The sequence below is a fragment of the Acetobacteraceae bacterium genome (assembly GCA_004843345.1).
Lineage (GTDB): Bacteria > Pseudomonadota > Alphaproteobacteria > Acetobacterales > Acetobacteraceae.
In genome coordinates, this window is sequence record CP039460.1 from 2,054,042 (window position 1) to 2,107,276 (window position 53,235).

General features: G+C 39.9%; 63 protein-coding genes and 3 tRNA genes (1 of these 66 running past the window's edge). 29 read left to right on the plus strand and 37 right to left on the minus strand.

What is annotated here, in order from left to right; genetic code table 11:
- The 5 genes in view from FAI40_10020 to FAI40_10040 are tightly spaced (at most 44 nt apart) and all read right to left on the minus strand, a layout consistent with a single transcriptional unit that may run on beyond the window.
- Positions 1-186: the start of a hypothetical protein gene (locus FAI40_10020; GenBank protein QCE35633.1), read on the minus strand. 792 nt of this gene lie to the left of the window's left edge; 186 of the gene's 978 nt are visible here — the first part of the coding sequence; it begins with the start codon at positions 184-186; the stop codon falls past the left edge of the window.
- Positions 183-485: a hypothetical protein gene (locus FAI40_10025; GenBank protein ID QCE35634.1), complete on the minus strand. Its 303-nt coding sequence runs from the start codon at positions 483-485 to the stop codon at positions 183-185. The genes FAI40_10020 and FAI40_10025 overlap by 4 nt, the downstream gene beginning before the upstream one ends.
- The gene (locus FAI40_10030; protein QCE35635.1) at positions 482-1,195 is read right to left on the minus strand and encodes a hypothetical protein; all 714 of its coding nucleotides are present in this window, start codon (positions 1,193-1,195) and stop codon (positions 482-484) included. The genes FAI40_10025 and FAI40_10030 overlap by 4 nt, the downstream gene beginning before the upstream one ends.
- The gene (locus FAI40_10035; GenBank protein QCE35636.1) at positions 1,195-2,442 is read right to left on the minus strand and encodes a hypothetical protein; all 1,248 of its coding nucleotides are present in this window, start codon (positions 2,440-2,442) and stop codon (positions 1,195-1,197) included. The genes FAI40_10030 and FAI40_10035 overlap by 1 nt, the downstream gene beginning before the upstream one ends.
- 44 nt (positions 2,443-2,486) lie before the next feature.
- Positions 2,487-2,774, minus strand: a complete 288-nt coding sequence (locus tag FAI40_10040) for a hypothetical protein (protein QCE35637.1) — start codon at positions 2,772-2,774, stop codon at positions 2,487-2,489.
- Positions 2,775-2,856: 82 nt separating this feature from the next.
- On the opposite strand from FAI40_10040, the gene FAI40_10045 reads away from it, so the two are divergent.
- Positions 2,857-3,429: a hypothetical protein gene (locus FAI40_10045; protein ID QCE35638.1), complete on the plus strand. Its 573-nt coding sequence runs from the start codon at positions 2,857-2,859 to the stop codon at positions 3,427-3,429.
- 137 nt (positions 3,430-3,566) lie between these two features.
- Here the strand turns inward: FAI40_10045 and FAI40_10050 are convergent, their stop codons facing one another.
- The 23 genes from FAI40_10050 to FAI40_10160 all read right to left on the minus strand — a co-directional run bounded on the left by FAI40_10050 (position 3,567) and on the right by FAI40_10160 (position 20,697).
- On the minus strand, positions 3,567-4,028 hold the full coding sequence (locus tag FAI40_10050) for a hypothetical protein (protein ID QCE35639.1): 462 nt from the start codon (positions 4,026-4,028) through the stop codon (positions 3,567-3,569).
- An 11-nt stretch (positions 4,029-4,039) separates the two neighbouring features.
- Complete coding sequence (locus FAI40_10055) at positions 4,040-4,477, minus strand: hypothetical protein (protein QCE35640.1); 438 nt, start codon at positions 4,475-4,477, stop codon at positions 4,040-4,042.
- Positions 4,478-4,479: 2 nt separating this feature from the next.
- Positions 4,480-5,616 (minus strand): DUF3383 domain-containing protein, encoded by a 1,137-nt coding sequence (locus FAI40_10060; protein ID QCE35641.1) that lies wholly within the window; start codon positions 5,614-5,616, stop codon positions 4,480-4,482.
- Positions 5,613-6,227 carry a hypothetical protein gene (locus FAI40_10065; GenBank protein QCE35642.1) on the minus strand — a complete coding sequence of 205 codons (615 nt, stop codon included), beginning with the start codon at positions 6,225-6,227 and terminating at the stop codon, positions 5,613-5,615. Before FAI40_10065 ends, FAI40_10060 begins: the two co-directional genes overlap by 4 nt.
- Positions 6,176-6,568 (minus strand): hypothetical protein, encoded by a 393-nt coding sequence (locus FAI40_10070; GenBank protein ID QCE35643.1) that lies wholly within the window; start codon positions 6,566-6,568, stop codon positions 6,176-6,178. Before FAI40_10070 ends, FAI40_10065 begins: the two co-directional genes overlap by 52 nt.
- Positions 6,561-7,121 (minus strand): hypothetical protein, encoded by a 561-nt coding sequence (locus tag FAI40_10075; protein QCE35644.1) that lies wholly within the window; start codon positions 7,119-7,121, stop codon positions 6,561-6,563. Before FAI40_10075 ends, FAI40_10070 begins: the two co-directional genes overlap by 8 nt.
- The gene (locus tag FAI40_10080) at positions 7,121-7,576 is read right to left on the minus strand and encodes a DUF4054 domain-containing protein (protein ID QCE35645.1); all 456 of its coding nucleotides are present in this window, start codon (positions 7,574-7,576) and stop codon (positions 7,121-7,123) included. Before FAI40_10080 ends, FAI40_10075 begins: the two co-directional genes overlap by 1 nt.
- Complete coding sequence (locus tag FAI40_10085) at positions 7,566-7,979, minus strand: hypothetical protein (GenBank protein ID QCE35646.1); 414 nt, start codon at positions 7,977-7,979, stop codon at positions 7,566-7,568. Before FAI40_10085 ends, FAI40_10080 begins: the two co-directional genes overlap by 11 nt.
- A gap of 1 nt (position 7,980) precedes the next feature.
- On the minus strand, positions 7,981-9,024 hold the full coding sequence (locus FAI40_10090; protein ID QCE35647.1) for a DUF2184 domain-containing protein: 1,044 nt from the start codon (positions 9,022-9,024) through the stop codon (positions 7,981-7,983).
- Positions 9,025-9,036: 12 nt separating this feature from the next.
- The gene (locus FAI40_10095; GenBank protein ID QCE35648.1) at positions 9,037-9,585 is read right to left on the minus strand and encodes a hypothetical protein; all 549 of its coding nucleotides are present in this window, start codon (positions 9,583-9,585) and stop codon (positions 9,037-9,039) included.
- 11 nt (positions 9,586-9,596) lie between these two features.
- Complete coding sequence (locus tag FAI40_10100) at positions 9,597-10,844, minus strand: DUF2213 domain-containing protein (GenBank protein QCE35649.1); 1,248 nt, start codon at positions 10,842-10,844, stop codon at positions 9,597-9,599.
- A gap of 20 nt (positions 10,845-10,864) precedes the next feature.
- Positions 10,865-12,373, minus strand: coding sequence for a hypothetical protein (locus tag FAI40_10105; protein ID QCE35650.1), 1,509 nt, complete (start codon positions 12,371-12,373; stop codon positions 10,865-10,867).
- Positions 12,366-13,949, minus strand: a complete 1,584-nt coding sequence (locus tag FAI40_10110; protein ID QCE35651.1) for a DUF1073 domain-containing protein — start codon at positions 13,947-13,949, stop codon at positions 12,366-12,368. The genes FAI40_10105 and FAI40_10110 overlap by 8 nt, the downstream gene beginning before the upstream one ends.
- The gene (locus tag FAI40_10115) at positions 13,949-15,175 is read right to left on the minus strand and encodes a PBSX family phage terminase large subunit (GenBank protein ID QCE35652.1); all 1,227 of its coding nucleotides are present in this window, start codon (positions 15,173-15,175) and stop codon (positions 13,949-13,951) included. Before FAI40_10115 ends, FAI40_10110 begins: the two co-directional genes overlap by 1 nt.
- The gene (locus tag FAI40_10120) at positions 15,126-15,569 is read right to left on the minus strand and encodes a hypothetical protein (GenBank protein QCE35653.1); all 444 of its coding nucleotides are present in this window, start codon (positions 15,567-15,569) and stop codon (positions 15,126-15,128) included. The genes FAI40_10115 and FAI40_10120 overlap by 50 nt, the downstream gene beginning before the upstream one ends.
- A 370-nt stretch (positions 15,570-15,939) precedes the next feature.
- A complete protein-coding gene (locus FAI40_10125) occupies positions 15,940-16,917 on the minus strand; it encodes a hypothetical protein (protein QCE35654.1) in 978 nt (325 codons plus the stop codon).
- Between the two features lie 234 nt (positions 16,918-17,151).
- Entirely contained in the window at positions 17,152-17,727 is a 576-nt protein-coding gene (locus FAI40_10130) for a hypothetical protein (protein ID QCE35655.1), read from the minus strand.
- Complete coding sequence (locus FAI40_10135; protein QCE35656.1) at positions 17,724-18,107, minus strand: hypothetical protein; 384 nt, start codon at positions 18,105-18,107, stop codon at positions 17,724-17,726. Before FAI40_10135 ends, FAI40_10130 begins: the two co-directional genes overlap by 4 nt.
- Positions 18,108-18,109: 2 nt before the next feature.
- Positions 18,110-18,364, minus strand: a complete 255-nt coding sequence (locus FAI40_10140) for a DUF2312 domain-containing protein (protein ID QCE35657.1) — start codon at positions 18,362-18,364, stop codon at positions 18,110-18,112.
- The gene (locus tag FAI40_10145; GenBank protein QCE35658.1) at positions 18,361-19,140 is read right to left on the minus strand and encodes a helix-turn-helix domain-containing protein; all 780 of its coding nucleotides are present in this window, start codon (positions 19,138-19,140) and stop codon (positions 18,361-18,363) included. The genes FAI40_10140 and FAI40_10145 overlap by 4 nt, the downstream gene beginning before the upstream one ends.
- On the minus strand, positions 19,137-19,673 hold the full coding sequence (locus FAI40_10150; protein ID QCE35659.1) for a hypothetical protein: 537 nt from the start codon (positions 19,671-19,673) through the stop codon (positions 19,137-19,139). Before FAI40_10150 ends, FAI40_10145 begins: the two co-directional genes overlap by 4 nt.
- Positions 19,670-20,479 carry a DNA adenine methylase gene (locus FAI40_10155; GenBank protein QCE35660.1) on the minus strand — a complete coding sequence of 270 codons (810 nt, stop codon included), beginning with the start codon at positions 20,477-20,479 and terminating at the stop codon, positions 19,670-19,672. The genes FAI40_10150 and FAI40_10155 overlap by 4 nt, the downstream gene beginning before the upstream one ends.
- Positions 20,476-20,697 (minus strand): helix-turn-helix domain-containing protein, encoded by a 222-nt coding sequence (locus FAI40_10160; GenBank protein ID QCE35661.1) that lies wholly within the window; start codon positions 20,695-20,697, stop codon positions 20,476-20,478. Before FAI40_10160 ends, FAI40_10155 begins: the two co-directional genes overlap by 4 nt.
- Positions 20,698-20,752: 55 nt before the next feature.
- Between FAI40_10160 and FAI40_10165 the strand changes: the two genes are divergently transcribed.
- The 11 genes from FAI40_10165 to FAI40_10215 all read left to right on the plus strand — a co-directional run bounded on the left by FAI40_10165 (position 20,753) and on the right by FAI40_10215 (position 29,469).
- Positions 20,753-21,508, plus strand: coding sequence for a transcriptional regulator (locus tag FAI40_10165; GenBank protein ID QCE35662.1), 756 nt, complete (start codon positions 20,753-20,755; stop codon positions 21,506-21,508).
- 63 nt (positions 21,509-21,571) lie between these two features.
- Entirely contained in the window at positions 21,572-21,859 is a 288-nt protein-coding gene (locus FAI40_10170; protein ID QCE35663.1) for a hypothetical protein, read from the plus strand.
- Positions 21,852-22,340, plus strand: coding sequence for a hypothetical protein (locus FAI40_10175; GenBank protein QCE35664.1), 489 nt, complete (start codon positions 21,852-21,854; stop codon positions 22,338-22,340). The genes FAI40_10170 and FAI40_10175 overlap by 8 nt, the downstream gene beginning before the upstream one ends.
- A gap of 380 nt (positions 22,341-22,720) precedes the next feature.
- Positions 22,721-22,933: a hypothetical protein gene (locus tag FAI40_10180; GenBank protein ID QCE35665.1), complete on the plus strand. Its 213-nt coding sequence runs from the start codon at positions 22,721-22,723 to the stop codon at positions 22,931-22,933.
- A 280-nt stretch (positions 22,934-23,213) separates the two neighbouring features.
- A complete protein-coding gene (locus FAI40_10185; GenBank protein QCE35666.1) occupies positions 23,214-23,732 on the plus strand; it encodes a hypothetical protein in 519 nt (172 codons plus the stop codon).
- Between the two features lie 23 nt (positions 23,733-23,755).
- Entirely contained in the window at positions 23,756-24,433 is a 678-nt protein-coding gene (locus FAI40_10190) for a DNA/RNA non-specific endonuclease (protein ID QCE35667.1), read from the plus strand.
- A gap of 230 nt (positions 24,434-24,663) precedes the next feature.
- Complete coding sequence (locus FAI40_10195; protein QCE35668.1) at positions 24,664-25,011, plus strand: hypothetical protein; 348 nt, start codon at positions 24,664-24,666, stop codon at positions 25,009-25,011.
- Between the two features lie 648 nt (positions 25,012-25,659).
- Positions 25,660-26,610: a hypothetical protein gene (locus tag FAI40_10200; protein QCE35669.1), complete on the plus strand. Its 951-nt coding sequence runs from the start codon at positions 25,660-25,662 to the stop codon at positions 26,608-26,610.
- Positions 26,604-26,840, plus strand: a complete 237-nt coding sequence (locus tag FAI40_10205; protein ID QCE35670.1) for a hypothetical protein — start codon at positions 26,604-26,606, stop codon at positions 26,838-26,840. The genes FAI40_10200 and FAI40_10205 overlap by 7 nt, the downstream gene beginning before the upstream one ends.
- A complete protein-coding gene (locus FAI40_10210; protein ID QCE35671.1) occupies positions 26,841-28,622 on the plus strand; it encodes a DUF2326 domain-containing protein in 1,782 nt (593 codons plus the stop codon).
- A 328-nt stretch (positions 28,623-28,950) separates the two neighbouring features.
- Positions 28,951-29,469, plus strand: coding sequence for a hypothetical protein (locus tag FAI40_10215; protein ID QCE35672.1), 519 nt, complete (start codon positions 28,951-28,953; stop codon positions 29,467-29,469).
- A 221-nt stretch (positions 29,470-29,690) separates the two neighbouring features.
- Here FAI40_10215 and FAI40_10220 read toward each other — a convergent pair.
- Positions 29,691-29,759 (minus strand) — tRNA-OTHER (locus FAI40_10220).
- A 169-nt stretch (positions 29,760-29,928) separates the two neighbouring features.
- Here FAI40_10220 and FAI40_10225 point away from each other — a divergent pair.
- From FAI40_10225 to FAI40_10245, 5 genes are all read left to right on the plus strand, one after another.
- Positions 29,929-30,264: a hypothetical protein gene (locus tag FAI40_10225; protein QCE35673.1), complete on the plus strand. Its 336-nt coding sequence runs from the start codon at positions 29,929-29,931 to the stop codon at positions 30,262-30,264.
- Between the two features lie 297 nt (positions 30,265-30,561).
- A complete protein-coding gene (locus FAI40_10230) occupies positions 30,562-31,047 on the plus strand; it encodes a hypothetical protein (GenBank protein ID QCE35674.1) in 486 nt (161 codons plus the stop codon).
- A 166-nt stretch (positions 31,048-31,213) separates the two neighbouring features.
- Positions 31,214-32,122: a phage recombination protein Bet gene (gene bet / locus FAI40_10235; GenBank protein QCE35675.1), complete on the plus strand. Its 909-nt coding sequence runs from the start codon at positions 31,214-31,216 to the stop codon at positions 32,120-32,122.
- 104 nt (positions 32,123-32,226) lie between these two features.
- Positions 32,227-32,991, plus strand: coding sequence for a hypothetical protein (locus tag FAI40_10240; GenBank protein ID QCE35676.1), 765 nt, complete (start codon positions 32,227-32,229; stop codon positions 32,989-32,991).
- A complete protein-coding gene (locus FAI40_10245) occupies positions 32,984-33,163 on the plus strand; it encodes an AlpA family phage regulatory protein (GenBank protein ID QCE35677.1) in 180 nt (59 codons plus the stop codon). The genes FAI40_10240 and FAI40_10245 overlap by 8 nt, the downstream gene beginning before the upstream one ends.
- On the opposite strand, the gene FAI40_10250 is transcribed toward FAI40_10245, so the two are convergent.
- Positions 33,141-34,340 carry a DUF4102 domain-containing protein gene (locus tag FAI40_10250; protein QCE35678.1) on the minus strand — a complete coding sequence of 400 codons (1,200 nt, stop codon included), beginning with the start codon at positions 34,338-34,340 and terminating at the stop codon, positions 33,141-33,143. The two genes, FAI40_10245 and FAI40_10250, sit on opposite strands and share 23 nt — an antisense overlap.
- 153 nt (positions 34,341-34,493) lie before the next feature.
- Positions 34,494-34,567 (minus strand) — tRNA-Cys (locus tag FAI40_10255).
- Positions 34,568-34,748: 181 nt separating this feature from the next.
- Here FAI40_10255 and FAI40_10260 point away from each other — a divergent pair.
- Both FAI40_10260 and FAI40_10265 read left to right on the plus strand, forming a co-directional pair.
- The gene (locus FAI40_10260) at positions 34,749-36,437 is read left to right on the plus strand and encodes a secretion protein (GenBank protein QCE35679.1); all 1,689 of its coding nucleotides are present in this window, start codon (positions 34,749-34,751) and stop codon (positions 36,435-36,437) included.
- A 70-nt stretch (positions 36,438-36,507) separates the two neighbouring features.
- Positions 36,508-39,270 carry a valine--tRNA ligase gene (locus FAI40_10265; protein QCE35680.1) on the plus strand — a complete coding sequence of 921 codons (2,763 nt, stop codon included), beginning with the start codon at positions 36,508-36,510 and terminating at the stop codon, positions 39,268-39,270.
- A gap of 43 nt (positions 39,271-39,313) precedes the next feature.
- Here the strand turns inward: FAI40_10265 and trxB are convergent, their stop codons facing one another.
- Positions 39,314-40,276: a thioredoxin-disulfide reductase gene (gene trxB, locus FAI40_10270; GenBank protein QCE35681.1), complete on the minus strand. Its 963-nt coding sequence runs from the start codon at positions 40,274-40,276 to the stop codon at positions 39,314-39,316.
- A gap of 162 nt (positions 40,277-40,438) precedes the next feature.
- Between trxB and FAI40_10275 the strand changes: the two genes are divergently transcribed.
- The gene (locus tag FAI40_10275) at positions 40,439-41,878 is read left to right on the plus strand and encodes a glycosyltransferase family 39 protein (GenBank protein QCE35682.1); all 1,440 of its coding nucleotides are present in this window, start codon (positions 40,439-40,441) and stop codon (positions 41,876-41,878) included.
- A gap of 56 nt (positions 41,879-41,934) precedes the next feature.
- On the opposite strand, the gene rpsU is transcribed toward FAI40_10275, so the two are convergent.
- Together rpsU and FAI40_10285 are read right to left on the minus strand one after the other, a co-directional pair.
- Positions 41,935-42,138 carry a 30S ribosomal protein S21 gene (gene rpsU / locus FAI40_10280; GenBank protein QCE35820.1) on the minus strand — a complete coding sequence of 68 codons (204 nt, stop codon included), beginning with the start codon at positions 42,136-42,138 and terminating at the stop codon, positions 41,935-41,937.
- A 208-nt stretch (positions 42,139-42,346) separates the two neighbouring features.
- Complete coding sequence (locus FAI40_10285) at positions 42,347-42,928, minus strand: outer membrane protein assembly factor BamE (GenBank protein ID QCE35683.1); 582 nt, start codon at positions 42,926-42,928, stop codon at positions 42,347-42,349.
- A gap of 106 nt (positions 42,929-43,034) precedes the next feature.
- Between FAI40_10285 and FAI40_10290 the strand changes: the two genes are divergently transcribed.
- The 6 genes from FAI40_10290 (at position 43,035) to FAI40_10315 (ending at position 46,753) form a co-directional block, all read left to right on the plus strand.
- Positions 43,035-43,598 carry a DUF177 domain-containing protein gene (locus FAI40_10290; GenBank protein QCE35684.1) on the plus strand — a complete coding sequence of 188 codons (564 nt, stop codon included), beginning with the start codon at positions 43,035-43,037 and terminating at the stop codon, positions 43,596-43,598.
- A 225-nt stretch (positions 43,599-43,823) separates the two neighbouring features.
- A complete protein-coding gene (locus FAI40_10295; GenBank protein ID QCE35685.1) occupies positions 43,824-44,030 on the plus strand; it encodes a 50S ribosomal protein L32 in 207 nt (68 codons plus the stop codon).
- 65 nt (positions 44,031-44,095) lie between these two features.
- Entirely contained in the window at positions 44,096-45,190 is a 1,095-nt protein-coding gene (gene plsX / locus FAI40_10300; protein QCE35686.1) for a phosphate acyltransferase PlsX, read from the plus strand.
- A 30-nt stretch (positions 45,191-45,220) separates the two neighbouring features.
- Positions 45,221-46,195, plus strand: a complete 975-nt coding sequence (locus FAI40_10305; protein ID QCE35821.1) for a ketoacyl-ACP synthase III — start codon at positions 45,221-45,223, stop codon at positions 46,193-46,195.
- A 50-nt stretch (positions 46,196-46,245) separates the two neighbouring features.
- The gene (locus tag FAI40_10310) at positions 46,246-46,656 is read left to right on the plus strand and encodes a MerR family transcriptional regulator (GenBank protein QCE35687.1); all 411 of its coding nucleotides are present in this window, start codon (positions 46,246-46,248) and stop codon (positions 46,654-46,656) included.
- Between the two features lie 20 nt (positions 46,657-46,676).
- Positions 46,677-46,753: transfer RNA gene (locus tag FAI40_10315), tRNA-Pro, on the plus strand.
- A gap of 32 nt (positions 46,754-46,785) precedes the next feature.
- On the opposite strand, the gene FAI40_10320 is transcribed toward FAI40_10315, so the two are convergent.
- Positions 46,786-47,898: an AI-2E family transporter gene (locus FAI40_10320; GenBank protein QCE35688.1), complete on the minus strand. Its 1,113-nt coding sequence runs from the start codon at positions 47,896-47,898 to the stop codon at positions 46,786-46,788.
- Between the two features lie 207 nt (positions 47,899-48,105).
- On the opposite strand from FAI40_10320, the gene FAI40_10325 reads away from it, so the two are divergent.
- Both FAI40_10325 and fusA read left to right on the plus strand, forming a co-directional pair.
- Complete coding sequence (locus FAI40_10325) at positions 48,106-48,408, plus strand: 50S ribosomal protein L28 (protein QCE35689.1); 303 nt, start codon at positions 48,106-48,108, stop codon at positions 48,406-48,408.
- A 129-nt stretch (positions 48,409-48,537) separates the two neighbouring features.
- The gene (gene fusA / locus FAI40_10330; GenBank protein QCE35690.1) at positions 48,538-50,643 is read left to right on the plus strand and encodes an elongation factor G; all 2,106 of its coding nucleotides are present in this window, start codon (positions 48,538-48,540) and stop codon (positions 50,641-50,643) included.
- Between the two features lie 66 nt (positions 50,644-50,709).
- Here fusA and coaBC read toward each other — a convergent pair whose 3' ends face one another.
- Together coaBC and FAI40_10340 are read right to left on the minus strand one after the other, a co-directional pair.
- On the minus strand, positions 50,710-51,909 hold the full coding sequence (gene coaBC, locus FAI40_10335) for a bifunctional phosphopantothenoylcysteine decarboxylase/phosphopantothenate--cysteine ligase CoaBC (protein ID QCE35822.1): 1,200 nt from the start codon (positions 51,907-51,909) through the stop codon (positions 50,710-50,712).
- 22 nt (positions 51,910-51,931) lie between these two features.
- A complete protein-coding gene (locus FAI40_10340) occupies positions 51,932-52,669 on the minus strand; it encodes a class I SAM-dependent methyltransferase (GenBank protein ID QCE35691.1) in 738 nt (245 codons plus the stop codon).
- Positions 52,670-52,932: 263 nt separating this feature from the next.
- On the opposite strand from FAI40_10340, the gene FAI40_10345 reads away from it, so the two are divergent.
- Positions 52,933-53,196: a 30S ribosomal protein S20 gene (locus tag FAI40_10345; GenBank protein QCE35692.1), complete on the plus strand. Its 264-nt coding sequence runs from the start codon at positions 52,933-52,935 to the stop codon at positions 53,194-53,196.
- The last annotated feature ends 39 nt before the right edge of the window (positions 53,197-53,235 follow it).

A 53,235-nucleotide genomic window follows, 5' to 3' on the forward strand; every position in this document is an offset into this window, starting at 1 on the left:
TGAAAGTCGGTTCATTTCAGAGGGACGCATGCCTTCAATTATACAAGATGCCAGTTGAGAGTAACCAGTCGCACCGTTTGTGATAGAGACCTGTGCTCTATGTCCTTTGATTTCAAATCCACCACCTTCTTTCAGCCGAAAGGTGAAGATAATATCTCTTTTTTGAAGAGAGCCAGTAGGGATCATTGGAATGACCTAAAAATAAGTTGGTAGCGATCGCCTAAGCCATTCAAAGTTGGATCTGTGTTTCCTTGTGTATCAAGAAAAACAAAATCACCATTGATAGAGAATGTTTTATCTCTAAGCATCCAAGTTTTATTCAAGCATAGAACACCTGCTGCAATAAGGGTGTTTTCGACCCAGATGTCGCAGTAAATTCCAGATGCTAGTTGCCTAATCCACAGCATTGTTTTTTTGCCGAGCAAAAGGCTTTGAACTTTTTGTGAGGGGACTTTTGAAATTGGAAGAACGTAATTTGTCGTCATGGCAATGCACTCAAGAGATTGTCAACGAGAGGATTGGGAAGTTCGGGCTGAACATTGGCTGTGCTCAAAATGCTTGCGCCGCTGGGCGTTGCCGTTCCCAGAAATTGCAAAGAAGCTGTTTCTCTGACCTCTCTAACTTGAACCGAAATTTCAAACATGTTTACAGAGGCAAGCTCTCTAACTTGAGAAGAGCCGATGACTTCAACAGGTCTCCATCCATATTCGGGCGTTCTTAATTGGAAATACTCTAAAGATGCCTTTGCATTTTCGACTGCCTGTACGAAAAGGGATCGCACATATTCGCCATTATCTCCTAAAATTGAACCAGAAGGGATTGCATTTATAAGAGGATTATTGGAGATGGCAGAGCCATCATAGACGAACGTTACTGTTCCATTCAGTGGATTTTTAACTTTGTTAAAGCTGAAAAATTCGCCATTTTCCTGTGGAGCTTCAGAGATTGAGTAGTCTTGATGAATGTCGGTTTTAGTAACATTCGCCATCGGAAATAAATCTTCGATGTTAGGAACGAAGGAGCTTCTATACGAAGTTACTATTCTTCCGAGACCAGTTTGAGAAAATTTATTGCTGAGAATACCTGCTGAGAATGTTTTAAAAATTCCCCATTTTACTTTTTCTGCATTGATAGAAGCATCTTCTAAAATCTGGCCAACATAGTCAGAGCCAATTGCGCCTGCATAATCAGCCATTATCTGAGCCCTCCTCCTGAAGCATCATCCCATTGATCTTGCAATTCTCTTGCTAGATTTCGTGCCATGACCTTTGGATCTCCTCCTGCCTCAATAGGTGTGACATTGATTGTGGCATGAAAAGACCTATTGTCAGTTGTTGTATTATTTGAGGTAGGTGAGTGAGTGCTAAACGTTCTGTTGTATTCATTAGAAATTCGCTCCAACTCCATTTGTGAGGAGGTTGAATGATTCAAATTTCTAGTTTGATCTAAAATAGAGTTATCAGTATTTCTAATATTCTTATTTTCATTGGAAATACTGTTGTTTGAAAGATTCCTTTTTTCATTATGAACGTTGGAATTTTCGATATTTTTTGTATCGTTATGGACACTTGAGTTGTCGATGTTGTTTGTCTCTGGATTACTCCTAAAATAAGTTGCAATGTCAGAAAAAAGTTCAGAAACCGCACCTGCTAAGTTTGCTCCAGCCTGACCTTCGAAGCCTCCAGCCCCTCCAAGTCCTTTTCCTTCAGCAGCTAAGTCCGCATCTGCTGCTGTTTCGGCAGCTCCTGTTTCTACTGCACCAGCGCCTGCTAATTTTCCAATTGCACTTGCTGTCTTTCCGTATCCTTTAATTGGAAGAGATAGGATTGCCCTAATTGTTCCCAATGCTTTCAGAAAAGCTGCACTTGTTAGAAGTGTACTTAAGACACCAAGAGCGACTGCTAAGTCCGTTAATCCTTGAGCAATCGCATCTGGGTGCGTTTTTTCTAGCTCAATGATTTTATCAAAGAATTTTTCAAGCTTAGGCTCTATTTTTTCAAAAGCCAAAAGACCAACTTGTTCTGTCTGAACTTTTAAATCGGTTGTTTTGTCCTTGAATGCTTGTCCTAAATCGACATCTTTTTGTGTTGGACCTAAGCCATCATATTTGTGTAAGCGTCTTAAAGCGTCCGATCGATTTGATAAATCTTTAAGAGAACGGGGTGCGCCAAGTTGGCCTAAAACACTTTCTCTCGTGTCAGTAGGTAGGTCTTTTAAAGATTCAACAAGCGTATCTAAAATATCTGTTCGGACATGTCCTTTTCCATCATAAAAATCGGCGGTGCTTAAATTTACTTGTGCACCTGCCTGTTTTACTAAATCTTGTCCTTCTTGTGTTGCTTCTAAGTCTTGTAGATGAGCGAGAAATTCGCCTGCATCATTATTTCCGCCACCAAGTGAGTTTAAAGCCCTGTTTAAAGATGTGATTTTCTCAGGTGCCATATCCAGCTGTCGGCTTAGATTTCCAACCTGTGCGCTTGAGTTTGCTATTTGATTTGAAAAGCCAAGAAGGGAAGCTCCTCCTGTGAATAAAGCAAAAAAGGCAATGGCTTGGTTTCTAGCTTCGCCCAACGTTTCTGCTGTCTTTTTGACACCTTCACTTGTTTTTTTGAAGGTGGATGTCTTATTTTTTCTACTGCTTCAATTGCACGTCCTGATTTTCTGGCGTCCTTTTCAAGAACATGAATTGCACCAGTTGCATCTTTAATGCCTTTTATGACACCGTTGGAATCAACAGCAATGGAAACAACGAATGCATCAAGTGCAGTGGCCATAATAAATCTGCTTAATAAATAGGGTGATGGAATAATGAAATGTTTTGGAAAGCTTTGTGCTTTGGTGCTTGTTTCAGCGTTCTTGTTTGACGCAAATGTAGCTTTTAGCCAAACATCTATTTCTGAGTATAAATATGTAGATCATGTGCGGGGTAGTTGGACGCAGACATTTGACAGTATAGGAACGCCTTCGCTTCGGTTTGTACTTCCTTTTAATAAAGGATATCTCTTGATTTCATTTGTTGATTCACGAGTGGATGGGATTTTTATAAATTTGGACGGTGGATTTTCTTATGATTATTTAAATCCAAAAGGTGAAGATGTTATTTTTCACTTTAGGAATGGTAGAAATATTTCTATAAAACTAAAAAATACTGCGTATTTAAAAGCGGTTTCATTTGAGGCAGGCTCCTGCATGCCAAGAGGAGAATGTTTAGCATCTTCTCAGCTCGCAACACTTTTTCATGAAAGTGAGCTTTCCTTTATCTCGCAGGGCGATAGGGCACTCATTTTAGAAGGTGATGGAATGCAGGAAGCTTTTCAAAAGTTTAGAGAGGCAATAGATCCCAAGACAAATCCAAAGTATTTTGAATTTTTACAATCAAAAAAATGGATGAATAAAAAGGGAAATTTTAAATTCGCCCCTCTTAAATAAATATTAAGTCCAATTGAACTTATTGATACATCCAGCTTCCCACATGTTCCATAAATCTTCGCTATCGTAGCTGGTTTGAAGGTCGTGTAGCGTTGCCATATTCCAGCCGATAACGTCTGAAATAGGAATAGACAGGTTTACTGGTCTTGCGAGTTTTCGTTTTTCCCCATTTGCAGAGCCACCGCGAGAGGGGAAATGAGGGAAGCGGCGGCAAGAATAAAATCCACATGAAGTTGAAAAGCTCTGACACGTAGCTCTTTAAGCGTCATTGGATCTGTAATATCACCTTCCAAAATTTTTGCTGGTTGGACATTTGGATTTTTTGGATCACGTTTGATTTGGCAACATTCAAGCAATTCAGCGAGTGCTTTGTTTGAAATGTCTTTATCCATGACACCAAATAAGGTCATTGCAAGTCCGCCCAGCGTTGCAATTCCCATGTCTTTTGCTTCAATGGGTAGCTTTGCACCTGCTTTTGATAGACCCCTTACAATGTCCATTGCCCATTCGTCAGCTTTAAAAGCTGACATTCTGGTGATAACGAAGACTTTTCCTTTATCTGTGCCTTCTTCTTGAATGTATTCAATAGATTTTCTCATTGGATTTTCCCTTAAATGCCAGCTGGAATCATGCGTTCAAACATAAGCTCGACTTTTCTGTTCTCGAGCAATTCAGCTCCTGGAGGCAGAGAATCAAACGATTTAATGAACCCATTTATGTATGTATATTTTCGTCCGAGTGACGGCATCGAAAAAACGAGGCCAAGCTGATAAGAGGTTCTTGCTTGAACAGACGCCCCTGTGATGGCATCAAAATATTCAAGAGATGGGCTGTTTGGTGAGAATGTAAGTGTGAGTGGGATTGCTTTTGGGATGTATCCACGGTTGAGCTTTCCATCAACAGACATTTTTCCATCTGCGATTTCCCAAGCCTCAGCCTCCCAAGCTTTGTCTGATGCCCAGTTTTCGAGCTTAAATGGTGCACTAAAAAGTGTTTCCACCGTTAAAAAGGCCGTTGCATTGGCTGAGGTAATAAGTTTATTTGCCATAATTATTGAACTCCAATGGAGGGAAGGTTAATGGTTTGGATAGAGCCACCGTCACAATAGGCGAAGATGCAAGGTGGAGAGCCTCTTTCTCTTCTAATATCTGATGGCGTGGTCGATGCGTTTGGCTGGAAACAATAGCCTTGCGTAAACAAGTCTTGGCTGATGTCACGGCCAAATTTGCTTTGAAGAATGGACGCTTCTTCTGAGCTAATTTTGATGCCTGTATTGATAGCCCCAAAATTTCTTGCTTCTTCAACGATATCGAGAATGGCTGCGGTCATTAAGCCATCACCGTCTGTGTTGTAGGGGATTTGTCCGATATCTGTGATGAGATTGATAAGAGCATTTTGAAGAGAGGCGTTAAGCCACATCTGGCAGATATAGCTGTCTGCCCAGTTGAACTCACCGCTGACAGAACCTGGACGAAGCAAATTAAAGCGTGCTGTTCTATTTGCGAATGCACCGTAGAGATTGTATCCGTTTTGAATTAAGGCTTCATAATCAGACAATGAGCCGTCTGTTGCAGTAGCCCCAGCAAATGACCGAGTGCTTAATGTTGCTCTTCCATTTGTGAGTTCAAAATCAAGAGAGGCCATCCAGCCGAGACAGGCAGCAGCGACAGCAGGATCTTGATAAACAGCGGTGACACCATCAATATTTTGGTTTTTTAGCCAAACGCCGAAGCAGTTTTCGCTGGGAGATGTGGCAATAGCTTCGGCATCTGTATCCCAAATTACAGCCCAGTAATTATCCTGTTGAGCGGCAACCCATTGCGCCACACTTTGCTTATCTTGAGAGGATAGTTCAAAAGATGTTGTGAAGCCTGCAAAATCTTGAAGCTCGTTCACTACGTTATCTAAATCGGAAATGTTAAAAGTTGAGTTGACAGCGTAAATGTAGAGCTTCGAAGGCGTTTGAGATGCGCCGACATAACCAGAGAAGTATGCAGCAGCCATTTTTGCTTCATTGCTGGTTGCATTGAAATACTTTGCAACACTTGCAGCATCTCCATACTCTTTGAGCGTGCCAGCTTGAAGCGTGTTGTTTGTTAGGATCAGACCGTTCATAAAGCCAACGCTGGGCGCAGCGCTTAAAGCTGAAGGCGTAATCTTAACAATTTGCGAAACAGGGATTGTCATTTCATTTTCCTTTTAGTGGGTGGGATTATTTTACTTGGAAAGTCAGCGTTGATGAGGGAGACTTGAGCGCTTAGTGCGCTTTCTTGTGATGATGAAAGTTGCGTGATGGCATTCAGCTTTAAATCCACAATCCAATGGTCTTCATATTGCTTTTCTGCTGTCTGAAAACCTTGTTGATGCGGATCATTTGCATGGGTAGGGGCACATTCTGGTCTGATTTCTCGAAAGAAATCACAAGAAGAAGGGGAACGCCAGAGCGTTTCAACTCGTTCTGCGGCGTTACCAGCGCCAGCACCCCAGACATCAATTTGGATTGTTAAAAGTACGCTCTTTTGAATAATGCGTTCCGTTGCGACATAGAAAACTGAATCAGTGTTTTTCCGTTCTCTTGCCACGATTGTCATCGTTGCGAATTGTGTCAGCGGATTAGCAAACTGATTTTGCTGTCCTTGAAACACACCGAAACCAGCTGGGAGTGCTGTTAGAAGCCATTCTCCAACAGCAGTCAGGATTTCTGCTTCACTTGGTTTAAAATCTGTTTGAACCGCTGAGCCAGTACTCAGTCTAATGTTTGCTGGCTTGGAATTTGGCGAGTTACGAGGACTTTGCACCAATCTTTTTCTCCCCATTGCTCAAGGACGTTTGTAATGAGCCAATCTGAACCTTCAAAAACGAGAAGGTCGCCACCAATTTGAAGAGGGCGGTTTAAGGCATGGGCTGCGCCACTCAGATAAACAGCTCGCATCTCTGCTTGCTGTTCCATGTTTTCTGTGAGCTGAAGCTCACCTGTGCTTGTCGCTTGAATGTCAGCAAGAACCGTTAAATCTTCGAATTGAGGTGAGACTAAAAAGTCAGAAGTTTGGGCTACGCCAAGGCTTTTTCTGAGAGTAATTTCTCGCATTGGATTCACATCGCCAAGAACAGAAGATGCAATTCCAAACAAATCAATCATTCGACTTTCCGTCTTTTACTTCATAATCAATGGAATTGAGCAAATGTCCGCTTGATCTGAGGGTTCGTGCAGCAGCAGGATCAACATATCGAATGGACATATCTTTGTTGCGTTTGATGACAACCTTTCGTCTTGTCTGTTCAATATACCTTGCGCCTTTTTCTGTTTTTTTAGTTTTTTCTTCTGTAATCCAAACAGCTTTGTTGGGAGGCGGCGGATTTGAAAGAATTTTCTCTCGAACGTCATTTGCCATTCTTTCTCCGAGAAGGCCTAAGCTTTGTGATACATTAAAATCATTTTGCTTTAAGTTTCGTTCAAGTAGTTTAGACCATTTTCTTTTATTCTCAGCGATTGCTGGTCGCATGAAGGGACGAGCAGGTACATCCTTGGTGCCATACTCATTCCAGAAAGCCACTTCGACAACAGAAGTTCCATCTGGATAAGTTGCGCCTTCAAGCACGCCCGCATTGACGTGCATGTCTTTGCCAGCTTTCTGGGCAAGTTTCTCAAGCTTTTTCTTGAGCTTTGAACCACCTGTGATTTTAATGGACATTATGGGAAAATCTTTGCTGGATGAGGTCGTCCAGGAATGAAGCGCATTTGGCGCAGGGGCAACGTTGCCTGCCAAAAGGTTGCGCCGTACTGTGTTTGTGCAAACCACCAACCGCTTCCTGGGATTCCAGTTGCATCAGTACTGACAGAAACAGATCCACGGCTTGCCGAAGAGACACGCCCAACCAATCCACTTCCACCGTTTGATCCACCACCAGATTGTCCAGCTGAAGCATTTAAGCTTAGCTGAGCAATATGTGCAGTCAGAAGCCAAAGAAGCCTCTCACGCTTTGCTAAATCACGGACAGGGGATTGGGGCGTATTGTTGAGATAATCACAAGCGCAGTCAAAATCGAACTGCGCCTGTTCATCGGTAAGGTTAGAAAAAGCAGGGAAGGCTGCTCTCCAAGCTGTGGGATCGAAAACAACAACGCCAGGAGGGCTGTTATTTGTCAAGCTTAGTGACTCCTTCAATTGGTTTTGAGGAATCAAGAGATTCAAGGCCTGTTTTTTCGGACTTAACCTCTTTAAACTTTGCCTCAGCCCGTTTTGAATTTTTTTCAGCGAAAACGAGACCTTTTGTCACAAGCTGGCTGTTTTGATTTTGAGCCAGCCAAGCTTCCCAAAATTCAGCATCGACAATATTTCTGCCTGCCATACCAATCAAAACATTATCTGCTTTATGAAAGCGCATGTCAGAAGATGCCCCTTTTAAAGTAACGACTTTGATCGGAGCAAGTTGTGGAGGAAAACCACCTTGTTTTAAGACAGCGGCTCTTTCTGACAAAGCTTGCATGTCGTAAAGGTCAAGTTTTACACCAGAGGGCATACGACAAATTACAGTTACATTTTCAGCCATTTTAAATTCCTGCCATTGTTACGCAGGCAACTGGATAGAACCAAATTGTTCCCCAATTCCCCTGTGATTTCTTCTGTCGAATGTTAGAGCTGTAACGTTCAACGGTGTGTGCCCTTAACTTTTCGGTAAAGGCTGTTGTGACGACTTCATGTCCATCAATTTCTTTAACGAAAAGCTGTGCTTGCGTGATTTTTGAAATACCGCCAGAAAGTGTGGCTCCAGCTTCTGGAAGTGTTGCAATTTCCATATTTGGGAAGTTTTCTTTTAAAACTTCACGGAGCTTTAAATTAAACTGGTTCGTGAAAGTCATTGCCACTTGAAGTTCTGTCGGAATAACAAGCTTCATTGGCGTATCCATGTCCACGTTACCACCAAGCTGTACTGTCAGTTGCTGGAACATTTTCTGAACATCTGCATAGACTTGCAGTGGATCAGAAGTTGACATCCATCCATTAGAGGCAGCAGGCTTTCCAGTTGAATCAATTTTAGGCGTGGGCTGAATGGCTGGCGGTAAATCAGGATCATTTAAAGCGCCATATAAACGCAATCCTTGAATACCAAAACCAGAGATCCGATTGCTGGCTTTGTTTAGAACAGAAATTGAAGCTGCGTTCTGTTTATTGACCCAGTCAATTTTTGCTAATCCCATTCTGGCAGCTTCTTTTTCGCCCCATTTTGTCCAAAGCTGATAATGATAGGACTGACGTTGTTCCCAGTTAGCTGTTGCGCTTGCATCACCACCTTGGGAGTAGTCACCGTAAGTTTCAACACGTCCAGAAAGCTCTGTAAATGGAAACTGTGCTGTATCTGTTAGCCAGTCACCTTTTTGAGAGACGCCGTAAGTCTCTTCCATTTTTGTTGGAGTGATGATGGCATCAATAACCCTTGGATCTGACCAAGTGGAAAAGATGAATGGAATACCGCTGTTTGGATTTAAAACAGAGGAATAGCCAGGGATAGCAGCGTCACTTGCCATTTTAATATCGAAAACGCCTTCAACGCCCCAGCCTTGCTTGAGCTGTTTAGGAGATAATTTTGCGGACATTATTTATTTTCCTTATTTGGATGGGGAGGATGTTGGAGAAGCAGCGCTTAGAGACAGCATTGATTCCAATGGCCCTGTCATAATCAGAACTTGTCCAGTAGGTGCGCCACGTGTCACAATCCATCCTGTATCCACAGCTCCAGAAACTGTTGAGCCTTTTGCTGCTGTTTGAATGGATCCGTCAGCTGTGTTTGCAAAAATAGCCTGCCCTCGTGTGGCATCTGTGGAGGAAAGCGCAAAGTAATCCCCACCATCTACCATAACGACCCCAAAGCCTTCTGGAATAGACATGGTTGCATCTTGCAGATACTGCGTTGTTAAACCCTGCTGTTCACGCAAAATAAAACCGTCTGGAATGACGGCTGAAGGAGCTTTGTTTGTTAGGGTTTGTCCACTATCATCTGTGGGGTCAGCCCAAGCAAAGGAGGCGATGGTTACGCCATTTGTTCCAGCTCTCCAACCACCTTGTGGAGCAACAACAGTCCTGCGCGGATTAGCGGAGGCAATTCCGCCAGGATAGCCTTCTGGCCAGTTGTAATTTACTTTTTTTTGAAAAGACATTTTTTAAATCCTTAAAGTTTTTTTGGCACTTTCACATTTTTAAAAGCGGAATCTGTTGCCATAGAGTTTTGGGGGCGAGAGGGAGCAATTTTTTCTTTTTCTGCTCTGACAAGTGCTTTTAGCCCAGCAATATTGATACCTGCTGATGAAATGCCACGTTGTTTCAAAGCGTAGGCATAAATAGCATCGGCAGTGTCCAATCCCATTGTTTCACCAACAAGAGGTCGTACATCATTTCTTGCATTCTCGGCTGCAGCTAGGCGTGAGCGTTCTGCGAGGATCGCTTTATCAATCGCCATTTGAACGGATTTTTGATCTGTTGCTCCCGAAGGGTCAGTGCCATCTTTTCGCTCTTTATCAAGTGTTTTATTGGCTTTCTCACCGCCAGCAATTTCATTTGCGTTGGCTTCTGCTTCACCTTCATCGGTTGCTCCCGATGGATCAGTTCCATTTTTTCGTTCTTTATCCAAAGTTTTATTAGCCTCCTCGCCAGCACGGATTTCATTTGCTTTTTTTTCTTCAAGATCTTCATCGCCATTTAATTCGGAGGGAGGAGGTGTTTCTTCTCCTTCTGGGGAATTGTTAAGCGCTGAAATCATTGCACTGAGAGCTGCTCTGATTTCGTCATCTGATTTATCTGGGCATGAATCACGCAATGCCGAGATAATGGCTGTCATTTCCATAATGTTTCCTTCAATTATTGGTTTTCTTAACGCTTCATCTTGAACAAGAACGTCTTTTCCTGCTCTTCCTTCGGGAACAAGAGCGACATGATTGCCTCTGATATTCCGCATTACACCGTCATATTTATCCCCTGTTGGGGTTTTTCCTGGGGTCATATCAGCGTCATAGTCATAACCGCAGGAAAGTTCTCTCTGACTGTTATCTTTAATTTTTTTAATGGCTTCCTCATCCCAGACAGACAGAGAATTTGTGAGGTATGGATCTGAAAAAGTGGCACTGCTTCCAACACTTCCAACAACAGAGTTTGTTGGAGGTGAAGAAGCATTTACGGGAAGATGCTCTTTTAGGAGCGGAATTCCGTTGAAAGTATCTGCACCTTTTTTCAGCTCATCAGGGTGTCGATAAAGATTATATATTTTCTCTTTATCAAGCCCCAATTCAGTATGTTTAGGAATTTCTCTGCCGTAATAAGGACAAACATTCGCTTTGGAAATTGGAGAGGTGGCAACACGCATGATGCCATGATCATCTTCAAAACGAACGGATCCGATACGGTCGTGTGCCATTGTTTTCATGTTAAGTTTTTCTTCAAAGGTTAATCATCTTCAAAGCCTGGGATAATCGGACGGCTTGTACATCCACAATAAACTTCTTCGCCTGGTTGGACGTAGTTTCCATTATCATCGCCGACAGGTGCGCCCTTTGCGATGTCGAAGATAAGCTTTTCATGTCCTGCCCGAAGATGCCGAGGCCTTGGCTTTTTAGGTGTTCCTGCATGAATCCAGACAGCTTGCGTAATACCAAGGGCTAAACGGCGCTCTCTATTTACAACGGCAGTAACTTTGTCGTTCTGATCTCTTGCGATAAAAGCGGCACGTCTTTTTGTAGCACCATATTTTTCTTCAAGTTCAGTTGAGAGCGTTGCCAAATCACGCCCAGCGAGTGCGGAGCGCATCACAGCGCCTTCCACATCTGTGAGATACTTTGAGGCAATGGATTTAATGAGGCTTACATTCTCAGCGATAGACAAGGCCATTGCTTGTTTAATTTCTTCTGTTGGCCTGAATTTGACCGTGAAGCCACTTTTTTTGAGAACCTGTTGGAACTGAAAAGAGGAATGCTTCTCACCACCAAGAACGAACTTTTTCGCAATTTCGAAGGCTTTCTTTTTCCAAGCTGATGTCCATTCTTTGGTTAAGTCGTCAACGATGGAGCGAAGATTGAAGAGGGGGGAAGCGTCTTGTGCAAGTAAAACTGGCTCTTCTAGTTGCTTGAAAAGAGGAGAATAAAAATCTATATTAGTGGAAACGGTCGCAGTTCCAGACACAATGTCCATCGCAACAGCATCCTCTGCTGATGGTCTGATAAGCTCCTGATCAGATGCGTTTTGTTGATTAGCAAAAGAAGAGTTGGCTTCTTTGACCGTTTTTTCTAATTTTAAAAGTTGCGAGATTCTTTCTGGGAAAGCTGTTGTTACACTGTAATGATCCTTAGCAGGATGAATGTGCAAGGCAGTTATGTCTGCTAGCTTCTCATTTGCTTTAGGCTTAATCGCTAAAATTCGTGAGCCATGTTTTTTATCTTTCAAATCTTCGTTGTAATTTTGAACGATATGAAATGCGTATGATAAGGCTGTTTTAAAGCCTCTTCGTTCATAATCTTTTTTATGTGCATCAATGTGTTCTAAGCCATATTTTACATTTCCTCTATAAGCAATTACAGGAACAGCAATGTGAGAGGCATCTGGATGAGAAACTTCTCCGATAACATGTGCTTCTTGTCCTGCTTCTTTCGCAATTCTGTCTAAAATAGGCTTATGTTTATGTTGCAGATCTTCGTATCTATGAATCTGTTTAACACCTTGCGCTTTCGCAAACCGTCCATGCTCATCTCTCGGATGCTCGCTTTCTTCAAACTCAGCATCAGTCGCTAAAATCTCAGGCTCTGCGTGCTTGTAAGCTTTGTGAATCTTCCGAACAATGTCTGCATTCATACTCTCTAAAAGTTGATGCAAGGCTTTGTAATAATTTGCTTGTACAGCTGCGCTTTTACGGGCGGCAGAAAGCAGCAAAGGTTTTCCAGAAGGAGATACAAGCTTAATCATTTGATTCTTCGTCATGTTTCATCAAAGAGTTGAGGTCGCTGTCTGCCATTTCAGGAGGCTCAGGAGGCGGCGCTGATAAATCAACATTGTGATAAGGACTATCGACATCATTCTTAAGGCGCTCTCTAGCTTCTTCTGCGCTTACAACACCCGAAGTGATATAAAGTGCGTCAATATCTGCTTGGGCTTTGTTACGATTGATTTTCTCGCCAGCATCTTCTTGCCATAGCGGATTAAATTCGAAATCAATTCGAGGATCAATTTCATTCCAGAGGTGCAGCTGAACAAGCTTTAAAATCTTTTCAAGAGCAGGTCTTAATGTCTTTTCTTGCTGGGCTGCGATCTTGTCATAAAAGACGCGAATTTCACCATCAGAAGAGGCATTTAATCCTGTGGGGGTTATTCCAAACAATTTTACAAGAGGAATACCAGCAATACCTGCCTGAGCTTCTTGAGCTTGAGCGTAGAGATGATCCAGTCCACTGAGTGGCGCAGAGACAATCGTAACATCTTCTGCTTCTTTATCGCAGACAATTGTGTCTTGACCTTCTGACAAATTCCTTAAAACAGTTGCACGGCCTTCAATACCTTGCATCGCAGCGCCAGTTTCCATTTCAGCTGCCATCGTTGTCTTCAAAACGAGTTTTGAAAAATTGGAAACGATATTGGCGTTTGAATTCCGAATGCGAAGGAAATTGTGAGAATAAGGCCGTAGGAATTGAGTGAGAGATGGTCCGCCAAAATTAAAGGCTGGCTTAAATAGATCGCTCACAACAAAAGGAACGTTTGTCAAAAGTCTGCTTTGGTGTGTTAGGTTTCCTTGAACCCACCAGTTTATAGGTTTGTAATAGTTTTCCTGATACGGACTGTCAGAATTGTATAAGTTAGGAACAGCCCAAACAGCTTCGATGTTTTCAAGGCGTTTTAGTTTTCCCTTTAAATTCGCTTCTGGTGTTAAAATTAGGGGAATGTTTTGACCATCAATAGTGATAGGAACACCTTCAATATCAATCCAAATATGACCTAAGCCATAAAGCAAACCGTCTAAGATATATTGCCGTATAGTCTGCTTAACATTGAGGCGTTTAAACTCAACTTCAATTTCCTTAATTTTTGATGAGATTTCATCGTCATCAATTGTTTTTTTGGATCCAACAGAAGTGATGTTTATCCATTCACGCACTTGCTCTTCAGCTAAAATTTCACAAGGTCCACGGAACTCAACACGCAGAGCCATTTCAGCAAGGTAGGGATACCCAAGAAAGCCAATGCCATCGGCAAGCCAACTTTCTACTCGACTTGCACCAGCTTCAATCCATGCCCAATCAGTGAGATTGTCATCTTGCGCCATGATAGCGCTGTCTGTTGCCATTCCAGAGCAGTACCCTTCAGGGACGACACGAGGCGGGGGTTCATAAGCTTTAAAATGATTTTTAAGAACGAGTGCTCCAGAAACTCTTTTACCAAGTTCGGTATTAAAGCCGTTCAACCAAGATTTTTTCTCAATCTTTTCAAGTACTTTTTCGACTTCAGGTGTTCTAACCCAAAACCATTTTTTAAAAATTGGGAGCGACATTAAAATCTTCTTCGAGCATATTTAGCGAAAGAGGGCATCGTGCGCTTATTGGTGATGATGCCATCGAGTGAATAGCGCAGGGCATCAATCCAGTGGTTATTCTTGTCTTCAATCTTAGGCAGAATATCGCCAGTCCGCTTATCAACTTTGTAGCTGTATGTACGAAACTCTCTGGCTATTTTCTCAGCCTTTTTCGAGACTTTGATACATTTAAAAGCTTTGAGACGCTCGATACCGTCTTCAACAGATCCTTGCCATTTCTTGGCGGCTGAAATGCTGAAACCTCTGCGTGCAAGATAGGAAATCGTTTCTGGCCGTGCACCATCAGCTTTTATCGGCCAATTTTTTGCTGTTTCAACTGTATTTAAAAGGTTGGGAAGGTCGTCAATTTCAATGCCTTCTTTGCCTTCAGCGACATCAATACATAGGCTATCTTCATTATCAATCCAGCATCGGACAAAGGCGCTTGGGTCATTCGCAAATCCAAAATCTAAGCCGTGATAGAAACGTGTATTTAAAGGTGGTTCAATGTCCTGTTCATAAAGAACACGGTTTTTAAAGATAACTGCTTCTGAGATGGTGAGATATTCACCATCCCAGATATGGGCATATTCAGACGGATCCATCCTTTTTAGATCGTCTTTTCGATCTTCATCTAGTTCTTTAGGGAACCAAGGATTGTCTCTGTAGTTTGCTTTAACACATGCAGTTCTGAGGTCTGCACCTGTTCGGAAAAATTTATCTACCGCAGCGTGTTCATTTTCTGGGTTCCAGCTTGCCCAGATTTGTGAGCCTGGTTTCCTGATGGTGGGGCGTAGTAAGCGCCAAGAGCGCAAGCCTATTTTTTGAGCTTCTTCGACCCACGCAACATCAAAATCTTCTAAGGATTTAATGGAATCAGCATTGTGTTCCTGAAGACCTTGGAAAATGATGACACCGCCGCCAGGCGTTTTGATTTTATCATTCTGGATATCAAAGAGATGTCCAACACCGAGGGCAAAAATTTGTTTTGCGATGGATGCCTGAGTGGAATCTTTCGTTGATTCTTTTGTCTCACGGATACAAACGGCCCTAAAGCCACTTTGCTGTACGGCTCGAATGACAATGAACAATGCAAAGAAGGTTGATTTTCCAGATCCTCGTCCGCCATAAGCTCCTAGGTAGCGTTTTTCTCTCTCAAGAAGAGGAAGAAACACCCTCGCAATTTTTGGTCGAAGTATCTCCATTAGGCGGGTCTATAACGATCATTTCAATTTTGCTGATATTTCCCTGAATTTCGCCAGAATGCTCAACGGATTGTTTGTTGCCCCAGCGTTTAGGGGAGGCCCGTTCAGCCACCCATTTTCTCGCATCAACTTTAATACGGACAGCGTTGGCATTTTCTTGCGTTGCCTTGTCGGCTTCTTCGATAATCTGGTCAGCTAAAACTTCAGCTTGTGCCTCGCGCGCACGCGCGTATGTTTGGGAAACCTCTGGATACTTATTCAACCAATCCCAAAAAGTGCTGATATCAGGGTATTTATTGTCTGAGTTGCAAATGTAGGTAAGTGTTAAACCGTCAGCAATCAGCGTGCATATTTGGTTAACCAATTCAGGACTATATTTTGTTGGGCGTGCCATTATTTTCTGTGATGCGATGAAAAACTGAAACGATTACAAATGGACGTTTTCTGTTCAAAACGATTACATCTCATCCAAAATGATTACAAAACGCTGTTTTTCGATATTTTTGATTACAAATTTAGAGAGGGAAGATGGCAACTGCCGCATGGTCGCCGACACGATACTGCACAGGTTTTTAAACCTGCTAGAAGCGCACTCTGACGTGCTGAGATATTCTCAATTTCCCAAAGAAAAAGCCCCACGGGCAATAAGAAAGTGGGGCTTTAACATTTAAGGATTAGTAAACAGAATTCATCTAAACACACGAATTCGTTACTATACTGTTTTTATGGTATAGACTGCCTTGCACTGTCAAGGTGATTTTTGTCTATCCAAGCAAAAAAGGTAACTTCTTTATAAAAGGAATGCTTTTTAGCGGTATCCTAGCACCAATAGCACCACTTCTTTTGTAGTGAAAATGGACAACAATTTTTTCTTTAATGCCTCTTTTCGTGGGAATCAGTCTTCTTTTTTCATCTCTTGTAGCAAAGCCATGGCTGATGATGAGGTTTGAAAATTCATTCTGATTCATACTCAGCATTTTACAGGCTTCCCGTATCTTTAGGAGTTGAGGCTTTTCCCCTTCTGGAGAGGGAAAAAGTGTCAAAGCTCCAGATGATATGGATTTCTTAGGAAAGTACGAAAGGATGTAAGGGGCGAAATCGTTTAAAGTGCCTCTCCAAAGAAGTCCTCTCAAAATGCTTTTCAGGTAATCATCTGAAAGATTTTCGATATTTTCTTTTACTTCCTTCACATTCGGAATTACAACGCCATCAATTTGCCACATCAGAAATTTCCGAAAATCTTCTTTCTCATAAAAGGATTCTGTTTGAGAGGTGGCACCTCCTTCTAATTCCATCCAGCGCTTGACGATGGCATGACGCATTTTGACATTGTAGCCAGAGACCAATGTTAAGGTCAGATCTTTCGGGAGGAGGTAAACTAATTTGTCCCTATTTCTAGCGTCTTTTTCAATTGCCTCAAATTTGAGGGCATTAAAATTAAGTCCAGAAAGCATATCTCTGCAATCTCTTAAAACGTTATAATGCTTCTTCCCTGTTATGCGTGCGATCTCGCGAGAGGACATGGTATGAGGAACAGTATTTTTTAATCTAGACATTGTATTTGAAAGCGCAGAAGGGGATATGATAATTTTATGAATCACCTTCAAGCGATTTATAACGTTGTATATAAACGTATCTCTTGATTGTGGTTTAACGGGATTGGCACCATTTGCGAAGCCTTCGCAGTCATTGATGAGCGCCAAGAGGTATCTGCTTGTCGGATTGGAGACTTGAATTTGCATTGTTTTGCTTTCTTATCACGGAAAGACAACCACGATATTATGGAAGTCGGGAGGGTGATAACAGCGCAAATGACTGCTCTTGCTTTTCCCTTTACAGGTCTTTTATAGGCAAGAACTCCCGACTGAATATAATTCAACCGAGCATAAAAAAGGCTCATAGTTAACGGGTGAGCTAGCCGACTTGCGAGGTTATCACGCCTCTTGCTTGTAGTCTTAACTAGAATCCGATTAAGGTCAAGGCTTCAGATGAAATGCTTCTATTGGCTTCTTATAGCCATAAAATTCGGCCAGTTGCTCAAGAATATATGCACATTCGATTGAGGCTTTGTCTCTCTGCCGTGTAGGGCACGAAAATGGGAAAAGCCTTCTACCGATAGCTGTAAAAGAAATCTGCTCGCCAAGCAGTAAAACCAGCCTCCTGTGAGAACATTCTCCAAGTGCTCGTTTTACATCTAAAAGTTTTGAGGAAGCTTTTGCTCGGGCGAGATTGAAAGTGACAACATTTCCATAGCCGTATTTTTCAATTTCTTCTTTGGCCTCATCTGAAAGGGGTTCTTTGAGAAAATCAGCATAACCTTCAGTCGCAAAGATGAAATCCACAAGCCAGCGCTTCGCAGCAGTTACAGCATCTCCAGAAATAACCCCACGCCTTTCAAGCTCAGAAACGGTATTGGAGCGCAGGAACTTTCCACCAATCTTCTCATAATCTTCTTTGAGTAAACGCTCTGGCGTTGGCTTATTGTCTGGCATTAGATGCGCTGTGACCTTCCGCTCGGCAGCTGTTTTCTTGCTTTGCTTAAACCGTTTCATTGTTTTCCTACTAATCGAACAGCACCGCTTTTCTTGATTGAGCCATCTGGATTAAGCGGACAGGGAATTTTTTTCATTCTTGAAGGCGTAACAGGAAACGCTTGAGTGAGAAGTGCTTCTAAGGCGTTTTTCTCATCAAACTTGGCTTCGTAATCATCAAAAATGAGGGAAGGTGAATCACACTGCCGATTGTAGATTTCTTCATGGACTTTCTGAAAGCCTGCAACACAATTTGATTTTTTCATGAGCTTGCAGGTGTATGTTCCTTCGCCAGCGAGAGTGAGCTTGATGCGCCAAGCTGATTTTTCTTTGGCGCATGGCTTTTTATTCTCATCGAGAAAGATTGAGGCTTCGGGAAAGTGATTTACTTTGGTGCTCATTTTTACATCCCTAACGCATGACGATAGACATCGAGAATATTCTCCTGCTCTTCAATTTCGGCAGGCGCTTGCTTGCGGAGCTGAAGGATTTTCTTGATGGCCCTTACATCAAAACCCTCAGATTTAGCCTCAGAGAAAATGTCCTTAACGTCTTCGCTGAGTTGCTTTTTTTCTTCTTCGAGGCGCTCAACACGCTCAATGATTGAACGAAGACGATCCACGGCGATACCGCCAACTTGTTTGGTTTCTTCTGTCATAAATTTGCTCCATTTTCTCTTAAAAATCTTTCAGCAGTTCCCTGCGCCACATTGACACCAAAGGATGCTTGAACAGGGGGCTTTTTCGTTGTTTGGACGGATGTTGTTTGCCACTCAACTTTCTTTCGGCACCAGTTACGCCACGTTGCAAGCCAATCAAGTTTGCAGGCATCTTTTCCAGCTTTAGACAGCCAGTGGTCTCGGAAAGCTCCAAAGGTCATTGGGACATTGAGGCCAAGGTCTTCAGCGAAGGTGATTCCCTCATCGGGAAGTTCCCAGTCTTCGGAAAGCCTTGTTGCTCTTTTGACTTTTGGAGGGGAGCAGATTTGAATTTCAGATTTTGATTTTGAGGAAGAAGAATTTTCTTTTTTAGAATTTTTTTCTTTAACTGACGGTTCTAATTGATGGTTATATGATGGTTTGGGTGCATCTCCTGCACCCCTTGACTGCATTTCCTGCACCCTTTGAGGTGCATTTAATGCAGGGGTGCATTTCGTGCAGGGTGCATCTGGTGCAGGGGTATAATCAAAATTTAAGAAAGTTGTGATGCTTTTGTGATGTCCTTTTTCTCTTCTAATAACACCCCTTTTTGAAAGTGATTTTAAGTTGTTAAAAACAGCCCTTTCACTTAGGGAGGTTTTCTTCATGAGAAGAGGGATAGACGGCCAGCATTCTCCATCAGGCGCAGAATGATCTGCGAGCGCAAGGAGCAATACTTTTTCTGAAGGTGTTGTGTCTTGCTGGTTAAAAGCCCAGTGCATAGCTTCTAAACTCATGCGACTAATGCCTCTCTAATGCGTTGTTGTGTTTTTTGTTGCTCTTCACGCCATTGCGCTTGGCTCAGTTCAGCCTTTGCTTTTCCTGCTTTGATAAAAGCTCGGGCTTCATTCAGTGTTTTTTGAGAAATCGGTTTTCTCGGCTCTTCATAGCGAAGCTGGGCAAGCTCAAGGGCTTGTTGCTGCTGTCTTCTTAAAAAGCTTAACTCTGCAAGGAATGGTTTTTGAATCTTTGAGAAGAATTCACCAAGCTCTCCAGTCGATGGAAATTTCTTCATTTCTGCACAGAATTTTCTGAGGCTTTCTTCTGACCAGCAGATGTTTGGAATATGTTGGAACGTTTTTGCATATAAGGGGATTTTAGCTGCAAGAATTGTTTCCGAAACGGGATAAGCGCAGCAAAGATTGATGCGTGTCAGCCAGTGTTTGCAGATATTTAAAAGCTCATCTTCATGGAGTGGCGTATTGTACTCCTTTAAATGTGCAATTTCTTGCTTTGTTTTTTCGGAAATAGTTGCTGGAAGGTTGCTCATTCCTCTGGCTCCTTTAAGAAGAGAAGCTCCGTTTTTCCAGCAGGCATCTTTACACGCTGAACCCAGAAATTTTGGCACTTAGCGTGCATTTCAGCTTGCTCATCATCTTCGTATGAAATGATGACGCCACCTTTAAGCTTGCGAGTGGTATTCAAAATATCAGGAAGCGAAACATTATAATGTCGGTAAAGTTTTTTACCTGCTGTGATATAGGGAGGATCAATGTAGAAAAGCGCATTGCTCTTTTGGTGTGTTTCTAAGAAATCAAACCAATCTAGGTTTGAAATATCCAGCTGATCTTTCTTTTCATTGATCAGCTGGCATCTCTTAAAAAGCTTCTCTTGATTCCATCTTGTGTGGCCCTTTCCCATTTTCCCAGAAAGAGCAGGATAAATAGAGCCAGTGAAAGATGTTCTGTTTAGAATTAGAGTTTTTAATGCTTCTTCCCATGGGCTACCAGAAGGTTCAAAGCTTGTTTCTTCTGGGTAACTGCACCAAAAATCTTCTGGCGTTTTAGTTCTTTGTAAACAGTTAAAAAAGCAATTGCTATCTGAGAGGCCATTTACTCGTATGATACCCCCAATAAGAACATTCCAAAAATTATAAATTTTTTCATCGAGATCATTTAAATGAGCTTTCTTTGCCCAGCCTTTAGCAATTGAATCTAAAGAAACGCTTGCTCCACCACAGAAAGGCTCAATAATTTTGTCTAAGCCCTGTGGATACCATTCTTGGGCAATGGCTTTGATTTTTGGAACAAGCCAAGATTTTCCGCCAGGGTATCGGAAAGGAGAAATATATTTCATTTCTTCTCCGCCTCCTTCGCGGTGGGGTAGGTGTATAAATCAGGTCTTAATTTTTCACGAGAAACTCCTGTCAAATTTTCGATTTCAAGTAATCTGGAAGCTGGGATTTTCCCTTTTTTCTTCCAACTTTGAACAGTTGATGGGCTAACACGCAAAGCTCGCGCAAGTTTGCGTGTTCCATTGAAAGTTTCATCAATTAAGTGTGCTGTGTAATTCATTCTTCTCTTGTGCAATAAAAATACACACTAGTAAAGCATTTTTTATGCACACTACATGTGCGAATTTTTAGTACATAATGAAAGAATGAAAATGACTACTGGTGATAAATTAAGAGCATTAAGAGAGCGTACTGGCCTGAGTCTTAGAGAGACAGCTAGACGGCTTGGTTTGGGTAATAGGTGGTCGACCTATAGAGCCAATGAAACCAATCAAAAAAGAGAGTTCTTGCCTGTTCCTCTGGTTCAACAATTAGAGAAAATTTTTGTAGGCCTTGGAAAGCCACCAGTAACTTTTGATGAGGTATGGGAGCTTGCTTTGCCAGATTCACAGATAGATGAGGCGATTGATAGATCAGCTCAAGAAGATCCTAAAAATGCTCCCCATTCAGGCCTGATAAAGATTCCTGAATATGATATTTCAGCTTCAGCAGGTGGTGGTATGATTCCTATTTCTGACGTTGAAAACGCATCAAAAATTTGGTTCGTTCCACCGTCTTTTTTGGCTGGTGTCAATGTTGAGGCGTCAAATAAGCTGGCAATTATGCTGGTTGCTGGTGACAGCATGGAGCCAGATTATAGTCCAGGAGAACGGATTTTAATTGATTTAAGCTATAATAGGCTGACCCATGATGGCGTTTATGTTTTTGGATCTGACCAAGGGAATTTCTTAAAGCAGTTGCAGATAATTCCGAAATCTAAAGGTGCAATGGTTCGGATAATTTCCAGAAATTCAACGTATCCGATGTACGAAATGGATTTTTCAGAAATTCGAATTATAGGCCGTGTGGCTGGGAAATGGGTTTGGAAATAGATAGTACAGAAGCGCGGCTAATGGCTGCGCTTTTTGTTTGTGGAATAATTAAATGAGGGAAGCATGTCTGAAATAAACGATGAGCAATCAGCGATTGATTTTTATCAAAAGCGAAGAGAAGAGTTTCTAAATTTTTTCAGACAAAAAGGTCTTGCTCTCAAATGTCCAGTTTGTGGAAAAAATCAAGAAGAAGGGTTTGTCCTTCTTGGTTATGGGAAGGAAGTTACTGTTCTTCCTGTGAACATCTTAGGTAAATATTACCCAACATATAGTTTTGCTTGCTCAAATTGTGGGAATGTTCAAATTTTCTCAGAGGCTGTTTTGCTGCGAGGTGATGATAAAGATGAATAAGGTGGTTAACATAGATGCTTTCCGCCCAAAAGGTTCACCTCTTGACGGTGGAGATGGTGGGGGTCATATTCCTACTATGGAAACTCGTGTCGCCCTCTTAGAGCAAACAGCTCAGGATACAAAAACCATTTTAAGAGAAATGAACGGAAAACTTGATAAGCTTTCCGACGGTTTGGCGCAGGTGAATAACAAGATCACTGATGGACTAAACCAAGCAAATAACAATCTTTCCGACGGTTTGGCGCAAGTGAATAACAAGATCACTGATGGACTAAACCAAGCAAATAACAATCTTTCCGACGGTTTGGCGCAAGTGAATAACAAGATCACTGATGGACTGGCTCAGGTAAACTCAAAGCTAGACGTTCAAAATGAGAAAATACCCCATTTGCCAACTTATGCTGCAATGTGGGGTTACCTTGTGGCTTTCGTGGGTCTTGTTGCTGCTTTGTTTGCTATATTTGAACATTTTTCCCTTTAAAAATTCTGTATTTTTATAAAATAAATTCATTTTTTCTCTTTCCTTTTCTTTTATTTTGTCCTATATAATAGGACATATCAGTTAATCAGGACTGGTAAGAAAGTTAAAAGGACTTTTAAAAATGAAGAATTCAACAAGAAATTTAATTATTGGCTGGTTTGGAATATTTGCTTCCATATCCTCTATTATTCAAGGCGTTTTAGCCATTGTTCAATTTTTTAAAAAATAAGGAGTTGGAGGGGGAAAACCCCTCCTTTTCCAAGGGAGTAAAGAAGAATGAAATGGTTTGAAGCACACGTTTATGATAGCACATGGCACGTTTTGCGCTTTTATGGGGCTATTGCCGTTTTAACGTTTGTTATTGCTTGGTATCTCGTTAAATGACACCTGAGAAGCTTGAAAAGATAGGGAAGGCACTCTTTGGAGAAGAACGCTGGAAAAGTCCCTTAGCGACTGCTTTGGGTGTTAATTCATCCTCTATAAGGGCAATTATGAGAGGTGATAGAGATATTCCTCAAGGCTGGACACCAGAAATAAAATCCTATCTTGAGGGTCATATCAAGCAATGCCAAGAAGCACTTGATGACCTATAAAAGAATGCTTTTAAAATGACCCCAGAAAGATTGAAAGAGTGTTTAAAAAGATTGGAATGGACTCAAACAAGCGCTGCAAGAGCTTTTAATTAGTCGGAAGGGGCTTTTCTGCAATATCTTAGAGGAGATTCTAAAGTTCCAAAAGATATTGCTGAGTGGCTAGAAAATACAATGGATTATTTAGACAAGAATCCTATTCCTCAAAAAGGCAAATAGCGTATAGAATCAGAAAAACAGAGTAGGCTGAAACCTAACGAATAATTATTGAAAGTTGGTTTAAATGCCTCTTATTGTTGCACTGGTATGTTTATGTACTTTGACCCTTTTAATTGTTCTGTTAGAGAAGAATTTTAAAAATAAAGGGTTGGAGTTATTACGCTTATTGTCTCTAGAAAAATTGTCTCTAGAAAAAAAAGAAAAAGCTGATCATAAGAAGACCTTTTTAGAAGGAAATAAAGCTGATTTGGTGCCATCGAAGGATTTAAAAGAATCTAAAGAGGGGCAACATTTAATTCCATTCAGTTTTGAAAATCATGAAACTTTTAAAATCTCAGGACAGGTTAAGATTTTAAATATTGAATATAATGAAACAACAGGCATTTTTTCTTTTTCGGCAAAGGGAGAGAAATTGTCTAAAGTTACGGGTATCGCATTGGGTAAAATGCTTCCACCACAACACACAAGAGAAATCTTAACTGAAGCACTTTGGACCGGAAAATATGTAAAAATCCAAATGACAGTTAAAAAAATAAATGGAAGAATTAAAGAAGCTTCTTTGGAACGCTTAGAAAAATATTAAAGAATTTTGAATTAAGGATATTTATGAAACGGTTTCTTTTATTGGTCGCGCTCTTCCCCTCTTTTGCATTCGCAGAAAGCTGCCCAGCGCTCTTTTTGAATGGCAAAGAACCAACAACAGAAAAGCCTTCCGTGACGCTCTGCCAAGAAGCTTATGCAGTGGGTTTCTCAAAAGAAATGAAAGAGCCAATCTGGAGCGCTGAACACCTAACAAGAAAAAGCGTTATGGAAGCTCAGGCATTGCATGGAAGAGAAGCCTTTCACGAAGACATCAAGATCTCCTCGGAATATCAAGCCATGTTGGCGGATTATAAAGGTTCAGGTTGGGCAAGAGGCCATATGACACCCAGTGGAGACATGCCAAATAAATCAGCCAGAATGGAATGCTTCGCCCTTACAAACATCGTCCCACAAGATATGAAGATGAATTCTGGCGTCTGGAACGCCCTAGAGCAGAAGACCCGTACAGAAGCCAAAAAGAGCGGCGACATCTATGTTGTGACTGGTCCTGCATATTTGAGCGATAAGGGCGTGATTGGATACAGCAAGCTCTCAATTCCATCACACATCTGGAAAGCTGTTTACAACGTAAAACAAGGCAAGAGCTACGCTGTTATCTGTGAGAACCAAGCGGAATCACAATGCAAGCGTGAGCCTGTTTCTGATCTCGAGAAAGAGATTGGTGTGAAGGTATTTTCTTAAAAGGCCTGTAATTTTTCTTTTAAATTCGCTTCTTGTTATAAAATAGGCTATTAAGGAATCAACACCAACGACAGAAGTCGACAGAAGGTAGCAACTCCCATTGATTAAACGTTGACTTGTTTTTGTGTTATGCAAGTACACCTAGAGAAATGAACTGCTATTGTTCTATTGGCTGCTCATATATTTCCAGATGCGTGTTTCTAACACTTTCATTTTGAGAGTATAGAATTATGTCTTCTACAAACATGGGAACAGCGTATCCCTTAACGAATTCCGAAATATCAAATGCTATTACAAGAAAATCGGCCGGGGTCTATGCTTTAGGCCATGAAACTGGAACTGCTTTTTATGTTGACTACGTGGGAAGATCAGATTCAGATTTGGCAGAGTGCTTAAAAGAGCATGCAAAGGCTAGGGATTATTCTTGTTTCAAGTTTATGTATTCAGGATCACCAGAGGTCGCATTTGAGGAAGAGTGTGAGCTTTATCATGATTTTAATCCGCCAGGGAATATAGAGCATCCAGACCATTCCAATCTATCCCCATGGCATTGCCATCGGTGTTTAAGTTTTTCTTAATTTTATGCTCTTCAGAGAGTGGGAATAAAATGCTCAATAAAAAGCGCAGATTTTCTGCGCTTTTTTTATTCCAATAAAACAGGAATTTTTTTAGTGAGTAGGAAAAATCAAATGGGGTTTGCATATTCAACGGATTCATCTGATGTTGAAAAAAGAAGGGTTTTGGAAGGCGTCATCACAAGAGGCGATGAAGTAGATATGTTCTATGGCCCTAATTATGATCCAATCGTCGTAAAGCCTTTACACTTCGAGGATGAAACAAGTTTTACGGCAAAAACGAGAGAAGGAGAGATAAAGATTTTTTATCTTACTGATATATATTCCCTGAGATCTCATTGTGATTGCAGATAGGAGAGTATGAAGGGAAGGCCACATTCTAAAAGTGGATTGTCAGGTACGGGAGGGATGCAATTAGATAAAAACCTTATTTATTAAAAAGGAGAATCACGTATATTTAAAAATCAAAAAAGTATGAAACTCATCTTTGTAAACTCCGAAAGAAAATAGAAGATGTTCTCACCAGCAGTCGACCAATAATCTAGGAGTGACTCGATTTGTCGTTAATATCGAGAAAGAGATCGGGGTGAAGGTTTTAGTGATGAAGAAAAGTGAAAAATTACGTTTTCTTAATATCGTTGGATTTTCTAAATGAAATATCGTTATGAAGACTTAGGGGATGATCAGTTTGAAGAACTAATTGTTGTTCTCTGTAGGAACGTACTTGGAAGAGCTACAATAGGGTTTTCAAAAGGACGTGATGGCGGAAGGGATGCAAAATTTGTGGGAACTGCTAATGATTTTCCCAGTAGGACTTCGCCTTGGCAAGGCACAACCATTATTCAAGCTAAGCATACAAACGGGATTAACAAGAGTTTTTCAAACACTGATTTCTTCGACAAAGATCGCAAAAATACTATTATTGGTAAGGAAATTCCACGTATAAAAAATTTACGGTCTGGGGGGAAACTAGATCATTATATACTCTTTTCTAATAGAAAGCTTTCATCACTAAAAGAGAGTGAAATTCGCAGTTACATTTCAGTTGAGTGTGATTTGCCAGAGGAGTCTATATATCTGTGTGGTTTAGAGATGATTGAACTTTGGCTAAAAGAGCATCCTGATGTTGTAAAGACTTGTGGAATAGATCCTATAGATTTTCCTTTAATGGTAAGTCCAGATGATTTGGCAGACATTATTGAAGCAATCGCTGCCTTTGTCACTAATATTCCTAAACACGAAGTTTTTCCACCTATAGAGCGTACGTCCTTGGAGAAGAAGAATGCTATCAATAATATGACAAAAGAGTATTCTAATGAGCTATGTAAGCGTTATTTAAAAGAAACGAGGCAGATAGGACAATTTCTTGCACTTCCCGAGAATGAAACATTAAGAGAAAAATATAGTACATGTGTCGAGGAATTTAGGTTTAAGATTATAGGAAGTCGTAAGGATTATCGGACATTTGATAAGATTATGAATTATTTGATGGACTTGTTAGTAGAACGGGATACCATCTTAAAGAGGAATAAGACTTTAACGCGTGCAATGCTTTTTTATATGTATTGGAACTGTGATATTGGAGAATCACAAGAATGTTAAGGCCAACCAAATATTCTCATCCAGACCAGACCGTTATAAATATGTCTTTATTGCTTTTAAATAAGTTACGGAAATCTCGAATTGTTGGATATAATGAGCTATTGTCTCTAGCAAAGAAGCAAATTACAGGAGGGAATTTTCTTTTTCTTCCTGCTTTAAATTTTTTATATTTAATGGGTATGATTGAATATCGTCAAAAGACAGATGCCATAGAATATATAGGAAAATAAGTGAAACTCTCTAAAATATATTCAAACAAACCTGGGGAATTTAAACCAATTAAGTTTTCTAGCGGTTTGAATGTTATTCTTGGAGAAATTCGCCTTCCAGAGAACAAGAAAAAAGATACACACAATTTAGGGAAAACAACTCTTTTAAATTTGATAAAATTTTGTTTTTTACAAAAAAAAGATCCTAAGTTGTTTTTATTTAAGCATTTCGATTTATTTCAATCATACGTTTTTTTTCTTGAGCTAGAATTAAATGACGGAAAATTCCTTACATTGCGTAGGAGCGTTGCTAATCCAACGAAAATCTCTTTTAAATCACATAATGTTGGAGACCAGGATTTTTCAACTCTAGGTAATAAATGGGATCACGATGAGGTTCCATTAGAAAGAGCGAAAGAGCTCCTTGATGGGTATCTTAATTGGAAGTCTATGAATCCATGGGGATATCGGAAGATTATGCCCTATTTGTTACGTTCGCAGGAAAATTTTAAAGATCTGTTCTGTCCCAATAATCGTTTCAAGGATGGGGATTGGAAGCCATTTTTGGCACATATATTGGGTTTTGATGCGAAGTTGCTTAACGAGCATTATGTAAAAGAATCCGAGATTTCTAAGAAAAAACAAGAAAAAAAAACGATTGAAAGTGTAGTAAATGATCAAGGGAAAACTCTAAGCCAAATAGAAGGTATCTTGTTGCTTAAGCAACAAGAAGAACAAAAATTACAAGAGTTTTTGGATGAGTTTAATTTTGACTTTCAAGACAAAGCAACCGTTATGGATTTGGTTAAAGATACGAATGATCGTATCGCATCTTTAAATTTGGAGCTGTATTCTTTAGTTCAGAATAAAAAGAAGATAGACATCTCACTGAACGAAGATACTATTTCATTTAATCCAAATAAAGCTGAGAAACTATTTGAAGAAGCTGGCATTTTGTTTGGTGGACAAATTAAAAAGGATTTCGAGCAGTTAATTTCTTTTAATAAATCTATAACGGAAGAGCGAGCGTCATATCTTCAAGAAGAATTACAAGAAATAGATAAAAGACTAAGTGAAGTTGATTTAGAATTAAGTAACTTAGAGCAAATACGTTCAGAACAATTGGGATATCTTGGGGAAACAGATCCTTTTCGTAAGTATAAAGAATCTTCCCATCGAATTGCAATATTACGTGGGGAGATACAGTTTTTAAAGGAGCAAAAAAAGTACTTTTTATTGTTAGATGATTTAAATGCAAAAATTCATTCTTTGGAAAAAGAATGTGAAGATTTGAGATCTGACATTGAATTAAATGTTCGGGAACAAAATACTAATGAAGAAAGTCTTTTTTCAAAAATACGTATTTGTTTTAGTTTTTTTTCTAAAGAGGTAATTGATAAAAAAGCTCTTTTGAGCGTTTCGCTTAACAAGCGAGGTCATTTGGAGTTTAGTGGCGATATTTTAGGAGATGGAGATATGAGAACCAGCGCTGATGATGGTCATACATATCGTAAACTTCTTTGTATTGCTTTTGATATGGCCATTTTAAAGTCACATTTGATTGATAAATTTCCACGTTTTACTTTTCATGATGGCGCATTAGAGTCACTTGATGATCGTAAAAAGCAAAATTTAGTGTCGGTATTTAGAGATTATGCATCATTAGGAATTCAATCTATTATCACGGTAATAGATTCTGATATTCCTCACAATGATAGGTCTTTTTTTAAGGGGGAGGAAATTATCCTTACTTTGCATGATGAAGGAAATGATGGCAGATTATTTAAGATGAAGGAATTTTAAATCCTCTTAAAATTTTAGTGAAATGTAACTTGATAGTTTTCTAAAAACCCAACCGCCCATGGGCGGTTTTTTATTGCCTGCCATATGAAAGCAAGGGGCTTCAGAAAAGTATATAAGAAGCCCCTTGCTATAGCTGATATTGAATCAGAATGAATACTCTTGAAGCCCCCGCCTATAAGGATTCTTTCTGACCATTTGGAAAATACCAGCTATTTATTCATATCACAGAATAAGATTCTGTCATCTGCGCTTTTGATGGAAGAAAAATAAATAAGGGATAATGTAAAATGATTTGTATTGAAGATTTTTAGTGAAGAGGAGAAGTAAAATGGCTTTAAAATATGAAAATTTAACGCCAGAAATCCGTCAACTCATGCTTGATGAACTTGAGTTAGATGAGCGTAATGATGTTCTTTTTATTAGCAGGCGTTTAAATGATTCTGGCCGCGAGAATTGGGGGAATCTTTTGAGAGATGCAATCAATAATGGAGATGATAAGACGCTGAAGGATAGTATCCAGCATGGAAGTTTTCTTAATTTAACCGAGGAAACCTCAAAAGGTACTCGAAAAGTTCCTGCTACAGCTGCTCAGACATTAGCTGATGGAGAATTTAATAGGCTTTATATCAGGGCTCTTTGTGTGAAAGTTTTAAGAAAGTCAGATTCAGCCGTTTTGGTTACATATAGAGCGAGAGAATCAAGTCGTCCTCGTCAAGAGTCGGAAAATGCTATTGGAATGGCATATAGGGCCAAAATGATCTTAGACGACCTAAGGAGTTCTCAAGGAAAAGAACCAGAATCAGAAATTCCAAGTCCTAATTCTGGGATAAGCTTTAAAATTGCGTAAAGCTTAGAATATTACCCTCAGACAATTCATAAGAAAGATGGTTGTCTTCATAAGATAGTGGGAATATTTTTCCACTATCTATGATGAGGTTATGTTTCCTCGATAGATCAGTGAGTTCTTTGAGAAAATTATCAATAGTGTTTGCACTGCAATCCGCACAATGTTGTTTCATAAGTAAGTACTCTACCGCTCATATAATGGGCGTTTTTTTATGCCGAAAATAGAATCAGGCGGATTTGAACCGACGTCTTCCTTTTGCAAGGCGCTCTACCTGACTGAGCTATGATCCCAATCTCTTTTTAGCATGGAAATGTAAAAGTGCAAATAAAATGCACGAAACTTAATTTTTTGCCTTGATATATGTGCATAAATATTGCACATTAAGAATCAAGAGGAAAGAAACTATGCGCTTCGGATCCTCTCTATACCCACCGAAGTGCGCCAAGAGAGGGGAATATTATGTCTGTAAGTGTTCGGGGAAGGGATTTTGGTGTTGATACGGCTTATGAGGCATCTCATTGGTCGGGTGAAGATTCAAACGAAGATTATTTAGAACATGTTTCTGAGATTGATAGGATTTCTGGTGAAATTCAAAAGCAGCTCTCTGACAGGCGTCTTTGGCAAGTTGACGAGTGCAACACTTCAGCTCTTGAAGATAAGGTCGCTGAATTAGAGGATATTCTTTCTGACATTATGGTCATCAAAAGAGAAAGTCTTTGCTCTAATTCTGGAAGGCGTAAATCCGAGGAAATTCTCAAGGCGTATGGATTTCCTGTCGTTGAACGTGTTGCTTGAGAGGAGAGAAAAAAGATGAATTGGCCAGAAGCTTTTTTCTATTCTGTCTTAGTTGCCGCAGTCGCAGCATTCATGATTACGATCATTCGTTTACCGTAATCAAAAACTAAAAATCATACAAAATTAAGGAATTTTCAAAATGACTGGAACAGTCAACGGGGAACTTTTGTCTAAAATTTACGAAGATGAGGACAAAGAAATCATCTCAATCTCGGTCATTCTCATTGAGAAGAAGGCCGTTAAGTCAAACAAGCGTTGGAGCTTAAAGCGTTTCATTCGGTGGTTAGGGGGAAGCAAATGACATCTATTAACAATGAAGTCGAAACATTGATGAGTGCAGAAAGTTTAGAGATTAAAATTCTAAATCTTCCTTCAAAGCTTAAATTTCTTCTGAAAGAGTTTTCAACGGCTTTATCCAAAGAGGATGAATTTGATAGTGCCGTTTTAACAAGAGAAGTGATTTCTAGGCTTTCAAAATCATTGAATGAATATTCAGATGATTTGAAGACAACAATCATTTCAGAAATGGAAGAGGCTCAAAAAGACGGTGAAATTAAACGGATCGTTGGTGATTTTGAGGTTCGTCTTTCAAAGACACCAAATAAAGCTCTCGTTCTGGATGAAGATAAGCTTTTTGCTGCTTATCCAAGCGTTTTTGAAACAAAACGTCACGTTATCACAAAAGATTTGAATTCGCTGCTGAAGTTAAATCCAGTAGTGCCAGGCGTTAAATTAGAAGAAGGCGGCACCACAATAAGAGTGTCTGGAGTGAAAAGAAAATGACAAACGAAGAGTATGACGCAGTTTGCAGAAAGCAGGCGATGTTACCCCAGCTTATTGAGTTTGTGAGAAATGTTCATGAGCGAAGCACTTGGACAGAAGATGAGGATGAATTTTCGTCTTTAAACGGTCAAGAAGCTTGTGAGCTTTTAGAGAAATTGGGGGAAATATGAGTAGCCAAATTGCTGTAACCCAACATCAGTCTTCTGGTGGTGAGATTGTTCTTTGGAAAGCGCCCAGTGACAAAGGGTCAGTTGAAAAGCTTTTAGGTGTTTTGGCTTCTTCGACTTTTCCAATGGCTAAGAAAGAATCAATAGTTGAGGTTTTAGATTATTGTGATGCCAGAGGCATTGATCCGCTTTTAAAGCCTGTCCACATCGTTCCAATTTTTGATAGATCTTTGGGTAAAATGGTAGATACCATTATGCCAGGCATCTATCTGTACAGAATATTGGCAGCAAGAACAGGCCAATATGCAGGTAAATCTTCTCCCGAGTGGGGAAAGATGGTTACTCAAAAAATTGGGAATGAGACGGTTTCCTATCCTGAATTTTGTAGAATTACAGTTAGCAAGATAGTTGATGGAAAACTGTGTAACTTCACAGCTGAAGAGTGGTGGGTAGAGAATTTCGCAGAGAAGAAAGATGGCTCGCCAAATCAGATGTGGAAAAAAAGAAGTCGTGGCCAGCTTGCTAAATGCGCAGAAGCTCAGGCTTTAAGGATGGCTTTTCCAGAGGCGCTTGGTGGCGAGATGACCTTTGATGAAATGGAAGGGAAGACCCCATCTCAAGAAAAAATAGAAAAGTCAAAAATCTCAACCACTGCGTTATCTCATGATGAGAAGAAAAAGATTGCGGAGGTCTGGGTCGATAAAACAATTGGAAAGATTGAAGCGTTAACCAGTCACAGTGAGCTTTCTGATTTTCAAAAACAGGGAAGGTACTTCGAATGTGTAAAGCGTTTGGAAGCATATCCTGATTTGAAAGCAAAGTTTGATGAAGCTTTAGAAAAAACACTTGAACGCTTGGATACAGATGCAACGGACGAAGAGTTTGAAAAAGCGAATGAAGAGTTCTGACAAAAGATACCTAAAGGCATTCAGAGAAATGCTGAGGAGATGGAAATGAGTGAAGATACAAAATACAAACCGTGTCCTTTTTGCGGATGTGATGGAGAACCAAAATGAATCATCTTCAGAAGCAAGAAAATCAGACAATCGTCTTTTCATTTAATAATTCAAATTTAACCGCTATCAATCGAGATGGTGAAGCATGGTTTGTTGGAAATGAAGTTGCCGCAGCTTTGGGATATTCCAATACCAGAGATGCACTTCGAAAACACTGTAAAGCTTCGGAGTTTTTTAACAGTCGCGAACTGCTACGGTTAGGAATTGAGTGCCCTTCATCTTACGGCATGAAACTGATTCCCGAACGTGATCTTTATAGATTAGTGATGCGTTCAAAACTTCCAGCTGCAGAAGCATTTGAAGAAAAAGTTGTTGGAGAAATTCTGCCAGCTATTCGAAAAACAGGAAGCTATAATGCACAGCCAGCTATTGCGGTTCCAACAAATTTAAAAGAAGCATTACTGCTTGCCGTTGAACAGCAAGAGAAGATTGAAGAGCTAGAAAAAAGAGATAACGCCTTAAAGCTCATTGAAGGTGATTCTTCTTCTTTGAAAGTTCGCGATGCTGGACGTGAGCTGGGTATTGGCCAAAAGCGAGTTACTGAATTTCTTTTAGAACATAAGTGGTCTTGCCGAGATAGTAAGAGGCGACTACGCCCAGCGCATTACGGCTTATCAATGGGATATGTCGCTTTAGATACGTCTTCCTTTGTGAACCCGAAAACACAAGAGACCATGCTCTCAGACGATATTAGAATTACGCGCAAAGGAATTGTGCGATTGGCAGAGATTTTTTCAAAGGAGGGGGTGAGGAATGGCTGATACACTTTTAACACGTCAAGAAGTCATGCAATTTCTTGGCGTGAGCGAAACAACTTTGTGGCGCATGGTTAAGAAAGAGCAGTTTCCACCAGCTATAAAGCTTACGCCTCAATGTTTGAGGTGGAAAAAAAGCCAAATTGACAAATACATCAGCAGCAAATGCGCTGCATGAGGTCTCTAGCAGATGGGGCGGATTCTAAAAATAGATCCGCCCAAATCTGAGAAAGCTCTTTTCTACGTTCTAAATGACTTGCTCTATTGTAAGCAGCTTCAACTTTATTTTTCGAAACGTGCGCTAGCATAAGATCAATAATACCCCTATCCAATGGGTATCTTTCGTTCATAATTGTAGAAAATGCCGCACGGAATCCGTGTGGAACGTGCCGCCCTTCGTATCCAGCTCTTCGTAACAAGATGCTTAGGGTATTATCGGACATGGATCGCCTGATCCAGCGAGGCGATGGAAAGACCAATTCAAAGCGCCCAGATATTTCTTTCATAACATCGAGAATTTCCAATGCTTGCCTCGATAGAGGCACGATGTGATCACGCTTCATTTTCATGCGCTCGGCAGGAATCGACCAGGTTTCACCATCTACCTCAACCCAACGCATTTTTCTTACTTCACCTGACCTTGTTGCAGTCAGAGCTAAAAACCTTAAGGCAAGTTGAGATACGATGCTTGACTGGTATTTCTCAACCTGTCGCATCATTTTTTGAAGCTCAGGAAGTGAGGTGATTGCTGGTTGGTGTTTTTTAACTGGCGGTTTTAGTGCACCTTGGAGATGTGATGCAGGATTTTCAGACACAATTCCGCAGGCGATGCCGTAAGTATAGATAGAAGCGACTCTCTGTCTGAATTTTCGAACCTGTTCAGCCGTTGAATTCTTTTCTGCTTTTTGTAAAACATCAAGAAGCATCGGAGCAGTTATTTCTCCGCTTGGTAGCCTACCAATGGAAGGCCAAATATGCCTCTCTAAGCTGTTTTTAATTGTTTGATAATGTCTATTGCTCCAGAGAATTCGTCTATTCTCTAGCCACTGTTCACCAAGCTCTTTCAATGAGAGCTGGCTTTTCTTTATAACAGCTTCTTGTTTTTTCAGAAGTGAAGGGTCTTTACTGTTTCTAAGATTTTCCCTCGTCTTATCTCTGAGCTGTCTTGCTTTTGCCAGACTGACATCGGGGTAGGCTCCATAAGATGCAAGTCTTTCTGAGCCGTTGATTCTGTATTTATGTTGCCAGAGCTTAGAGCCGTTGGGGTTTATTCTTAAAAATAAGCCCTGCGCATCAGCTAGCTTGTAAGGCTTTTCTTTTGGTTTTGATCGCTTAATTGAAGCATCTGTCAGCATGATACCCCCATTGATTTTTTAATACCCCCTGAGATACCCCCAGAATATGGATTGCAATAAATTTCATTGAAAGTCGTTGAAATGAATAACAAAGGGGAAAATACAGGTTTTTGGGGAAAATGGAAGCGGTTGCAATGCGCTGAAATGCGCAGATGGAGGTTCGGACGGGAATCGAACCCATCTACACGGATTTGCAGTCCGCTACATAGCCACTCTGCCACCGAACCTCACTTGCTTTCCTTAAATTGTTGGAAAGTGCTTCTTAGTTATGAGATTTATTTCCTTCTGTCAATGTAAATTTAAAATTTTCTTTAATTATTATAAGAGTTATGTAGGATAAGTTTGTTCTTTTAAATCAGAAGAGATAAAAGAGATTGTGCGTTTAAAAGATTTTATGCAGAGAGAAGCATGAAACAGAAAGAGTATTTTACAAGAATGCAAAGTAGAAGACATAGATTTATTCTTTTTTCTGGGGCTTCTGCATCCTTGTTGGGATTTGGGGTGTTGCACGCCGCACCTTTAAATGAACACACTGTTTCTAAATTACGTGATGTCGCTGCTTTAGCTCAAAATGCTCCGCCTCCAAGCGCTAAGAAGCTGGAACAAATCAACAAAGTTTCTTCTGGTTCAGCACAATTAGATCCCGAAAATATTCCAGATTCTGATGACATCCCAGAGATTGAAAAGCATAAAATTACGCCCGCAAATTTAAGAGCAGATGATCCTGATTTTGTTCCTCATAATATTCAGCAGGCAATGGAAACTGCTTATCTGACGAATCCCCAACTGAGAGAGGCGAGAGCGCAACTTAGGGCTGTTGACGAGGCAATGCCTACAGCAATGTCTGGTTGGCACCCAACGATCTCCGCTCCAATTAATCTGACGTATTACCAAGGGTCTTCGAGTTATAAGTTTAATCAGCAGTCCACGGTGAATGGTCAGACCGTAAATGAATCAACGACAACAGTACATAAATATGGTGATCCAGGGTACAATGTAGGAGTTGTCATCTCAGAGCCCATATTTCAAGGTGGAAAAACCGTTAATAGTATTAAGATGGCTGAAAATGAAATTCGTGCGGAACGTGCGCATCTCATTTCAATTGAACAACAGGTGCTGATGCAAGTTGTGAATGCGTATGTTGCTGTTGTTTCTGATCAACAGCTTTATAACGTAGCTCTGACCAACGAAAAAGTGCTGAGAGAGCAAACAAAGTCTGTTTTTACCCGCTTTCGCTTAGGTGGCGTGGCGCGTACAGATGTTGCACAATCTCAAGGTTATTTAGCTACGGCTACGGCAGCACGTCAGCAAGCTTGGGGTAATTTAGAGGCCGCACGGGCAACTTATCGGCAAGTCGTTGGTATTTCGCCTGTGTTTGATTTGGAGGCTCCGCAGCCTCTTGTTTTGCCTGTAAAAACACGACAAGAAGCTGTTACTTTGGCCATTAAAAATAATCCAAATGTGATACAGGCTCAGTTTGCTGAGGCACAGCAAAAAAACAACATTTCAGTTCAATGGGCTACAATTCTCCCCAAAGTAACGGCAAGCATTGGATATAATGATAGTGTTAACCAAGCCTACGGAGGAAGTTCATATGAGAACGAATACGCAACGCTTGGTTTTCAGTTTCCAATTTATCAGGGTGGGCAAGAGTATTCTGCTGTCAGAAGGGCAAAACAAGTCGCACAGGGGGCCTTTCATGAGATTAATGTACAGCGCCGTTTAGCGCTTCAGCTGGCAGCTTCGAGTTGGGACCAATATCAGGCGGCTCAAGATAGTATTGCGAGTGATAAAACAGCGGTTTCTTCGTATGTTGTCGCTTTAGCGGGTGTTGAACGTCAAGCTTTAATTGGAACGGCATCGACATTGAGTATGCTGCAACAACAACAGATGCTTTTTGGAGCGCAGCAAACATTGATACGTGCCTTAGCGAGTTCTGTTACGAATTCATATTCTGTTGCAGCCGCTATCGGCCGTTTAACTGCTAAAGATCTAAAACTAGCTGTTCCTTTATATGATGCGACAGATTATTACAAAAAAGTTAAATGGCTACCTTTTGGTGTGAGTGACTATTCAAAGAAGCAACCTGGACGATAAGTTTTATTATTGAGATACTTTAGAAAAAGAAAAGTATCACCTGTTTTGATAGAGATAAAAGAGAGAATATATGTCAATTGATATTCCTAATGAGACAATAGGAAGAGCTGAAGTGATTCAAAAAAGTTTAGGGAAATCTTTTGAATCTTCTCTTTGCGAAAAACAGTTAATGAAAAAATGGTTGGATCAAAAGCTTTATGCATCCAAGTCTCATGTTGATCCAAAAAATTCATATTCCATTATGTTTCCACCTCCAAATGTTACAGGGAAGTTACATATTGGTCATGCGCTTACTTTTACGCTTCAAGATATTCTCATTCGCAGAAAGAGATTAGAAGGAAAGGAGGTCTTGTGGCAGGCTGGGACAGACCATGCTGGGATTGCTACTCAAGTTCTTATTGAAAAACGCTTAGATGCCCAAGGGGAAAACAAGGAGGATTTGGGCAGAGAAAAATTTTTCGAAAGAGTTTGGGAATGGAAAGAGGAATCCGGCGGGATCATTATTGATCAACTGAAGCGTTTGGGAGCTTCCGCTGATTGGGATCGAGAACGATTCACAATGGATGAAGGGCTTTCTAAAGCTGTAATAACGGCTTTTGTGCGTCTTTATAAGGATGGCTTGATTAAAAGAGATTATAGGCTTGTTAACTGGGATTCTTCTTTAAAATCTGCTGTTTCGGATATTGAAGTTGAAAATAAGGAAACAAAGGGAAAGCTTTATTACATTCGATATCCCCTTGAGAGTGGTGAGTTTTTAAGTGTTGCCACGACGCGTCCAGAGACTTTATTCGGAGATATGGCACTTGCAGTCCATCCCGAAGATCCTAGATTTGAAAAGTATATAGGACAGTATGCAAAAGTTCCGTTTGTTGATCGTCGTATTAAAATTTTAGCAGATACGCATTCGGATCCAGAAAAAGGAACTGGTGTTGTTAAGATCACACCTGCGCATGATTTTAATGATTTTGAGGTTGGAAAAAGACATCAATTAGAGATGCCAATTATTCTAGATGTAGCAGGAAAATTTGTTCTTTCCGATTTAGAAGCGCGTCATGAAGTTTTTGAAGATTGGGTAAAAGAGAGTGCTGGTCTTTCAGTAAGAGATTTACGGAAGAAAGTTGTTCAGAAATTGGAACAGCTTGGTTTCCTTGAAAAAATTGAAGAACATTCACATGCTGTTCCTCATTCGGATAGAACAGGGGTTGTGATAGAGCCACGTTTAACAATGCAGTGGTATTGTGATGCTCCAAAATTGGCAGAAAAGGCCGTTGAAGCGGTTCGATCTGGAGATGTCCAATTTGAACCGAAGCAATGGGAAAATACTTATTTTGCGTGGATGAAAAATCTCCAACCTTGGTGTATCAGTCGTCAACTTTGGTGGGGGCATCAGATTCCTGCTTGGTATGATGAGCGGGGTAATGAGTATGTTGCGGAAACAGAAGAAGAAGCTCAAATACAAGCGGGTGAAAATGTAACTTTAACACGGGATCCAGATGTCCTTGACACGTGGTTTAGCTCAGGATTGTGGCCCTTTGCAACACTTGGCTGGCCAGAGAAGACGGCAGAATTTTCTTCCTATTATCCGACAAGTGTTTTGGTAACAGGCTTTGATATCATCTTTTTTTGGGTTTCTCGAATGATGATGTTGGGTTTGTATTTCACGGAGGAAGTTCCTTTCGAAAAGATCGTTATCCATGGACTTGTGAGAGACGAGAATGGACAGAAAATGTCTAAATCTAAGGGGAATGGAATAGATCCCTTGGAGATTATTGATGAATATGGTGCCGATGCTTTGAGATTGGCTCTCTGTGCTGGGGTTACTCTAGGAAGAGATATCCGTATTAGCGGTAAAATTGTAGAAGACCATCGAAATTTTATTACAAAACTTTGGAATGTTGCTCGCTTTTTAGAGATGAACAATGTTTTTTCTCCAAAAATATCCTTAGATTTAGAGGATCAAAGTAGTTCGTTTGAGCTTCAAAAAGTTCAAGCTTTACAAGATTGGATTGAAATTAAATTCCGAAAAACGAGTCAAGATGTTGAAAATACCTTAGCGAATTATCGATTTGCCGATTATGCACAAAGTTGTATGCATTTTGTACGGGATATTTTTTGCGATTGGTTTGTAGAATTAGCAAAGCCTATTTTGAATAAAACAGATAAAGTTTCTAATGAGTTTCGTATTTTTTCTAGAGAGATATTTTTTGAAACTTTAAAACTTTTAGAGCCAATCATTCCATTTGTAACAAATATGCTCATAGAAGAGCTTTTTCCATCAAAAGAGATCTCGAGTAGATTTGATAGGAATTTACCTTTTTCTTCTCAGGCTCTTAAGAATGAGGAGAATGTTGATTCACTCATTGAGCTTATTGGAAAGATTAGGGCTATTCGTTCTGAAATGAACATAGCTCCATCCAATAAAGGAAAGCTTATTGCCTTAACTTCAAAGAAAAATTTAAAGAAATTTGAAGATAAACTTTCCTGTTGGAGTGAGGCAATCGATCGAATGGGGCGCATCTCAGAGTTTAAAGTTATTGATAAATTCTTTTCTGATTTAGAAAGCGCAGCTGAATTTACGGTCTTAGGTGAAACTTTTTATCTTCCTTTAAAGGGTTTAATTGATTTTGATAAAGAATATGATCGGCTCTCTAAGGAATATTCAGCGGTTGAAAAAGAGTTTTTAAAAACAGAGGCAAGGTTAAATAATAAAAAATTTATTGAACGTGCCAAACCTGAAGTCGTTATAGAAAATAAAGATCGTCTGGGAAATTTAAGAGAAGAAAAAGTCCGATTATTTAATTCTCTTGAAAGAATAAAAAAGCTCACTGTTTAAAAAACAGTGAGCCACGAAAGGAAGAGGTTAATAACTCTCTTCCTTATTTTTTGTTTAAGTATCGTTCAGCTTCCATTGCCGCTTTGCAACCGCTTCCTGCCGCAGTTATTGCTTGACGAAAGAGACTATCTTGTACGTCTCCAGCGGCAAACACACCTGAAATCGAAGTTTCTGTTGAATTAGGTTTTGTCAAAATATATCCAGCTTCGTCACATTTGAGTTGATCTTTAAAAGGTGCTGTATTTGGTGCGTGGCCAATTGCAATAAAAACACCTGTCAACTCTAATTTTTTTAAAGTTTTATCCTTGGTGTGCAAAAGTGTAATTTCGGAAACAAGATCTTGCTCTGCATCACCTGTAATTTCGGAAACAGTATGTTCGGGTACTAAAATAATATTTGAGGTCGCTTTAATCCTGTCTTGCATGATTTGTTGAGCTGTTAAATGCGAACGACGGAATACAAGGTAAACTTTGGAGGCAATTTTAGAAAGATAAAGTGCTTCTTCCGCAGCTGTATCTCCACCACCAATAACAGCAACATTCTGATTTCGATAGAAAAAACCATCACAAGTTGCACAAGCAGAAACGCCTTTTCCTTTATAGTGTGTTTCGTCTTTTAGTCCCAACCATTTTGCTTGGGCTCCTGTTGCAATGATTAATGACTCAGTTTGATATTCTTTCCCAGAGCTTCCTGTTAAGATAAAAAAATCACTATTGTTTTTTATCTTGTTCAAAGAAGAAGATAAGATAATATCTTCTTCAATTTTACCCCCAACAGCTAAGACTTGCTTTCTCATTCGTTCCATTAGATCTGGCCCGCTAATAGGTGTCTCAAAGCCAGGATAATTTTCAATATCGGATGTTATTGTTAGTTGCCCTCCTGGTTGAGGGCCTGAGATCAGGACAGGATCCAAACCAGCTCTAGCTGCGTAAATTGCAGCTGTATATCCAGCAGGGCCAGAACCGATAATGAGTGTTTTTGTTTTGAAGTGCTGTGTTGTTGTCATATAAAATCAAATAGTTAAGGAAATAGATTCATCTTAATAGAGAAGCGCATTATCTAATAAAATGTTTAGAAAACACAGCTTTTTATTTTGCTAAGATTTATAGTTGCTCGTAATGCATCTAACCTATAGCGTTTTGATGAAATCAAAAAAGTTAGTTTTTAGGTGTTCGAGGTGCTTTGTAAGAATAAACAAGTGAAAATTAGAGCATTATATTTGCCTTATTGCTGTATTTTTGCATTTTTCATAGTAAATTTACTATCCTCTTTTATTTTTCCGCTCGTTCCTGATGAAGCTTACTATTGGACTTGGTCTAAATCTATTCAGTTTGGATATAGTGATCATCCTCCGATTATAGCTTATTGGATTAAAGCAGGAACATTGCTTTTTGGAGATAATCCCTTAGGGATAAGGTTTTTGGGCACATTATCTATCACGCTTTCTATACTTTTTTTATGGAAAGCCACTGAGAATTTATTTGATAAATCATCTGCTTATTCTGTTGTTTATCTATTTTCCTTTACAATTTTCGGAAATGTGGTTGCCCTGATTATAACACCAGATACGCCTGCAATTTTCTTTTTATCCGCTGCTTTTTTAATAACTTCCAAAATATTCAAAATTGAAAATCAAAATAGGGAAAGTCCTATTTTTTTATGGATATTAGGCAGTCTCCTTTTTGCTTTGTCATTTCTTTCAAAATACACAGCAAGTTTCCCAATTTTTGGAATTTTATTTTCAATTCTTTTGATGAAAAGAAGTCTCCTTTTTACAAGAAGATTTTCGGTAGGATCTTTTTGTTTCTTTGTAATCATAATGCCCAACATAGCTTGGAATCTAATTCATCATGGAGGAGCCGTTGTTAAGCAGGGAAACCGCTTGTTTGTAGTAGGTGAGGGAAATGTTCTCCATCATTATGTCGAACTTTTACTTGGCCAAGCTGGACTTGTAACACCAATTATCTTTCTATTTGTATTTATTGCTTTTTTTCAGAGAAAAACACAGGCTACTCTCTTCCTAATTTATTCTTCTATCCCAAGTCTTTTATTTTTTAGTCTATATCCCTTGCATGGACGTGTCCAAGCTAACTGGCCATTTAGTTCATGGCCAATATTGCTTATCCTCGCAACGCAGACGCCCATTAAAATACGAATCTATGGCTATTTAAGCGGGATAATTTGCGTTGCTCTTGTCTATTTTCAAGCCTTCTTCCATGTAATCCCTTTAGACGCACATTATGATCCCATATTGCGACAAGCAGAAGGGTGGAAGAGTTTTTCATCTTCTTTAGAAAAATTAGAATATACTGGAGGAAGAGGAATGATTGAGGCCCCAGATTATGCATTGGGAGCTATTTTGGCTTATCAGCTTAGGAACTCTAAGCATGTTTTTGTAGGATCTAGTGATCCAAAACTACAAATGCTTTCTAAAGCGAAGACAATTGTTATAAAGGCTCAATCAATTCAAGAAATGCGTAAAGACGAGACGGCTAAAAATGAAAAGATATGTCGTTTTTATAGAATTGGCGCAAGGCAGAAGGAAGTGCGTTGTTATTTATTAAAAAAGGCTGAATATAAAAAAATCTCCCTTTTTCCAGTTAAGTAACAACAAAGACTTAACGAAAAAAGAGAGATTTTCGATTCTTAAATTTTTAGAAGAAATTAGAATCCTTCACGTTCGATTCTTTTACGCTCCATCTTGCGAGCTCTACGAACAGCCTCCGCAGATTCACGGGCACGTTTTTCTGAAGGCTTTTCAAAATGACGACGGAGCTTCATTTCGCGAAATACTCCTTCCCGTTGGAGTTTCTTTTTAAGAGCTTTTAAAGCTTGTTCAATATTGTTATCGCGAACTGTAACTTGCACGTATTTATTGTCTCCAAAATACAAAATTATTATACAAAATATATTAGAGATATTCAGGAAAAGAGTTAAAGCACTCCAGTCAGAAAGCTCCAATAAAAAAGAGGTTAAATCAGCCAAAGTTAAGGCTAAAACTGACTACTTAATAAATTCCCCTGCATTATAGCCCAGAAAAATAAATAAAAAAACCCTAATTTTCTGAGAATGATTTTTATAAGGTATTTCCAGTTCCGCCTCCGCCAGTTCCGCCTCCCATCATTCCAGATCCCATACCGCCAGCGCCGCCGCGCCCCATACCGCCAAGCCCTCCAAAAGCTCCTCCCATTCCTCCCAATGGGTTGTAGCGGCCGACAGATCCAAGCAGTTCCTGCATTACGGATATTTTCGTTCCTGGTGTTGGTGTCACTCTTGAAACCATTGAAACGGGCTTAGCATCTCCTTTATGTAAGACTTTAATGTCTTGGAGAATGCCCCCATTATCAAAGTTTAAAATAACAACACGCTGTGTTTTTATGCCAGGATAACTTGCCGGAACTAGCCCGGTCGTCATGGTAATATAGATCCATGTATTGTCATCAAAGGTGGCGTGGCTCGTTGGAGATCCTATAAAAGAAATGGTTTCATCTTTTGTTGTTTTTCCAGGTGTTAATTTTTCATAATCTTTTGGATCTAAAATAGCACCTTGTTCTAAAGGCTCTGGAATTAGATAAGAGCATCCTGGTATAGAAAAAAAGATAGTGCAGACAGCAATAATCGAAGAGAATATATTTTTTATTTTTCTAGGCTGTTGCATTAAATTTACTCAAAAATAGAGCTCTTTTTGATTTAGAAGAGAAGATACCTTAATCTTGAGGTAAGGAAGAATAAGTTTATTCGATTGGAAAGAATTTTAAAAGGTTATGCAAAAAAACACACAGGCTATAAGCGGTTCAGAAAAAAATACATCTCAATCTGTTTTGATTGCAAAATTATTTCCTGGTTACATAAAAGAAATTGTTGCTACAGAAACTGAGCGAGAGCAAGTTTCGAATGATTTTTCTTTAGAGGCTCTTAATATTTTAAGATGTAGCTTTGAGGTTGAAAGCATTTGCGGAGCAAAAATTACAGTTGTTGGAAAATTAGAGGCAGAGTTTCCTCAACATTGTGTTGTTACCAATGCCATCATTAAACAAAAAATAAATAATATTTTTAAAATTGTTTTCTTGCCTCAAGTTGAAAGCTCTAAGGAAGGATTATCCATGAGCCATACAGATTTGGCAGGAGAGGATTTTGTGTATTATGAAGGTGAGCATTTACCTTTGTGGGAGACTCTTCTCGAACAGTTTGCGCTTGAGATACCTGCTTATCCACGTGTAGATGATAAAGAAACATTCTCGCTAATTTCAAAGAATTCAGCATCTGAAGAAGATTGTAAGGCCAGCCCTTTTGCGGCTTTAAAAAATTTTCCCTTCAAATCTAAATAATTTTTTGTATATTGTTTGAAAGCAGACAGGCATTTGCTTTATCTTTTGGGTCGCTTGCAAAAACCTTTCTTTCTCTGCTAGATGCAGAGATATCTTTTTGATGGCTTCCAAATGATAGGAGTTTCACTATTATTAGTCATCTGCTTTTGAGAGAATTTATAAACAACAGTTGTTATTATATTTAAGTCTCTTAATTTTTATTATTTTTTATTTAGGTGTTTATTCATGGCTGTTCCAAAAAGAAAAACAACCCCATCTCGTCAGGGTATGAGACGTAGTCATCACGCATTATCTGCTTCTGCGAGCACGGAATGTGAGTCTTGCGGTGAGCGCAAGCGCCCACACCATGTCTGCAGTCATTGTGGATCCTATAAAAGTCGCGAAGTCGTCGCTGCTGAAGGTAACGCTTTAAAAGGTGCTGTTCGGGTTTAATCTTTATTAAGATTTTCGAGCTTGATTGGGTGTAAGGTTAGGTTGAGATTAGGGTGCGCGAAAATATGAAAGACTCAGAGGACGATATAAAAGTGCAAGGTGATCTTTCTTCAGCTGTAGAATCTCCTAAAGATGTACCTTATACCCTTGCCATAGATGCTATGGGTGGAGATCGGGGGGCTGATATTGTTTTTGCGGCTCTAGATAAGACTGCCGATCGCCATCCTTGGATAAAAGTTCTGTTGGTTGGAGATTCACCCTCTCTTCAAAGAGGGCTTTTACGCCATTCTAAGGCCGCTAAGATTTGTGATATCCGTCACGCCCCTATGGTAATTCCTATGGATATGAAGCCTACTAAGGCTCTTAGAGTTCAGGGGAGTTCCATGCAGATAGCAATGAAGGCTGTCGCTGAAGGGGAGGCTAAGGGGGTTGTTTCTGCTGGGAATAGTGGGGCGATGTTGGCGCTTGCAAAGATCATTATAAAAGTTCTCCCTGGTATTTCTCGCCCCGCCCTTGTTGCAGTCCAGCCGTCAGCTCGTGGTGATGTTGTTATGCTTGATCTAGGAGCTAACTTGGCCTGTGATGCACGTAATCTTGTTGAGTTTGCCATTATGGGAGAGGCATTTTCTCAAGCTATGTTAGGGATTAATGAGCCATCTATAGGTCTTCTTAATGTTGGGTCTGAAGATGTTAAAGGGGATGAGCGTCTGCATGAAGCAGCAATGCGCTTGCGAGCGGGGCCTTTAGCTTCGAGATTTGTCGGCTTTGTTGAAGGTCATGATATTACAGCTGGCCATACGGATGTTATTGTTACCGATGGTTTTACAGGTAATATTGCTTTAAAAATGGGGGAGGGAGCTCTTAAGCTTGCTTATGGCCTCTTAAGAGCTGTTTTTGCTACCTCTGTAATGACGAAACTTGGCTATCTTCTTGCGCGTCGTGGGCTGGATCGTATGAAGGATTGGATTGATCCTCGTCGTTATAATGGCGCTCTTCTGGTTGGGCTTAATGGGATTGTTGTGAAATCCCATGGGGGGGCCGATGTTGAAAGTTTTGCCGCAGCTGTGGATGTGGCGGTGGATGCCGTAACTTTTGATATAAATGAGCATATCAAAAAGCGCTTAAATGAATCTCAAAAAGCATTTTTGGTGAAATCTTGACGCATGAATTTTTCTAAAACTGAAGACTGTATGAACGCTAATATTCCTCGAGTTATTTTTAAGTCTATAGGGGCTTATCTCCCTCGTAATAAAGTTACGAATGAGGAGCTTTCAAAAAAAGTTGATACTTCGGATGATTGGATTCGTGGGAGAACTGGAATTTCTAAGCGTGCTTTAGCAGAGCTTGATGAAACAGCAACTTTTATGGGGGCTCAGGCTGCTTCTCAAGCTTTGAAAAGGGCTGGATTATCCCCTGAAGATATTGACGGAATTATTGTAGCGACATCGACGCCAGACCAAGTTTTTCCAGCATTGGCAGTTCGGATACAAGCGGAGTTAGGGATTAAGTCAGCTTTTGGATTTGATATTAGCGCAGCTTGCTCTGGTTTTGTTTATGCTGTTTCTGTTGCAGATGCCATGTTGAAGCAACGATTGGGGCAACGTTTTCTTGTTTTAGGGGTAGAAGTTTTTTCCCGATTGCTCGATTGGACCGATAGGACAACATGTGTACTTTTTGGTGATGGTGCAGGAGCCGTTGTTTTGGAAAGTGTGATGTCGTCTGAGCAAGATGGAATTTTATCAACAAAAATTAGTTCGGATGGTACACTTTCTGATATCCTTTTTGTCGATGGTGCTTTGGGTGTTCCGGGAACAACTGGAAAGTTGAAAATGCAAGGGCGGGAAGTTTTTAGAAGAGCCGTTGGGTTATTAGCTTCTTCCGTTAAAGAGACACTTGCTGCTAATAATATGGAAATGAAAGATATTGATTGGTTGGTTCCTCATCAAGCGAATCAAAGAATTATCGAGGCCTTAGCAAAAAATTTAGATTTTCCATTAGAAAAAGTAATTTCTACAATTTCTGAGCATGCCAATACTTCGGCTGCATCAATTCCTCTAGCATTGGCGCACGGATTCTCAGATGGACGGATTAAAAAAGGCGATTTGATCTTAATGGAAGCTCTTGGTGGTGGGTTAACTTGGGGTGCTGTTTTGCTGAGAGTTTAGTAATCTCATTGTTTTATGGGAAATATTTTAAAACCATTAAGGAAATAAAAATGCAGAGAGAATTTTCTTCAAATCAGTCGTATGTTTTGCTTTCCGATTTAGCAAATGAGTTAAAAATACCAGCATATCGTTTGAGAAGTTGGGAAGTTCTTTATCCTTTTATTCAATCTTTTAGAGATTCTGCAGGAAGACGTTTTTATGATAAAAAGACTGTGGGAATTTTCAAAGAAATTTCGCGTCTTCTTTATCAAGAAGGTCGTAAAAATACAGAAATATTTTCTCTCATTTCTGCTATGTTGGATGGAGAGGATGACGCGTTGAAGGCCACGTCTTCCCAAGAAGAGAATATCTCTTTTAATATGGATGGCGTTTCTTCATCTTCTTTTTTAAGAAAATTGAGAGAGATTTTTGAAGATTTGAATAAGTTGGGCGAGACGATTGCGTATCAAAAAAATATTTGATATTCTCCGTTTGTTTTCGTCGGGCAGTAGCGCAGCCTGGTAGCGCATCAGTCTGGGGGACTGGGGGTCGTGGGTTCGAATCCCGCCTGCCCGACCACTTAAGATTTTCTTAAGTGGTCTTTTTTTTGACTAAATAATATCAATCTCTTTCTGAAAAGATTTTTTCTTATGCTGTGTTGTAGATGTCCAGATTGTCCATAGAAGATGCAAAGAGGACATAATTGCAGGCCCTACGAATAGACCGAGTAGTCCCCAAGTTTCAGCTCCACCAATAATGCCAAAAAGAACCCATAAAAAAGGAAGCTTTGTATTACCACCGATTAAAGCTGGCCTAATGAAATGATCTGCAATGAAAAGCACAATGATGCCCGCGAAGAATGTAACAATTGCAGCAACCATGTGCCCCTGAGAGAGTAAAATAAAGGAAACAATTGCAACAAAAACAGCGCCTAACATTGGCAGAATAGCTGCGAAAGCAGTTAGAAATCCGAAGAGGATAGGTTGTGGGGCATGTGCTAGAATATAAATAATACCAATAGCAACGCCTTCGCCAAGAGCGACCATAACAAGGCCAGCTACAGTTCCATGAATAGAGCCAACAATCTGTCTGCCTATCGTTTCTCCGTGTCTACCAAAAAGGCGTCTGGAGGCAACTAAGCTCTTTTCTATAATAGCATTCCCATCCTTTAAGAGAAAAAAGAAAATCAAAAATGTAAAGACAAATAACAGGCTACTATGAACTGCAAACATGCCAACTTCACGTGTGATTTTCACACCGTGTGTGAAATTGACGGAGTATATCATCCCAGAAAGAGCTCCTGGCTCTCCTAAGTTTTCTTTCCACCAAAAAAGCATTTTATTTTGATCTACAGGAAGAGAATAGATCCATTTTGGAGCTGGAATACCGACTTTTTGAATATGTTCCAATAATTTTGCAACATCGCTTAATTCATCAGCAATTTGTATAATAAGCCAAACGAGTGGGCCTAGAATTGCGAGGAAGAGTACAAAAGTGAACAGAGCGGCAAGCCAAAGGGATTTTTTAGGCGCTAATTTTTTATTTGCCCATTGATAAGAAGGCCAGAACGCAATTGCCAATATCCCTCCCCAAATAATTGCAGAGAGAAAGTCTCGCAACATATAAATTGAAAAAGCAAGAATGATGATAGACAAGAGTACTCTTGCGTAAAAATGGAGTTGCTTTCTGTTGAGGTGGGGAATATCTTTAGAGAATAAGGACATTTTAATGTTTGTCTCTTCGTAAAAGCTTTTATAGTATGGTAACTCTGTTGTATCGACTTTCTTGACGATATCATACAGTTACTTATATAAAGTCGCCATTCCATTTTAGAGAATTTTAGTATTTAGCCTGTTCTAATGCTTAAAATTCTTTTATAATGGGAGGGATTTTTTGATCTAATTATCATTTATTTTTTAAGGAAATACAGTATGTCCCGCCGTTGCGAGATTACGGGAAAAGGCGTTTTGACCGGAAATAATGTTAGCCATGCGAATAACAGAAGCCGTCGCCGTTTTTTACCTAACTTACAAGATGCCAGCTTGCTTTCAGAAACACTTGGCACTTCTATCAGAATGCGTTTGACAACACGCGGTTTACGAACCATTGAGCACAATGGTGGTTTGGATGCTTTTCTATTAAATACACCAAACAGAAAACTTTCTCCGGAAGCTTTGCGTTTGAAACGTCGTATTCAACGTGTTCGTGATCGTGCGGATGTCGTTGTAGCCTAAAGTTTAAGTTTTATAGAAAAAGTGTCTGGGGAGGTACTCCTTCTTCTGGTTAGGCTCGCTGGCACCTATTTATTTTATTGTTAATTAATAGCGTTTACCTGCTTAAACAGGAATTTATGGAGGCATTTGGTGTCTGACAGCATCCAAGGAGCAAAATCAGCTCTTTCACGTATTCGTAACATCGGGATTACAGCCCATATTGATGCGGGAAAAACAACAACAACAGAAAGAATTCTTCATTACACAGGCGTTTCTCATAAAATTGGTGAAGTGCATGAAGGTAATACCACAACAGATTACATGGCTCAGGAACGTGAGCGTGGGATTACCATTACTTCAGCTGCCGTGACTTGCGAGTGGAATGACCATCGAATCAATATTATTGATACCCCAGGCCATATTGATTTTAACATCGAAGTGAACCGCTCATTGCGTGTTCTCGATGGAGCCGTTTTTGTCATCGAGGGGGTTGCTGGTGTGCAGCCTCAGTCAGAAACAAATTGGCGTTTAGCTGATCGTTATAATGTTCCTCGCATTATTTTTATCAATAAGCTTGATAGAACTGGTGCTGATTTTTACTATGCTTTCAGTACCCTAAAAGAGAAATTAGACATCGTCGCTATTCCTCTTCAGCTTCCAATTGGTGCCGAAGAAAATTTTGTAGGTGTTGTTGATCTTGTCGAAATGAGAGCCATCATTTGGGAAGGTGGTGATCTGGGAGCAAAGTATCATTATGAAGAGATTCCTGAAGATTTAAAAGAAAAAGCAGAAGAAGCTCGTCAGAACCTTTTAGATACGGCTCTGAGCATGGAAGACGCTGCCATGGAAGAGTACTTCGAAAAAGGAGAGGTTTCTATTGAAACCTTAAAGCGCTGTATTAAAAAAGGCGCAGTCTCTGGAGAATTTAGACCAGTTCTTTGTGGGACAGCATTTAAAAACAAGGGTGTGCAGCCTCTTTTAGATGCTATTATTGACTACCTACCCGCACCAGATGAGGTCGAAGGAATTCGTATCGCACCTCCAGAGGATGAACAAGACATAGATGAGAATTTCCTTCCAGTCATTCCTGTCGATCCTGAAGGTAAATTCGCAGCTCTTGCTTTTAAAATTATTTCTGACAAGTATGGAACTCTAACTTTTGTTCGTGTTTACCGTGGCGTATTAAATTCTGGCGATACCGTTTTGAATACAACGAAGGGAACAAAAGAGCGCGTTGGTCGTATTTTTCAAATGCACGCAGATAAGCGTCAGGAAGTTAAGTCTGTTGGCGCTGGTGATATTGCTGCATTCTTGGGCTTAAAAGATACTGTAACAGGGGATACTCTTGCTGATGCAACGGATCCTGTTATTCTTGAACGCATGCAATTCCCTGTTCCTGTCATTGATATTTCCGTTGAGCCAAAAACAAAAGATGCGGTTGAAAAGATGACAATTGCTCTGCAAAAATTAACGGCAGAAGATCCTTCTTTACAACTAAAAACGGATCAAGAAACAGGTCAAACGATTTTATCTGGTATGGGTGAATTACATCTTGATATTATTGTAGATCGGTTACAGCGTGAATATGGGGTTGAGGCAAATATTGGCGCACCTCAAGTCGCTTATCGTGAAACAATTACAAAAGCGCATACAGAGACTTATACACATAAGAAACAATCTGGTGGTTCAGGTCAGTTTGCTGAAGTTAAAATTGAATTTGCACCTTCTGAGAAACCAGACACTATTATCTTTGAAAATAAGATTGTTGGTGGCGCTATTCCTAAGGAATATATTCCAGCAGTTGATAAAGGGATAAGAATGCAAGCATCCACTGGAGTTCTTGCAGGCTTTCCAACAGTAGATTTCTCTTTTACTTTGCTTGATGGTAAATATCATGATGTGGATTCATCTGCATTAGCCTTTGAAATTGCAGCAAAAGCATGTTTCCGTGAAGGAATGAAAAAAGCAGGTCCTGTAATTTTAGAGCCAATTATGGATGTCGAGATTACAACACCTAATGAGCATGTTGGAGATGTCGTGGGAGATTTGAATCGTCGTCGCGGTATCATTCAAAATCAGGAAACCATGGGGTCTACAGTCCTTGTTAGATCGCAAGTCCCCCTTAAAGAAATGTTTGGCTATATTTCTCACTTGCGTTCGGCAACAAAAGGGCGTGCATCTTTTACGATGCAGTTTCATCATTATTCAGCAGTTCCTAAAAATGTTGCTGATGAAATCATGGCTGCTCGTGGTTAAGTAACGAGACGTCTTTCTAGAGAAAGAGAGTAAAAAGGGAGCTGAAAAGCTCCCTTTTTGTATTTTTTAATCAAAAAAAGAAATTATTTTTTTTACCAGTAATTCGGCAACCTCTATCTTGGTCATTTTTGGCCAGTGTTCAATATTTCTGGCAGAAATAAATGAAATTGTATTTGAAGAACTATTAAAAACGCCTTCTTTAACATTATTTGCAATCACCCAATCACAGTTTTTATTTTTTAGTTTTTGTACAGCATTTTCTATAAGAGAGGTTGTTTCAGCTGCAAATCCAATCGTAAGTTTAGGTTTTTGAGAAGAGTGGCATATATTCTTTAGGATGTCAGGGTTTTCATGCCATTGAACATTTTTCAAAGAACTGACAGTATTCTTTTTTATTTTTTCTGATGAAAACTCAGGCCTCCAATCTGCCACAGCTGCTGTCGAAACAAAAATATCAGCCGGAAGGCTATTTTTTACTGCCTTTTCCATATCAATAGCCGTAGTAATTCTTTTAACTTCTATTCCTTTAGGAGAGGGCAATGCAGTTGGGCCACTAATCAGGGTGACTGTGGCTCCTGCTTGTGCCAATGCCTCTGCAAGAGCATAGCCCTGTTTACCAGAGGCATGATTCGTAATAAATCTGATAGGATCAAAAGATTCTTGCGTGGGGCCAGCGGTTACAAGAGCTCGCTTGCCCTTAAGTTTTTTTTCTTTCTTATCAAATAAGATTTCTTTTATTTTACTTTCAATAAAGCTCAACTCTGCTAGACGTCCCACTCCATATTCTCCGCAAGCCACGAGGCCTTTTTCAGGAGAAATAACTGTAATTTTTCTAGTAAGTAAAAGATTAATGTTATCTTGTGTCGCTGGGTTTTGCCACATTTCTGGATTCATTGCAGGTGCAATAAGGATTGGCACTTTTGCTGATAAAATCAGAGATGTTGCTAGTTCGTCAGCCATGCCATTGGCAATACGGGAAATAAAATTAGCTGAAGCAGGGCAGACCAGAATGAGATCCACTTTTCTGCTCAATAAAATATGCGTCATTCCTGTTGTAAACCAGTCCTGGGGCGTTAAGCATTGATTTCCTGATAGAGCTTGAAGAGAGAGCGGAGTAACAAAATATTCTCCTCCTTTACTTAGGACTGGAAAAACAGAAATATTATATTTTTTGGTCAAAAGCCTTATTAATTCAAGGGAGCGGTACGCTGCGATACTGCCACTGACAATTAAAAGAATATTCTTTTTTTCTTCTGAAGAGTGCATCATACTCTCTTAAATATGGATTTTAAAAACGCCATCCCGAATGGATTGCTGCAATTCCCCCAGATAAATTTTGATATTTAGTATTTTGCATACCTGCATTGTTCATCATTTGAAGCAATGTTTCTTGATCAGGAAACATACGGATACTTTCGGCTAAATAACGATAACTTTCAGCATCTTTTGCAATAAATTTTCCCATTTGAGGAAGAACTTTAAAAGACCATTCATCATATATTTTTGAAAATACAGGAATTTGTACCTTTGAAAATTCTAAACAGCAAAAACGCCCGCCAGGACGTAATACGCGGTATGCCTCTTTAAGAACTTTTTCTTTGTTCGTACAATTTCTTAAGCCGAATGCGATAGAAACGCGATCAACAGAACAGTCTTGCAGTGGTATTTCTTCAGCATTTATACATGCAAAATCAATGTTCCCTCCAAAATATCCTTTGTTAGTAGCGCGGTCTCTACCGACGGAAAGCATTGCCTTATTAATATCGGTGAGTAAAACAGGTCCACCATTGCGGTCTAACCACTGGAAGCTAATATCTCCAGTTCCACCAGCAAGGTCTAAAAGCTTTGCATGAGGTCTTGGGTATAATTCATTAACAAAAATTTTTTTCCATAATCTATGAATCCCTAAGGACATGACATCGTTCATAATGTCATAATTTTTAGCAACACTTTCGAAAACGTTTCTGACGAGTTTTTGTTTTTCATCAGAAGGAACCTGTTGGTATCCAAAGTCTGTCATATCCATAGAATATAAATCTCATTCATAGAAAGGGAATAAAACTGATAAATCAGCGCTCTTATTTCCTCTAAAATGGCGTATTTTTCATTTTTATGCAATTTTGTGTTCTGCTAGAATATTTAGGGGTGGATTTAGATTATTCACTCTAAAATTCTCTTTGAAAGCAGAGTGCCTTCTTGACGATATTGGTTGTAGCTGTTACTTCTTTCCAAGAATTTTTGTATCATTAAACTTGAATAAAATTATTTTTCTTATTTTTGGAGTACCGCATGGCAAATAATCCTTCAGCTTTAAAGCGCATTAGGCAAAATGAAAAAAGACGTCTTAGAAATGCATCTCGTCTTTCACGTACAAGAACTTTCATTAAAAAGGTAGAGCTTGCCGTTGCTGAAGGTAAAAAAGAGGAAGCTTTGGCTGCTTTTCGTCTTGCTCAGCCTGAAATGCAAAGAGCTGCTACAAAAGGTATCATTCCGCACGGTGCGATTAATCGTAAATTGTCTCGTTTGTCTGCACGCATTAAAGCAATCGCCTAAGTTTAGAAAACGGGTGGGGAGTTAGCGCGCTTTTAATAA

What these genes read in the sequence shown, in the direction of transcription:
- FAI40_10025 (QCE35634.1), bottom strand. Translation starts at nt 485, where the DNA reads ATGACGACAAATTACGTTCTTCCAATTTCAAAAGTCCCCTCACAAAAA.
- FAI40_10030 (QCE35635.1), bottom strand. Translation starts at nt 1,195, where the DNA reads ATGGCTGATTATGCAGGCGCAATTGGCTCTGACTATGTTGGCCAGATT.
- FAI40_10035 (QCE35636.1), bottom strand. Translation starts at nt 2,442, where the DNA reads ATGGCACCTGAGAAAATCACATCTTTAAACAGGGCTTTAAACTCACTT.
- FAI40_10040 (QCE35637.1), bottom strand. Translation starts at nt 2,774, where the DNA reads ATGGCCACTGCACTTGATGCATTCGTTGTTTCCATTGCTGTTGATTCC.
- FAI40_10050 (QCE35639.1), bottom strand. Translation starts at nt 4,028, where the DNA reads ATGAGAAAATCTATTGAATACATTCAAGAAGAAGGCACAGATAAAGGA.
- FAI40_10055 (QCE35640.1), bottom strand. Translation starts at nt 4,477, where the DNA reads ATGGCAAATAAACTTATTACCTCAGCCAATGCAACGGCCTTTTTAACG.
- FAI40_10060 (QCE35641.1), bottom strand. Translation starts at nt 5,616, where the DNA reads ATGACAATCCCTGTTTCGCAAATTGTTAAGATTACGCCTTCAGCTTTA.
- FAI40_10070 (QCE35643.1), bottom strand. Translation starts at nt 6,568, where the DNA reads ATGATTGATTTGTTTGGAATTGCATCTTCTGTTCTTGGCGATGTGAAT.
- FAI40_10075 (QCE35644.1), bottom strand. Translation starts at nt 7,121, where the DNA reads ATGTCCATTAAAATCACAGGTGGTTCAAAGCTCAAGAAAAAGCTTGAG.
- FAI40_10085 (QCE35646.1), bottom strand. Translation starts at nt 7,979, where the DNA reads ATGGCTGAAAATGTAACTGTAATTTGTCGTATGCCCTCTGGTGTAAAA.
- FAI40_10090 (QCE35647.1), bottom strand. Translation starts at nt 9,024, where the DNA reads ATGTCCGCAAAATTATCTCCTAAACAGCTCAAGCAAGGCTGGGGCGTT.
- FAI40_10095 (QCE35648.1), bottom strand. Translation starts at nt 9,585, where the DNA reads ATGTCTTTTCAAAAAAAAGTAAATTACAACTGGCCAGAAGGCTATCCT.
- FAI40_10100 (QCE35649.1), bottom strand. Translation starts at nt 10,844, where the DNA reads ATGAAAACAATGGCACACGACCGTATCGGATCCGTTCGTTTTGAAGAT.
- FAI40_10105 (QCE35650.1), bottom strand. Translation starts at nt 12,373, where the DNA reads ATGATTAAGCTTGTATCTCCTTCTGGAAAACCTTTGCTGCTTTCTGCC.
- FAI40_10110 (QCE35651.1), bottom strand. Translation starts at nt 13,949, where the DNA reads ATGTCGCTCCCAATTTTTAAAAAATGGTTTTGGGTTAGAACACCTGAA.
- FAI40_10115 (QCE35652.1), bottom strand. Translation starts at nt 15,175, where the DNA reads ATGGAGATACTTCGACCAAAAATTGCGAGGGTGTTTCTTCCTCTTCTT.
- FAI40_10120 (QCE35653.1), bottom strand. Translation starts at nt 15,569, where the DNA reads ATGGCACGCCCAACAAAATATAGTCCTGAATTGGTTAACCAAATATGC.
- FAI40_10125 (QCE35654.1), bottom strand. Translation starts at nt 16,917, where the DNA reads ATGCAAATTCAAGTCTCCAATCCGACAAGCAGATACCTCTTGGCGCTC.
- FAI40_10130 (QCE35655.1), bottom strand. Translation starts at nt 17,727, where the DNA reads ATGAAACGGTTTAAGCAAAGCAAGAAAACAGCTGCCGAGCGGAAGGTC.
- FAI40_10135 (QCE35656.1), bottom strand. Translation starts at nt 18,107, where the DNA reads ATGAGCACCAAAGTAAATCACTTTCCCGAAGCCTCAATCTTTCTCGAT.
- FAI40_10140 (QCE35657.1), bottom strand. Translation starts at nt 18,364, where the DNA reads ATGACAGAAGAAACCAAACAAGTTGGCGGTATCGCCGTGGATCGTCTT.
- FAI40_10145 (QCE35658.1), bottom strand. Translation starts at nt 19,140, where the DNA reads ATGAGTTTAGAAGCTATGCACTGGGCTTTTAACCAGCAAGACACAACA.
- FAI40_10150 (QCE35659.1), bottom strand. Translation starts at nt 19,673, where the DNA reads ATGAGCAACCTTCCAGCAACTATTTCCGAAAAAACAAAGCAAGAAATT.
- FAI40_10155 (QCE35660.1), bottom strand. Translation starts at nt 20,479, where the DNA reads ATGAAATATATTTCTCCTTTCCGATACCCTGGCGGAAAATCTTGGCTT.
- FAI40_10160 (QCE35661.1), bottom strand. Translation starts at nt 20,697, where the DNA reads ATGAATTACACAGCACACTTAATTGATGAAACTTTCAATGGAACACGC.
- FAI40_10165 (QCE35662.1), top strand. Translation starts at nt 20,753, where the DNA reads ATGTGCGAATTTTTAGTACATAATGAAAGAATGAAAATGACTACTGGT.
- FAI40_10170 (QCE35663.1), top strand. Translation starts at nt 21,572, where the DNA reads ATGTCTGAAATAAACGATGAGCAATCAGCGATTGATTTTTATCAAAAG.
- FAI40_10175 (QCE35664.1), top strand. Translation starts at nt 21,852, where the DNA reads ATGAATAAGGTGGTTAACATAGATGCTTTCCGCCCAAAAGGTTCACCT.
- FAI40_10180 (QCE35665.1), top strand. Translation starts at nt 22,721, where the DNA reads ATGACACCTGAGAAGCTTGAAAAGATAGGGAAGGCACTCTTTGGAGAA.
- FAI40_10185 (QCE35666.1), top strand. Translation starts at nt 23,214, where the DNA reads ATGCCTCTTATTGTTGCACTGGTATGTTTATGTACTTTGACCCTTTTA.
- FAI40_10190 (QCE35667.1), top strand. Translation starts at nt 23,756, where the DNA reads ATGAAACGGTTTCTTTTATTGGTCGCGCTCTTCCCCTCTTTTGCATTC.
- FAI40_10195 (QCE35668.1), top strand. Translation starts at nt 24,664, where the DNA reads ATGTCTTCTACAAACATGGGAACAGCGTATCCCTTAACGAATTCCGAA.
- FAI40_10200 (QCE35669.1), top strand. Translation starts at nt 25,660, where the DNA reads ATGAAATATCGTTATGAAGACTTAGGGGATGATCAGTTTGAAGAACTA.
- FAI40_10205 (QCE35670.1), top strand. Translation starts at nt 26,604, where the DNA reads ATGTTAAGGCCAACCAAATATTCTCATCCAGACCAGACCGTTATAAAT.
- FAI40_10215 (QCE35672.1), top strand. Translation starts at nt 28,951, where the DNA reads ATGGCTTTAAAATATGAAAATTTAACGCCAGAAATCCGTCAACTCATG.
- FAI40_10225 (QCE35673.1), top strand. Translation starts at nt 29,929, where the DNA reads ATGTCTGTAAGTGTTCGGGGAAGGGATTTTGGTGTTGATACGGCTTAT.
- FAI40_10230 (QCE35674.1), top strand. Translation starts at nt 30,562, where the DNA reads ATGACATCTATTAACAATGAAGTCGAAACATTGATGAGTGCAGAAAGT.
- bet (QCE35675.1), top strand. Translation starts at nt 31,214, where the DNA reads ATGAGTAGCCAAATTGCTGTAACCCAACATCAGTCTTCTGGTGGTGAG.
- FAI40_10240 (QCE35676.1), top strand. Translation starts at nt 32,227, where the DNA reads ATGAATCATCTTCAGAAGCAAGAAAATCAGACAATCGTCTTTTCATTT.
- FAI40_10245 (QCE35677.1), top strand. Translation starts at nt 32,984, where the DNA reads ATGGCTGATACACTTTTAACACGTCAAGAAGTCATGCAATTTCTTGGC.
- FAI40_10250 (QCE35678.1), bottom strand. Translation starts at nt 34,340, where the DNA reads ATGCTGACAGATGCTTCAATTAAGCGATCAAAACCAAAAGAAAAGCCT.
- FAI40_10260 (QCE35679.1), top strand. Translation starts at nt 34,749, where the DNA reads ATGAAACAGAAAGAGTATTTTACAAGAATGCAAAGTAGAAGACATAGA.
- FAI40_10265 (QCE35680.1), top strand. Translation starts at nt 36,508, where the DNA reads ATGTCAATTGATATTCCTAATGAGACAATAGGAAGAGCTGAAGTGATT.
- trxB (QCE35681.1), bottom strand. Translation starts at nt 40,276, where the DNA reads ATGACAACAACACAGCACTTCAAAACAAAAACACTCATTATCGGTTCT.
- FAI40_10285 (QCE35683.1), bottom strand. Translation starts at nt 42,928, where the DNA reads ATGCAACAGCCTAGAAAAATAAAAAATATATTCTCTTCGATTATTGCT.
- FAI40_10290 (QCE35684.1), top strand. Translation starts at nt 43,035, where the DNA reads ATGCAAAAAAACACACAGGCTATAAGCGGTTCAGAAAAAAATACATCT.
- FAI40_10295 (QCE35685.1), top strand. Translation starts at nt 43,824, where the DNA reads ATGGCTGTTCCAAAAAGAAAAACAACCCCATCTCGTCAGGGTATGAGA.
- plsX (QCE35686.1), top strand. Translation starts at nt 44,096, where the DNA reads ATGAAAGACTCAGAGGACGATATAAAAGTGCAAGGTGATCTTTCTTCA.
- FAI40_10305 (QCE35821.1), top strand. Translation starts at nt 45,221, where the DNA reads ATGAACGCTAATATTCCTCGAGTTATTTTTAAGTCTATAGGGGCTTAT.
- FAI40_10310 (QCE35687.1), top strand. Translation starts at nt 46,246, where the DNA reads ATGCAGAGAGAATTTTCTTCAAATCAGTCGTATGTTTTGCTTTCCGAT.
- FAI40_10320 (QCE35688.1), bottom strand. Translation starts at nt 47,898, where the DNA reads ATGTCCTTATTCTCTAAAGATATTCCCCACCTCAACAGAAAGCAACTC.
- FAI40_10325 (QCE35689.1), top strand. Translation starts at nt 48,106, where the DNA reads ATGTCCCGCCGTTGCGAGATTACGGGAAAAGGCGTTTTGACCGGAAAT.
- coaBC (QCE35822.1), bottom strand. Translation starts at nt 51,909, where the DNA reads ATGCACTCTTCAGAAGAAAAAAAGAATATTCTTTTAATTGTCAGTGGC.
- FAI40_10340 (QCE35691.1), bottom strand. Translation starts at nt 52,669, where the DNA reads ATGGATATGACAGACTTTGGATACCAACAGGTTCCTTCTGATGAAAAA.
- FAI40_10345 (QCE35692.1), top strand. Translation starts at nt 52,933, where the DNA reads ATGGCAAATAATCCTTCAGCTTTAAAGCGCATTAGGCAAAATGAAAAA.